At 60.8% G+C, this 57344-nt stretch carries 51 protein-coding genes (1 of these 51 running past the window's edge); 36 read left to right on the top strand and 15 right to left on the bottom strand.

What is annotated here, in order from left to right:
- Window positions 1-967: the 3' portion of an ABC transporter permease gene (locus FTE24_RS18490; protein WP_150231073.1), read on the top strand. 299 nt of this gene lie to the left of the window's left edge; the window shows 967 of its 1266 coding nt (coding positions 300-1266); the start codon falls outside the window, past its left edge; its stop codon occupies window positions 965-967.
- Between the two features lie 157 nt (window positions 968-1124).
- Here the strand turns inward: FTE24_RS18490 and FTE24_RS18485 are convergent, their stop codons facing one another.
- Window positions 1125-2156, bottom strand: a complete 1032-nt coding sequence (locus tag FTE24_RS18485; RefSeq protein WP_150231070.1) for a hypothetical protein — start codon at window positions 2154-2156, stop codon at window positions 1125-1127.
- A 248-nt stretch (window positions 2157-2404) separates the two neighbouring features.
- Between FTE24_RS18485 and FTE24_RS18480 the strand changes: the two genes are divergently transcribed.
- The 11 genes from FTE24_RS18480 to FTE24_RS18430 all read left to right on the top strand — a co-directional run bounded on the left by FTE24_RS18480 (window position 2405) and on the right by FTE24_RS18430 (window position 12711).
- On the top strand, window positions 2405-3319 hold the full coding sequence (locus FTE24_RS18480) for a DnaJ domain-containing protein (RefSeq protein WP_150231068.1): 915 nt from the start codon (window positions 2405-2407) through the stop codon (window positions 3317-3319).
- A gap of 12 nt (window positions 3320-3331) precedes the next feature.
- Window positions 3332-5947, top strand: coding sequence for an ATP-dependent chaperone ClpB (clpB, locus tag FTE24_RS18475; RefSeq protein WP_150231066.1), 2616 nt, complete (start codon window positions 3332-3334; stop codon window positions 5945-5947).
- Between the two features lie 21 nt (window positions 5948-5968).
- Window positions 5969-6685 carry an HD domain-containing protein gene (locus tag FTE24_RS18470; protein ID WP_150231064.1) on the top strand — a complete coding sequence of 239 codons (717 nt, stop codon included), beginning with the start codon at window positions 5969-5971 and terminating at the stop codon, window positions 6683-6685.
- Complete coding sequence (locus FTE24_RS18465; RefSeq protein ID WP_150231062.1) at window positions 6682-7263, top strand: GNAT family N-acetyltransferase; 582 nt, start codon at window positions 6682-6684, stop codon at window positions 7261-7263. The genes FTE24_RS18470 and FTE24_RS18465 overlap by 4 nt, the downstream gene beginning before the upstream one ends.
- 39 nt (window positions 7264-7302) lie before the next feature.
- Window positions 7303-8040 carry a metallophosphoesterase family protein gene (locus tag FTE24_RS18460; RefSeq protein ID WP_150231060.1) on the top strand — a complete coding sequence of 246 codons (738 nt, stop codon included), beginning with the start codon at window positions 7303-7305 and terminating at the stop codon, window positions 8038-8040.
- 207 nt (window positions 8041-8247) lie between these two features.
- The gene (locus tag FTE24_RS18455; RefSeq protein WP_237401832.1) at window positions 8248-9777 is read left to right on the top strand and encodes an NAD(P)H-binding protein; all 1530 of its coding nucleotides are present in this window, start codon (window positions 8248-8250) and stop codon (window positions 9775-9777) included.
- A gap of 275 nt (window positions 9778-10052) precedes the next feature.
- The gene (gene fur / locus FTE24_RS18450) at window positions 10053-10532 is read left to right on the top strand and encodes a ferric iron uptake transcriptional regulator (RefSeq protein WP_141449279.1); all 480 of its coding nucleotides are present in this window, start codon (window positions 10053-10055) and stop codon (window positions 10530-10532) included.
- Window positions 10533-10697: 165 nt separating this feature from the next.
- A complete protein-coding gene (locus FTE24_RS23075; protein WP_202111912.1) occupies window positions 10698-11156 on the top strand; it encodes a hypothetical protein in 459 nt (152 codons plus the stop codon).
- 194 nt (window positions 11157-11350) lie between these two features.
- On the top strand, window positions 11351-11812 hold the full coding sequence (locus FTE24_RS18440) for a GNAT family N-acetyltransferase (protein ID WP_150231058.1): 462 nt from the start codon (window positions 11351-11353) through the stop codon (window positions 11810-11812).
- 303 nt (window positions 11813-12115) lie between these two features.
- A complete protein-coding gene (locus FTE24_RS18435; protein ID WP_150231056.1) occupies window positions 12116-12364 on the top strand; it encodes a hypothetical protein in 249 nt (82 codons plus the stop codon).
- 86 nt (window positions 12365-12450) lie between these two features.
- Window positions 12451-12711 carry an AbrB/MazE/SpoVT family DNA-binding domain-containing protein gene (locus FTE24_RS18430; protein ID WP_150231054.1) on the top strand — a complete coding sequence of 87 codons (261 nt, stop codon included), beginning with the start codon at window positions 12451-12453 and terminating at the stop codon, window positions 12709-12711.
- A gap of 170 nt (window positions 12712-12881) precedes the next feature.
- On the opposite strand, the gene FTE24_RS18425 is transcribed toward FTE24_RS18430, so the two are convergent.
- Window positions 12882-13229 (bottom strand): hypothetical protein, encoded by a 348-nt coding sequence (locus FTE24_RS18425; RefSeq protein WP_150231052.1) that lies wholly within the window; start codon window positions 13227-13229, stop codon window positions 12882-12884.
- 127 nt (window positions 13230-13356) lie between these two features.
- Complete coding sequence (locus FTE24_RS18420) at window positions 13357-13980, bottom strand: TVP38/TMEM64 family protein (protein ID WP_150231050.1); 624 nt, start codon at window positions 13978-13980, stop codon at window positions 13357-13359.
- 203 nt (window positions 13981-14183) lie between these two features.
- Between FTE24_RS18420 and FTE24_RS18415 the strand changes: the two genes are divergently transcribed.
- Window positions 14184-15227, top strand: coding sequence for an HD domain-containing protein (locus FTE24_RS18415; protein ID WP_150231048.1), 1044 nt, complete (start codon window positions 14184-14186; stop codon window positions 15225-15227).
- Between the two features lie 73 nt (window positions 15228-15300).
- Window positions 15301-15594: an antibiotic biosynthesis monooxygenase family protein gene (locus FTE24_RS18410; RefSeq protein WP_150231046.1), complete on the top strand. Its 294-nt coding sequence runs from the start codon at window positions 15301-15303 to the stop codon at window positions 15592-15594.
- 355 nt (window positions 15595-15949) lie between these two features.
- Here the strand turns inward: FTE24_RS18410 and glsA are convergent, their stop codons facing one another.
- Window positions 15950-16897: a glutaminase A gene (glsA, locus tag FTE24_RS18405; protein ID WP_141449286.1), complete on the bottom strand. Its 948-nt coding sequence runs from the start codon at window positions 16895-16897 to the stop codon at window positions 15950-15952.
- A gap of 328 nt (window positions 16898-17225) precedes the next feature.
- Between glsA and FTE24_RS18400 the strand changes: the two genes are divergently transcribed.
- Window positions 17226-18287, top strand: a complete 1062-nt coding sequence (locus FTE24_RS18400) for an ABC transporter ATP-binding protein (RefSeq protein ID WP_202111911.1) — start codon at window positions 17226-17228, stop codon at window positions 18285-18287.
- A 44-nt stretch (window positions 18288-18331) separates the two neighbouring features.
- On the opposite strand, the gene FTE24_RS18395 is transcribed toward FTE24_RS18400, so the two are convergent.
- Window positions 18332-19627 (bottom strand): MFS transporter, encoded by a 1296-nt coding sequence (locus FTE24_RS18395; RefSeq protein WP_150231044.1) that lies wholly within the window; start codon window positions 19625-19627, stop codon window positions 18332-18334.
- 270 nt (window positions 19628-19897) lie between these two features.
- Here FTE24_RS18395 and FTE24_RS18390 point away from each other — a divergent pair, with 270 nt between their 5' ends.
- From FTE24_RS18390 to FTE24_RS18380, 3 genes are all read left to right on the top strand, one after another.
- Window positions 19898-20785, top strand: a complete 888-nt coding sequence (locus FTE24_RS18390) for a DUF1963 domain-containing protein (protein ID WP_150231042.1) — start codon at window positions 19898-19900, stop codon at window positions 20783-20785.
- Window positions 20786-20806: 21 nt separating this feature from the next.
- On the top strand, window positions 20807-21778 hold the full coding sequence (locus FTE24_RS18385; RefSeq protein ID WP_150231040.1) for a DUF4261 domain-containing protein: 972 nt from the start codon (window positions 20807-20809) through the stop codon (window positions 21776-21778).
- Window positions 21779-21941: 163 nt separating this feature from the next.
- On the top strand, window positions 21942-22784 hold the full coding sequence (locus FTE24_RS18380) for a DegV family protein (protein WP_150231038.1): 843 nt from the start codon (window positions 21942-21944) through the stop codon (window positions 22782-22784).
- Between the two features lie 94 nt (window positions 22785-22878).
- Here the strand turns inward: FTE24_RS18380 and FTE24_RS18375 are convergent, their stop codons facing one another.
- From FTE24_RS18375 to FTE24_RS18360, 4 genes are all read right to left on the bottom strand, one after another.
- On the bottom strand, window positions 22879-24240 hold the full coding sequence (locus tag FTE24_RS18375) for a dipeptidase (protein ID WP_150231037.1): 1362 nt from the start codon (window positions 24238-24240) through the stop codon (window positions 22879-22881).
- 25 nt (window positions 24241-24265) lie between these two features.
- Window positions 24266-24706: a hypothetical protein gene (locus FTE24_RS18370; protein ID WP_150231035.1), complete on the bottom strand. Its 441-nt coding sequence runs from the start codon at window positions 24704-24706 to the stop codon at window positions 24266-24268.
- A gap of 163 nt (window positions 24707-24869) precedes the next feature.
- On the bottom strand, window positions 24870-25061 hold the full coding sequence (locus FTE24_RS18365; RefSeq protein ID WP_141449294.1) for a hypothetical protein: 192 nt from the start codon (window positions 25059-25061) through the stop codon (window positions 24870-24872).
- A gap of 93 nt (window positions 25062-25154) precedes the next feature.
- Window positions 25155-27485, bottom strand: a complete 2331-nt coding sequence (locus FTE24_RS18360) for an outer membrane protein assembly factor BamB family protein (protein WP_150231032.1) — start codon at window positions 27483-27485, stop codon at window positions 25155-25157.
- A 265-nt stretch (window positions 27486-27750) separates the two neighbouring features.
- Between FTE24_RS18360 and FTE24_RS18355 the strand changes: the two genes are divergently transcribed.
- The 11 genes from FTE24_RS18355 to FTE24_RS18305 all read left to right on the top strand — a co-directional run bounded on the left by FTE24_RS18355 (window position 27751) and on the right by FTE24_RS18305 (window position 37876).
- Window positions 27751-28725: an alpha/beta fold hydrolase gene (locus FTE24_RS18355; protein WP_160441828.1), complete on the top strand. Its 975-nt coding sequence runs from the start codon at window positions 27751-27753 to the stop codon at window positions 28723-28725.
- A 54-nt stretch (window positions 28726-28779) separates the two neighbouring features.
- Window positions 28780-29787: an aldo/keto reductase gene (locus tag FTE24_RS18350; RefSeq protein ID WP_150232540.1), complete on the top strand. Its 1008-nt coding sequence runs from the start codon at window positions 28780-28782 to the stop codon at window positions 29785-29787.
- 36 nt (window positions 29788-29823) lie between these two features.
- Window positions 29824-30555, top strand: a complete 732-nt coding sequence (locus tag FTE24_RS18345) for a DUF1361 domain-containing protein (RefSeq protein ID WP_141449297.1) — start codon at window positions 29824-29826, stop codon at window positions 30553-30555.
- Complete coding sequence (locus tag FTE24_RS18340) at window positions 30545-31135, top strand: HAD-IA family hydrolase (protein WP_150231027.1); 591 nt, start codon at window positions 30545-30547, stop codon at window positions 31133-31135. Before FTE24_RS18345 ends, FTE24_RS18340 begins: the two co-directional genes overlap by 11 nt.
- Window positions 31136-31149: 14 nt before the next feature.
- Window positions 31150-31335, top strand: a complete 186-nt coding sequence (locus FTE24_RS18335; RefSeq protein WP_150231025.1) for a hypothetical protein — start codon at window positions 31150-31152, stop codon at window positions 31333-31335.
- A gap of 45 nt (window positions 31336-31380) precedes the next feature.
- Complete coding sequence (locus FTE24_RS18330; protein WP_150231023.1) at window positions 31381-32679, top strand: VWA domain-containing protein; 1299 nt, start codon at window positions 31381-31383, stop codon at window positions 32677-32679.
- A 22-nt stretch (window positions 32680-32701) separates the two neighbouring features.
- Window positions 32702-33226 (top strand): hypothetical protein, encoded by a 525-nt coding sequence (locus FTE24_RS18325; protein WP_141449301.1) that lies wholly within the window; start codon window positions 32702-32704, stop codon window positions 33224-33226.
- 291 nt (window positions 33227-33517) lie between these two features.
- Window positions 33518-34486, top strand: a complete 969-nt coding sequence (locus tag FTE24_RS18320) for a phosphotransferase family protein (RefSeq protein ID WP_160441827.1) — start codon at window positions 33518-33520, stop codon at window positions 34484-34486.
- Window positions 34487-34607: 121 nt separating this feature from the next.
- Window positions 34608-35213, top strand: a complete 606-nt coding sequence (locus FTE24_RS18315; RefSeq protein ID WP_160441826.1) for a DJ-1/PfpI family protein — start codon at window positions 34608-34610, stop codon at window positions 35211-35213.
- Window positions 35214-35474: 261 nt separating this feature from the next.
- Window positions 35475-36533, top strand: a complete 1059-nt coding sequence (locus tag FTE24_RS18310) for a lactonase family protein (RefSeq protein WP_150231017.1) — start codon at window positions 35475-35477, stop codon at window positions 36531-36533.
- A gap of 194 nt (window positions 36534-36727) precedes the next feature.
- Entirely contained in the window at window positions 36728-37876 is a 1149-nt protein-coding gene (locus FTE24_RS18305) for a sensor histidine kinase (protein WP_160441825.1), read from the top strand.
- A 179-nt stretch (window positions 37877-38055) separates the two neighbouring features.
- Here the strand turns inward: FTE24_RS18305 and FTE24_RS18300 are convergent, their stop codons facing one another.
- Both FTE24_RS18300 and FTE24_RS18295 read right to left on the bottom strand, forming a co-directional pair.
- Complete coding sequence (locus FTE24_RS18300) at window positions 38056-38982, bottom strand: AEC family transporter (protein ID WP_150231013.1); 927 nt, start codon at window positions 38980-38982, stop codon at window positions 38056-38058.
- A 147-nt stretch (window positions 38983-39129) separates the two neighbouring features.
- Window positions 39130-39441 (bottom strand): hypothetical protein, encoded by a 312-nt coding sequence (locus tag FTE24_RS18295; protein WP_141449307.1) that lies wholly within the window; start codon window positions 39439-39441, stop codon window positions 39130-39132.
- Between the two features lie 201 nt (window positions 39442-39642).
- Here FTE24_RS18295 and FTE24_RS18290 point away from each other — a divergent pair, with 201 nt between their 5' ends.
- Window positions 39643-40635, top strand: coding sequence for a sugar kinase (locus FTE24_RS18290; RefSeq protein ID WP_150231011.1), 993 nt, complete (start codon window positions 39643-39645; stop codon window positions 40633-40635).
- Between the two features lie 141 nt (window positions 40636-40776).
- Window positions 40777-41661 carry an NAD-dependent epimerase/dehydratase family protein gene (locus tag FTE24_RS18285; protein ID WP_150231009.1) on the top strand — a complete coding sequence of 295 codons (885 nt, stop codon included), beginning with the start codon at window positions 40777-40779 and terminating at the stop codon, window positions 41659-41661.
- Window positions 41662-41833: 172 nt separating this feature from the next.
- Here the strand turns inward: FTE24_RS18285 and FTE24_RS18280 are convergent, their stop codons facing one another.
- Window positions 41834-43087: a nitrate/nitrite transporter gene (locus tag FTE24_RS18280; RefSeq protein ID WP_150231007.1), complete on the bottom strand. Its 1254-nt coding sequence runs from the start codon at window positions 43085-43087 to the stop codon at window positions 41834-41836.
- A 440-nt stretch (window positions 43088-43527) separates the two neighbouring features.
- Between FTE24_RS18280 and FTE24_RS18275 the strand changes: the two genes are divergently transcribed.
- A complete protein-coding gene (locus FTE24_RS18275) occupies window positions 43528-45741 on the top strand; it encodes an FAD-dependent oxidoreductase (protein WP_150231005.1) in 2214 nt (737 codons plus the stop codon).
- A gap of 108 nt (window positions 45742-45849) precedes the next feature.
- Complete coding sequence (locus tag FTE24_RS18270; RefSeq protein WP_150231004.1) at window positions 45850-48033, top strand: molybdopterin oxidoreductase family protein; 2184 nt, start codon at window positions 45850-45852, stop codon at window positions 48031-48033.
- 136 nt (window positions 48034-48169) lie between these two features.
- Here the strand turns inward: FTE24_RS18270 and FTE24_RS18265 are convergent, their stop codons facing one another.
- Window positions 48170-48601, bottom strand: a complete 432-nt coding sequence (locus FTE24_RS18265) for a threonine/serine exporter family protein (protein WP_150231002.1) — start codon at window positions 48599-48601, stop codon at window positions 48170-48172.
- 18 nt (window positions 48602-48619) lie between these two features.
- On the bottom strand, window positions 48620-49375 hold the full coding sequence (locus FTE24_RS18260; protein WP_150231001.1) for a threonine/serine exporter family protein: 756 nt from the start codon (window positions 49373-49375) through the stop codon (window positions 48620-48622).
- Between the two features lie 421 nt (window positions 49376-49796).
- On the opposite strand from FTE24_RS18260, the gene FTE24_RS18255 reads away from it, so the two are divergent.
- A complete protein-coding gene (locus FTE24_RS18255) occupies window positions 49797-50867 on the top strand; it encodes an aromatic acid exporter family protein (protein WP_150230999.1) in 1071 nt (356 codons plus the stop codon).
- 237 nt (window positions 50868-51104) lie between these two features.
- Window positions 51105-53504, top strand: coding sequence for an RNA polymerase recycling motor HelD (gene helD / locus FTE24_RS18250; protein WP_150230997.1), 2400 nt, complete (start codon window positions 51105-51107; stop codon window positions 53502-53504).
- 100 nt (window positions 53505-53604) lie between these two features.
- Here helD and FTE24_RS18245 read toward each other — a convergent pair whose 3' ends face one another.
- Window positions 53605-54603 (bottom strand): helix-turn-helix transcriptional regulator, encoded by a 999-nt coding sequence (locus FTE24_RS18245; RefSeq protein WP_150230995.1) that lies wholly within the window; start codon window positions 54601-54603, stop codon window positions 53605-53607.
- Window positions 54604-54826: 223 nt separating this feature from the next.
- Here FTE24_RS18245 and yicI point away from each other — a divergent pair, with 223 nt between their 5' ends.
- The gene (gene yicI, locus FTE24_RS18240) at window positions 54827-57142 is read left to right on the top strand and encodes an alpha-xylosidase (protein ID WP_150230993.1); all 2316 of its coding nucleotides are present in this window, start codon (window positions 54827-54829) and stop codon (window positions 57140-57142) included.
- The last annotated feature ends 202 nt before the right edge of the window (window positions 57143-57344 follow it).

Raw genomic sequence — 57344 nt, 5'->3', positions numbered from 1 at the left:
TCCCGAGATCGAGACGGTCTCTTTGTCCGAAGAAGCGGGGCGCGGCAAAGCCAAGCTCGGACGCAAATTCAGCAACGTGTCGCTGACGGGCGTAAATCCCGGCTACGCCAAAACGAACAAAATCAAAATGACGCTGGGGCGCTACGTCAGCGACACCGACGTCAAAGGCACCCGCAGCGTGATCGTCATCTCCGATCGAAGCGCCAAAGCGCTGTACGGATCGAATGAAGCGGCGATCGGCCAAACGCTGATCGTCTATACCGACAAAGCGATCAAAGCTTTTGTCGTCATCGGCATCTATGCCTACGTGGAGACGCCCGGCATGGGGGGAAGCGGAGCCATGACGTCCGAGAAAGACCTGGAGACGAGCGGCTATATTCCGGTAAGCACCGCCAAAAAAGATTCGCCGTACAAAGGATTCACTTCGTTGACGATCGTTCCTCGCGCCGATATCGATCCGACCGTTTTTACGGAGAAGATCGGCAGCTACCTGAGCAAGCAGTACGAGAAAAATAAAAACTGGGAATCGTATGCGTACAACATGAAAGCGGAATTGGAATCAAGCAATAAGGTGCTGGGCACGTTATCGATCGCATTGGCGGCGGTGGCCGGCATCGCGCTCGTCGTTGGCGGGATCGGCGTCATGAATATCATGCTCGTGTCCGTCACGGAGCGCACGCACGAAATCGGCATTCGCAAAGCGCTCGGAGCCCGGGATGCACATATTCGGACGCAGTTCGTGGCCGAAGCGATCATGCTGTGCGTGACGGGAGGACTGATCGGCATCGCGACAGGCGTGGGACTTGGCATGGTCGGTTCCAGGCTGCTGGGAGCGTCATTTACGTTTTCGCCTTATGTGCTGGCGGGCAGCGTCCTGTTCTCGATGTTTATCGGCATTTTCTTCGGTTATTATCCGGCGAACAAAGCGGCCAAGCTCAATCCGATCGACGCGCTGCGTCACGAATAAGCGAAGCGAACAAGAGAATCGAACAAGAGAATTGAATAAGAGAAGGTCGAATCCCGAAGGGGATACCTTATGGCACATCGCCGATCCGGCGTCGCGCCGCACACCAAAAAGACACCGTTCCCGGTGTCTTTTTGGTGTGTATGGCCTATTCAAGAATTTAAGGATTCAGCGTCGAGTGGAACTGCGCCACCGCTTGAACCAGCGAACTTCGGGCGTCCTGCAGCTGCGCCTGCGTCGACGTTCTCGACAAGGTCAGCGCATGCTTGTTGATCGCCTTGCGCAGTTCGCCCACGGCCGAGCTCGGATATTGACCCGAGCGAATGCCTTTGGGCGAATCGAGCAGCTTGCGCGCTTCGTTCAATTCAACATCCAGCTGCACGCCTTCGACGAGACAGTCGTAGGCTGTTTGCACGTTCCGCGCTGCCGCTTCCATAGACAGCACGCCCGAAGAGTTGACCAGGGCGGATTCCATTTCGTTCGCCTGCGAGCGGAAATCGTTCAGCCATTTTTCCACGTCACGACTGCCTGCCGCTCCGAGCGCCGATTGTTCGGCCGCCTGCCGCTGGGCATTCAGCACGGCCAACCGTTCGCCGCGATCGACGTTCATGCGGTCACGCAGAACGGCCCAGCCTTCGATATATTTGCGATAGGCTTCGCGGAACTGCTCCACACTCGAGTTGGGATCGTACGCCACTGCCTGCGCTTCGGCGATCACGACCATCATCGCGTCGGCCGCTTCCTGCGGATACATGCCCGGAGCCGTACCGGTCGAAGCGCTGAGCATTCGGGCCGTCTGGAAAGTTTGTCGTTCGAGAATGGAGAAATCGCGAATATAATCTTCGATGTAGGCAGTAAGAGCGGAATCGAGGGCCGAGCGGGAGGCGTTAAGCTTGGAGGGTGAAGGGTTTGCGTCAAGCAGCAGGGCGCGTGCTTTGTCCGAAGCCGTTCGGACCGCCAGGTAGCGCGCGTTGCCGGGGTCGCTGTAGAAGTCGTCCGCGGCTTTGTCGGCCATGGCCAGCGTCTTCGCGAGCGCCGTTCGCTCTGCGGTGTTCCAGCCGGCCGGCTGGGCGGAAGCCGCGTGGGCGGTCGATCCGAGGTCGGGCGCGATCCATGTTCCTCCGAACGCAACGCCGAAAGCCAGTGTGGCGGCTATCCATTTTTTGGTTCCTATATGCCTATATGTACTCAATAAGAACTCCTCCTTATGTCGTGATGTTCAAAGTCTGGGTGTCGGCAAGCGAATTTGTTCCCCATCTAATTAAACCTTTGACCGAAAACGAAACCTGATTTTTACAAAAGCCCCGAAAAACGAAGGTTAATCGACCGCATTGTACGCAAAAAGATGCGTAACCCCGCCGGCTCCTATAAAATGAAAGAGAACGGGTAAATATAGAAGAACGAGGGTAGACAGCCCGGCCCATAAGGGGGAGGAAATTCATGCCAGGCAAAGACCATTATAACGCACTCGGAGTCGCAGCGAACGCCTCCCAGTCGGAAATCAAGAAAGCGTATCAAAAACTGGCGAAACAATGGCATCCCGACGTGAACAAAGCGGCGGGGGCCGAAACTCGCTTCAAAGAAATCGCCGCCGCCTACGAAGTGCTCGGCAGCGAAGACAAGCGCCGCGAATACGACGCTTCCCGGCTGCGTCCGGGCGGAAACGGTCCTTCGCGCGGCGGAACGGGGACGTACGGCTCCCAGGGAGCCGGCTTCGGCGGAGGCTCCTATGACTGGATCAACGATCTTCAACATGAAGATATGTTCGATATGTTCTTCAACGAGCGGGTCGGCGGCTTCGGCACGAGAATGGGAGAGGCCGGTTCCCGCCCGCCGGAATCGTCCACGCTCGAAGTGACGCTGGAACAGGCTTACCGCGGCGAGACGGTCCGGATCAAGCTCGGCGGCAAAACGATAGGCCTGCGGCTGCCCGAACGTTCGCGCAGCGGCAACACGATCCGCATGACCGGCAGCGGCAGCAATGGCCTGGCTCCCGGCGAAGAACTGCGCATCGCGCTGAAGATTGCCGCACATCCGCTGTATACGCTGGAAGGGGAAGATCTCGTCGCCTCGCTGCGCATCGCGCCCTGGCAGGCCGCGCTCGGCGGACAGGCCCGGATCGAGCTGCCGGACGGGGCCGCGGTGAACCTGAATCTGCCCCGCGGCATCGCCGCCGGAAGAAGGCTGCGCATTCCGCGCCGCGGGCTGCAAAAAGCGGACGGCACGTACGGCGACTTTTTCGCGGAAATCGAAATTACGGTGCCCGAACCGACGCAGGCGGAAGAAGAATTGTACCGCCGCCTGGAGAGCCTGTCCGCGTTTCGGCCGGGACTCGGCAAGCGCGGGTCCCGATAAGGAGGCAGGACGATGGATTTTAACCGGTTGACGCAAAAATTGGAAGAAGCGCTCTCCTCCGCGCAATCTCTTGCGGCGGCGGGCGGCCATCAGGAGATCGATACGCCGCATCTGTTCAAGGCGCTGCTTCTGCAAGACGGCGGCCTGCTGCCGAGATTGCTGCAGCGGATGGACATTTCGCAGGGCAAGGCGCTTGAAGACGCGGAACTTCTGCTGCGGCGCAAAGCCCGGGTCAGCGGCGGCGTGCAGCCTTATTTCTCGGCCGACCTGCTGGCGGTGCTGGATCAGGCGCAGCTGGAAGCGGAACGCATGCGCGACGAATATACGGCGGTAGAGCACGCCGTGCTCGCTTTCGACCGCGATCGGCGCGGAGGCATCGGCGAGCTGCTGCGCGCCGAAGGCATGACGCGCGACAAGACGCTCGGCGTGCTCAAAGACATTCGCGGCAGCCAGCGGGTGACCGGCCGCGAGCCGGAAGACACTTACGAAGCGCTGGAGAAATACGGCCGCGATCTGGTATCGGAAGTGCGGGCCGGCCGGATCGATCCGGTAATCGGGCGCGACGCCGAGATCCGGCGGGTCATTCGGATCCTGTCGCGCAAAACGAAAAACAACCCGGTGCTGATCGGCGAACCCGGCGTCGGCAAAACGGCGATCGTGGAAGGATTGGCGCACCGGATCGTCAGGCGCGACGTGCCGGAAGGGCTCAAGGACAAGACGATCTTCTCGCTCGATATGAGTTCGCTCGTGGCGGGCGCCAAGTACCGGGGCGAATTCGAAGAGCGGCTGCAGGCCGTGCTGCGGGAGATCAAGCAGGCCGACGGGCGGATCATCCTGTTCATCGACGAAGTGCACACGATCGTCGGCGCCGGCAAATCCGAAGGCGCGATGGATGCGGGCAATATGCTCAAGCCGATGCTGGCCCGGGGCGAACTGCACTGCATCGGCGCGACGACGCTTGACGAATATCGCGAGCATATCGAGCAGGACCCGGCGCTTGAGCGGCGGTTCCAGCAGGTGCGGGTCGGCGAACCGGGCGTGGAAGACACGATCTCGATCCTGCGCGGGCTGCGCGAGCGCTTCGAAGTGCATCACGGCGTCAAAATTCATGACAGCGCCCTCGTGGCGGCCGGCGTGCTGTCGGACCGTTACATCTCCGACCGGTTTCTGCCGGACAAAGCGATCGACCTCGTCGACGAAGCGTGCGCCATGATCCGGACGGAGATCGATTCCATGCCGGGCGAGCTGGACGAAGTGACGCGCCGCATGATGCAGGCCGAGATTGAAGAAGCAGCGCTGCGCAAAGAGACGGACCCTGCCAGCGTGCGCCGCCTGGAGAAGCTGCGGCGGGAACTGGCGGATCTCCGGGAAAAGCATCTGGGCATGAAAGAACGCTGGGAAATGGAAAAAGCGACGATCGAAAGCGTGCGCGAACTGCAGCGCAAGCTGGAGAAAGCGCGCAAAGATCTGGAAGAAGCGCAGGAAGCGTACGATCTCGACAAATCGGCGGAACTGAGCTACGGCATCATTCCCGGTCTGGAACGGGAATTGAAGCAGGCCGAACAAGAAGCGCAGCGCGGCGGCGAAAAGCGGATGCTGCGCGAAGCGGTCACGGAAGCGGAAATTTCGGACATCGTCTCGAAATGGACCGGCATTCCGATCAGCCGGCTGGTCGAAGGAGAGCGCGAGAAACTGCTGCGTCTGGAAGACCTGCTGCGCGAGCGCGTCGTCGGGCAGGACGAAGCGATCGGCCTCGTGACCGACGCCGTGCTGCGCGCCCGGGCCGGGATCAAAGACCCGAACCGGCCGATCGGCTCGTTCCTGTTCCTCGGCCCGACCGGCGTCGGCAAGACCGAGCTTGCGAAGGCGCTGTCGGCCGCGCTGTTCGACCGCGAAGAGAACATGATCCGGCTCGACATGTCGGAGTACATGGAGAAGCACAGCGTCTCGCGCCTGATCGGCGCGCCGCCGGGCTATATCGGCTACGAAGAAGGCGGCCAGCTCACCGAAGCGGTGCGGAGGCAGCCGTATTCCGTTATCCTGCTCGACGAAGCGGAAAAAGCGCATCCCGACGTGTTCAACCTGCTGCTTCAGCTGCTCGACGACGGGCGGTTGACCGATTCGCGCGGACGAAACGTCGATTTCAGAAATACGATCGTTATCATGACGTCGAATATCGGTTCGGTGGATCTGACCGGCGAGGCCGCAGGCGGCGGGCAGACAGGCGGAGAAATTTCGGCAGCCGCCCGTGACCGCGTCATGCAAGAACTGCGCGGCCATTTCCGCCCCGAGTTCCTGAACCGGGTCGACGACGTCGTGCTGTTCCGTCCGCTCGGACTGGGCGAGATCGGCCGGATCGTGCTGAAATTGGCCGGGGAGCTGCGGGCGCGGTTGGCGGAGCGCCGGATCGAGCTGGAATTGTCCGACCGGGCCGTGCAGCTGATCGCGCGGGAAGGCTTCGATCCGGTCTACGGCGCGCGGCCGCTGAAGCGCTATCTGCAGCGTACGCTGGAAACGCGCGTCGCCCGGGCGCTGATCGCCGGCGAAGTGCAAGAAGGAGACCGCCTGTTCGTGGACGAAGAACACGGCGCCCTGCGCCTCGACGTACGGCCGGCCGAAAAAGATTAGCACCGAAAAGGAGAATGGCCTATGGAACATTCGCAGCAAGCGCAAACGCAAGCTCAGACGCCGCTTGATCGGCAGACGGACATTTTGGAAGCGGCCGCGGCGCTCGCGCAAAGGGAACTGGAACACGAAGGCAGCGGACACGACTGGTGGCATATCCGCCGCGTGACCGAACTTGCGAAGCGGATCGGCGCGGCCGAGGGGGCGGATCTGTTCATCTGCGAACTGGCCGCGCTGCTGCACGATCTGGCGGACGAGAAACTGGTCGCCGATCCCGAAAGCGGCATGCGGCAGACGGCACACTGGATGTCGGAGCACGGCGTCGCCGAAGCGGACACGGACCGGGTTATGGAGATCATCGCCACGATGTCGTTCAAAGGCGGGTCCGGCCGGCCGATGAGCACGCTGGAAGGCCGGGTCGTGCAGGATGCGGATCGGCTCGATGCGATCGGAGCGATCGGTATCGCGCGCACTTTCGTCTATTCCGGCAAAAAAGGGCGCCCGATGCATGATCCGAATCTGCCCGTCCGCCAGAACATGACGTCGGAAGAGTACCGCAGCGGCAACGATACGGCGATCAATCATTTTTACGAAAAACTGCTTCTATTGAAGGACCGGCTCAACACGCCTTACGGCCGGCGCATCGCCGACAGCCGCCACGCTTATATGGAAGAGTTTCTGGAACGGTTCGACCGGGAATGGAACGGAGCGGACCTGCTGGACGGAGAGGAGCCGATATGAGCGATACTTTCGATCCGATCATGCTGGAGCTGCCCGAATACTTCGAGACGGAGCGACTGATCGTGCGGGCGCCGCGTTCCGGCGACGGCGCGGAACTGAACGCAGCGATTCGCGAGAGCCAAGCGGAGCTGAAGCCGTTTATGCCGTTTGCCCGCGTGCTGCCGGAGCCTGAAGACACGGAGCGGCTGATGCGCCGCAAACGGCTGGAATTTCTCGCGCGAACGGACCTGATGCTGCTGATGACCGACCGGGAAAGCGGGCGGATCGTCGGCGCAAGCGGCCTGCACCGGTTCGACTGGAACGCGCGCCGCTTCGAGATCGGCTACTGGATCCGCAGTTCGCTGGCCGGCCGGGGACTTGTGACCGAAGCCGTCAACGGCGTGACGGCGTTCGCGGCGGAGCGACTCGATGCAAATCGGATCGAGATCCGGTGCGACGAGCGCAATGTGCGCAGCGCGGCGGTTGCGCGGCGCGCGGGATTTGCGCTCGAAGGCGTGCTGCGCAGCTGGCGCCGCGAAGAAGACGGCACGCTCGTAAACGAAATGGTGTTCGCGAAAGTGCGCGGCATCGATTATTGAACCCTACGCAAGCAAAAGATTATAAACGGAGGATGCCCCATGACGAAAATCGCGATTCTATCAGACCTTCACGGCAATCTTCCGGCACTGGAAGCGGTGCTCGGCGACGTCGAGAGCCGCGGCATCTCGGAAATTTACTGCCTCGGCGACCTGGTCGGCAAAGGTCCCAGTTCGGACCGGGTCGTGGACCTGATTCGCCGGAGCTGCCGGCATACGGTCAAAGGCAACTGGGACGAATTTCTGCCCAATCCGACCGATTCGGCCACGCTGCGCTGGCATCAGCGGCTGCTCGGCCAAGAACGGCTGGATTATTTGCGCTCGCTGCCGTTTTCGATCGAGTTTTGGCTGAGCGGCCGCTACGTGCGGCTGTTCCATGCCTCGCCCCGCAGCGTGTTCGAACGTATCCAGCCGTGGGACGACTACGCCGCAAAGCTCAGTCTGTTCGAGCCGTCCGACGTCAGCGTTCAACCGATCCGGGCGGACGTGGCGGGCTACGGCGATATTCATAACGCCTACATGCAGCATATGGAAGGCGGTCTGCTGTTCAACGCCGGCAGCGTCGGCAATCCGCTCGACGTGACGCAGGCGTCGTACGCGATTCTCGAAGGCGAGCTGGGCGAAGAACGGCGCAAAAGCACGCTGGATCTCACTTTTGCCCGCGTGCCGTACGATATCGAACTTGCGGTCCGCCAGGCGGAAGAAGCGCAGATGCCGGAACTGGCTCCCTACGTGCAGGAACTGCGTACCGGGCGCTATCGCGGCCTGGGCCATGCCTAGCAAATGAATCCCGAACCCGGCTTTCGGCCTGCGGACCGGCGCGAAGACTGCGCCGCCGCGGAAACCGACTTTGCCGGGTTCTTTTTCCGTCTGGAGGGTAATGAAGAGAAACGGCGGCCGAACGCACGCTTCCATTCGAAAGTTCGACCGTACGGCTGCGTATGAACTCATCCCGGCTAAAATCCCAGACGAAGAAGGTGCGCACTCATGGAACAAATGCCAACGACCGAACACGAACGCCCAAAAGTCATTTTAACCGGGGCAAGCGGATATATCGGACAGAACCTGATGAAAAAACTGACGGAAGACTATGACGTTATCGCCCTTTCCCGCCACGGCGGCTCGAAGGAAGACGAAGAGCATGTGGAATGGAGAAGCTGCGACTTTTATTCGATGGACGACGCGCTGGAAAGTCTTCAGGGCGCGGACTTCGCTTTTTACCTGATCCATTCGATGATGCCGACCGCCAAGCTGACGCAGGGCAACTTCGAAGATATGGACGCGATCCTGGCCGACCATTTCGCCCGCGCGGCGCGCAAAAACGGCATCAAGCATATCGTCTATCTCAGCGGGATCCTGCCTGACGACGTGCCGGAAGAAAAACTGTCCCGCCATTTGCGCAGCCGTCTGGAAGTGCAGAAGATTCTCGAATCGTCCGGCGTGCCGGTCACGACGATCCGCGCCGGATTGATCGTCGGACCGCAAGGTTCGTCGTTCCCGATCCTGCACAAACTGGTGGAACGCCTCCCGATCATGACGCTGCCGACATGGACGCGCACGCTGACCCATGCGATCGCGCTCGACGACGTGCTGAATGCTCTGAAGAACAGCGTGAACAACGAAGCGGTCAAAGGCCGCGCGGTCGATGTAGGCGGTCCGGACGTCATGAGCTACAAAGAAATGATGAAGCAGATGGCCGAAGTGATGGGCGTGAAGCGCCGCTTTATCGATCTTCCGCTGCTGACGGTCAATCTGTCCCGGTTCTGGGTGACGATGATTACCCGCGAGCCGCGCGAGATGACGTATCCGCTGATCGAAAGCCTGATCCACCCGATGGTCGCCCATGAAGAGAACAAAGTGGAAGGCATCAGCTACGGGCAAAAAACGTTCAAGGAAGCGGCCAAAGAATCGATTGAAGAAGAAAAACGCAAAAAAGAAGAAAAAGCGGAAAAAGAAAGCCAAAAAAGCGAATCGTCGAGCGGCGAATCGTCGGAATCGACGTCGGAAAGCATCAAAAAATCCGACGTCCGCTCCGTGCAGCGCGTGACGCTGCCGCAGGGCAAAGACGCGCAGTGGGCCGGCGAATATTATTTGCAATGGCTGGGCAAAGCGATGGGACCGCTGATCCGGGTTACCCAAGGCGAAGACGGCGTAAGCCGGGTCTATATCCGCTTCTTCAGCCGTCCGATTCTTGAGTTGAGCTACGATCCGGTCAAAAGCGGCGAAGACCGCGCCGTCTACCGGATCACGGGAGGCATGTTCGCAAGTTCCAAAGACAGCCATTCCGGGCGTCTGGAATTTCTGATGATCCCCGGATCGAGCGACTGCGTCGTGGCGATTCACGACTACATGCCTTCGATGCCGTGGTTCCTGTACAAATACACGCAGGCGAAGCTACATCTGGCCGTCATGTACCTGTTCCGCAAACATCTGGAACGCAAAGGCAGACTGGGCAGATCGAGCACGTCCAAAAAAGCGGGCGGTTCGGTCGGCACGCCGTCTTCGGCGGAAAGCTGATTTGACGGCACGGGAAAAAGAGGACCGCACGACGACGGACGTTTGTTAACGTTTATTGAACAAGCGGGTACGGGCGAATCGCCGATACGGAAAAGATTTTCCGTGCCGGCGGTTCGCTTTTTTGCGGCTTCGGCTTCGGGCCTGTGATAAAAATCTTTGCGCATTGCGAACATTTGCGTTATTATTAAATTATAATCATTCTAATTAAAACGGCGAACAGAACGTCGCCACAACTGCAAACAGGCAGCCAGAAGTTCAAAGGAGGTTCGAGACCATTGATCAGCGTGGAAGAACAACTCAAATCGATGAAGCAGCAGATGATGGCAAAAGGGTATAAATCGACCGTTCAACGGGAAGCGACGATGCGGGTTCTGCTCGAACACGAGCGTGACCATATGAGCGCCGAGGACGTATATATGCGGGTGAAGGAACGTTTTCCGGAAATCGGACTGGCGACGGTATACCGGACGCTGGAACTGTTGACGGAGCTTCATCTGGTCGAGAAGATGAATTTCGGCGACGGCGTTGCCCGGTTCGACCTGCGCAGCAAAGACCACGAGCATATGCACCATCATATGATCTGCTCGATCTGCGGCGAAGTCGAAGAGATCAAGGACGATTGGCTGACGGAGCTGGAACAGCGCGTGAAGCGCGAATACGGGTTTAACGTGTCGGATCACCGGCTCGATTTTATCGGTACGTTCTCGTCCTGCAAACACGGCGATTGCCGCCGCCACTGCGAGACAGCTTCGTAAACGGGTGACGTATAGCATCGGGGCGGCGCCGCAGGCAATCGGATCAAGCATGAGCAAAAGGGTCGGCAGCATGCCGGCTCTTTTTTGCTGCGCAAAGATTGACAAGCGGCAGGGTAATGAATACATTTGTATACAGAAGCATACAGGGAGAAGGAGGGGATCAAGATGCGCGATGGGGAAGAAGCGGATTTTCCGAAAAAAGGGCATGGGTATCCGAACGAATTGGACGCCGACCGTACGCAGGAAAAAGAAAGCGGGCGGCGCGGCCGCTCCGAAGGCGCGCAGACGTTCCGCCGCGGACGGGCGCTGCATTTTCTGGAGCGGCTGGAACTGCGACGCGACACGCTGTCCGCGCAGCTCGAAGAGCAGGCGTTCGACAGCATCCGTCCGGTCATTGCAGGCGAACTGAAAGCGGTGGACGGCATCATCCGGGAATTTGTGCAGGCGTTCGAGCTGCACGACAAGCCGGAAGAAGGCGGACGCGTATCGGGTGGACACCGGGGCCACGCGCACGGACGCGGCCGCCGGCACGGCGGTTCCGAACGGCAAGGCGACAGCCGGCCGCAGGACTCGCAGCCGGAAGACGGACGCCCGTCGCCGGAGCCGGAACAATCCGGCTTCTGAACGCGCCTTAGAGAGAAATATCACAAGACGGCAGCCTTTTTTTATGTTATATTTGTTCAAATATCATTCTCCAACGTCCCTTCATCGTCGATTCGAAGCTTTCGCGGAAGAACCCTTGCCACTCGGTGGAAGATACTGTCGGTCGTCGTTAAGCAGAAGATTGGATCAGCTTTTCCAAAAAGGAGGGTGTACACATGCAAATTATTGCTTGTACGGAAGAACATCAGGATCGGTTAACAGAAATTTGGCTGCTGTCGGTTCGCCGCACGCTGTCGGACCTTGACCCGAGCGACATCCAGTTCTATGCCCGCCTGTTCCGGGAAGAAATTCTCGAGCGGCTCGAACTGCATGCCGTGCGCGGACGCTTCGGCGGGGAATTGACCGGATTTATCGCCATGAAAGATTCCAAAGTCGAACTGCTCGTCGTGCATCCGCACTACCAGGGTCAGGGCGTCGCGAACGCGCTGCTTGACCATGTGTCGCAGCGCGGCGAATTGGCGGTCGACGTCGGCGATCAGACGCCGGATATTTACGAATTCTACCACAGCCTGGGATTCGTCGAATCCGGCCGTTCGGACTCGGCCGCTTCCGGCCGCGGAGGATCGACCGTCCATCTGCTGCGCCCGGGCTTCGATGCGCAGACGGACGTTTCCTGATCCGTGCATGACCGATCATCGCGAGCCTATGCTGCGGCATCTCGCTCCGCTTCGGCTGTGCCGGGCGATCTTCGATCGTTACCGTCAGGCGCCGCAAGGGCGAGAACGGTAACCGCTGCCCGGCTTCTGCCGAACCGATAACGAACTGCAGCCCGCCGCGGAAGTCCATACCGGACTTCTGCGGCGGGCTTTTTTTGGGCTGCTGTCATCGCCGGAATAGAGCGATCTTCCGGACTGGCGCGCCGGTCGGATTCGTGCGGTACCGCTCCGGCGCTTCCGATTCGACGACGGATTGTCGATCGAATGAGAGCCGGATCGTCGGAAAGCGTTGATTTTGTCGAAATTGTACCGACAAACGATGTCGAAAACCTTTTCCAAATAATTATAAAAAATGGATACCCTAAAAAGGGTTACTTTGAAGAAACAGGGAAAAATAAAAAAGCGAAATGCCTAGAACAGGCGCTTCGCTTTATTTGCGTAGAAGAGTTAAAAAAACTTGACCGTAGTATAAATTTCCATATTGACAAGATATATAAAGAGGAGTACAGTTGAAGCAAGCACAATATGTCGAATAATATCGAATAACGACGATCTTTTGTCGACAATTATCATTTTAATCGAAATGGGGAATTATAGCAATGAAAGCAACAGGCATCGTAAGACGCGTAGACGAACTTGGACGGGTAGTCATTCCGATTGAACTTCGCAGAACAATGGGTATCGATATCAAAGACGGACTGGAAATTTTCGTAGACGGCGAACGCATTATTCTCAGAAAATACGCACCGACTTGCATCTTCACGGGCGAAGCCGAAGATCTCGTCTACTTCAAAGGCAAAATGGTCAGCAAATCCGCTATCGAAGAATTGATCGACCTGTACCAAACGGAATCCAAGTAATTTTTCCTTTATCGCGCTTCAGCGCTTCTCATAGAGTCCGCCGCTTCCTTCCGGGGAACGGCGGGCTTTTTGAGCAAGGGTAAGGTACGCAGCGGCACAAAAAGAGGCCCTCTCTCGAAGAGGAGCCTCTTTTTGGCATGCGTTCGATCCGGCGCGCGGTCTTCGTGCGATCAGGACTGCGGCGCTTCGACGCTGAGCGCGTAAGCCGCGCGGTCGTTCGTCAGTTCAAGGCGATCGCCGCTCTGGCTGCCGATCGCGAGTTCGTTGATTCCGATCTCGTACGTATCGCCGGGCAGCGGCACGCTCTCGCCTTCGCCGTTGACGATACTGCCGCTTCCGCGCAGCAGCAGCGCGCGTTCGAGGTAATCGTCGACGGGATTGTCCTGCGGACGCTCGCCGATCTCTTCAAGCTCGAACCGCACGATATCGGTATCTTCGTTTTCTTTTTTCTCGATATGCAGCGTTTGACCCGACTTGCCCTTCAGCCATTCGCTCAAAGCTTCGATCTGTTTGTCCATCTGGAGTCACCCTTTCTTCCGGCAAAGCTTCCCGCTTCGCCTGCGTACTTTCCTTTTACCCCGCCAAGCCTTCAAGCAAACGCCTTATGTCCTGCCGTGTGCCGCGCTTTTTGCGCCTGCCCTTGCCTTACTTGGGGTCCTGAAGCCTGCGCGCAAACGGGCGGTAGGCCGCGTAGACGGCGAGCAGGAAGCCCGCGTACAGGCCCAGCACCGTAAGCGTTCTAGGAACGTCGGTGAACAGGTTCTGGCCGACGAAAGCGAATACGAGCATGGCCGGGATTTTGCCCAGCGCGGAAGCCGTGACGTAGATGACCGGCCGAATGTTCAGAAAAGCGGGATACAAGTTGACGAGCGCCTGCGGCAGCAGCGGCACGAGGCGGGCGGCGAGAATGACGGGAAACGGGCGGCGTTCCATCATCCGGCCGATCCGCTCAAGGCCCGAATATTTGGACAGTGCGGCGCGCCCCTGCTCCCGGAAAAACACCCGCGCAAGCGTATACTGCATCAGCGAAGCCGCCGTCACCGCCAGCCAGGCCAGCAGCGCGCCCACAAGCGGTCCGTACAGGAAGCCGAGCGAACCGATCACGAGCTTGTACGGCAGCACGGGGAAAAAAGCGAACAGAAACGCAAGCGCCCAACCGGCACCGGCCGGTAGCGAGACGTCTCCGAGCAGGCCGTTCAATTCGTGGCGGTAGACCAGAATCGTCAGCAGCGCCGCGGCATACAGGGCGAGCGTGATCCATTTTTTCATGCGGCGTCGCGTCTCCTCTCCGTCCGGGCGCGCCAAGATGGCCCCGCCCGGGTTGCGTACTCCGATTGTATGCGATGGACGGCGGGGAAGTCGAGCGGGAGGTGGGGGACGGGAGCCGTCGTTAGTTTTGCCCGGGAAGCGGGGGACGGATATACTTGGAAAAGACAGGTTTGAAGCACGACGCACAAGGAGAGTGGGAAACGATGAAACGGGAAAAAGAATCTGAGTGCGGAATGCGGCCGGGCGGAGCCTACGGCCAAATGGCCGGACCTAACGCGCTGCGCGATCCGCTGTGGGGCACGGCGATCGTGCCGAGCGCGGCGGAGACGAAGCTGCTGCGCACGAACGCGCTGCGCCGGCTGCATTTCGTACGCCATGCGGGACCGGCGGCGCTGCATACGCAGCATACGTCGTCGCGGCTTCAGCATACGCTCGGCGTGTTCGCGCTGATCGCGCATTTTGCGCCGGACTGGCCGGAACTGCGGGCGGCGGCGCTGCTGCACGACGTCGGCCACGGGCCGTTCAGCCATGCGCTGGAAGGGATCGGAGGCTTCGACCATCACCGGCGCTCCGAAGAAGTATTGCATTCACCGGAAATCCGGCAGGCGCTGGACGGGCTCAATGCGACCGAAGTATTCGACCTCATCCAAGGGCTGCGCCCCAATCCGCTGCGCAACGGGGAACGGGTGCTGCATGCCGATCATCTGGATTCGTGGGTACGCAGCGCCGCCTCGTTCGGCATCCTGCCGAAACCCGCTCCGGAGCTGCTGCGCGGCTACCGCTTGTCCGGCTCCTCGTACCTCGAAGCGGACCAAGGTACCGCCGAGCTGACGCTTCGGTTGATTGTGCACGAAGCGGAGTATCACGCTTCGGCAGACAATATCGGGCCGGTCGCCGTGCTGCGCGCGCTCACGCTCCGCTTGATCGAAGCCGGCGGCCTGCTGCCGGATCGGCTTGGCGACCTCGCCGACGAAGGGCTGCTGCATGTGCTTCGGCAGCATCCCGCGACCGCCGCGGAGACGGCGCGGCTGCTGGAGCGCCCGCACGAACTTGCGGTCGTCCGCCGGGGCGAGCCGGCGCCCGAAGGCGCTTATCCGCATCGCTTGAACAAACTGTATCTGGCAATGCCTCGCGTGGCGGGCGGACTTCGGGCCGACGAACTGCCGTCCTATGCGCGGATCGCCGGGCTAAGCGAACTGCTCGGCGATTACGCCGTGTTCTGGCGGGAGGAAGGAGAATGGGCATGAGCGATAAGAGCGGGCAGGAGGAGGATTTTCAGGTACCTGCTATACTCCCTAAAAACAAAGGAGGTAACCGATCATGATTTTGGAAGCGGCCATGCTGCAGGTCAAGCCGGGACGTACGGAACAATTCGAGCGTGATTTTCGCGCGGCTTCGGTGTATATCGGGCAGATTTCGGGGTACAAAGGACACGAATTGCAAAGATGTCTTGAGGACGACCACAAATATTTGCTGCTCGTGCATTGGGAGAAGCTTGAAGATCATACGGAAGGTTTCCGCGGTTCGGCGCAGTATCAGGAATGGAAAAAAATGCTGCACGACTACTACGATCCTTTTCCGACGGTCGAACATTTCGAGCGGGTCTATCCATAAGGAAAAATAGCCGCAGCGCTGAAAAAGTCTGCCTTCTCCTGAATAAGAAGCGGCGGGCTCGGCGTGTCCGGAAACCACGTCCCGGCGCACAGCGTGCCTGACCGCGTGATCCGGATCAAAAGTCAGTATTTTATGCGAAAAAGCTGCTCAAAAAGCAAAAAGCTGACTGGAAGTCAGCTTTTTACTTCGATTGGACCTGCCAAAAGCGAATTTTGAAGAAAAAGTGGATGGGAAGTCAACATTTCAGCCAAACAAGCCGTTCAAACAGCAAAATGTGGATTTCAGGTCAGCCTCAGGCAGGAAGGCGAGACTTTTTCGACAGCCTGATCCGACCTTACGGGCGGGCAAGGCCGATTCAGAACAAGCTCCAGTCCATTCGCTGCGACAGGCGTTCGAGCAGATGCACGCCGGCGCTGCTGTTGCCTTTGGCATTCAGCGCGGGGCCGACGACGCCGATGCCGAGCGCGCCCGGCACGAACGTGAGGATGCCGCCGGACACGCCGCTTTTGGCCGGAAGACCCGCTTTGATCGCGAATTCGCCGGAAGCATTGTACATGCCGCACGTAATCATGAACGTCTTGGCAATCTGCACGTAGCGGCGCGGGATCAGTTCTTCGCCGCTGACCGGGTCGGTTCCGTCGCCGGCCAGCACGAGCGCCATGCGCGCGAGGTCGCGGCAGGTGGCTTCGATCGAGCAGTGGCGGAAATAGACGGACAGCACGTTCTCGACGCCTCCGTCCAGCACACCGTTTTCCACGAGAAAATAACTGATCGAGCGGTTGAGGTTGCCTGTCTCGTATTCGGACCGGTAGACCGCTTCGTTGACCTGCAGTTCGCTGCCGCCCGCCAGACGGCGGAAAAATTCGAGAATACGCGCGGATTTCTCTTCCGGCGAAGAGCCTTTGATCATGGACGAGACGGTAATCGCCCCGGCATTGATCAGCGGATTGAACGGGATGCCCGGCCGCACGAGTTCCAGCTTGAGCATCGAATTGAAGTTGTCGCCGGTCGGCTCCATGCCGACGCGCCCGAACACCGCTTCTTCGCCGTTGTCCATCAGGGCGAGAATGAGGGTGAACACTTTGGAGATGCTTTGCAGCGTAAACGTCGTGTCGCAGTCTCCGGCCGAAGCGGAGTTGCCGCTCAGGTCGAGCAGGTGAATCCCGAGCGCGTCCCGGCGCGCTTTGGACAGTTCGGGGATGTACGAAGCCACCTCGCCGAAAGCCGCTTCCTGCCGGCTCTGCTCCAGCCATTCCGGCAGAAACTGCCGAACTTCGTCCAATCGCGCTTGTTTGTTCGTCATGCACGCAGCCTCCTTGTAGGTCGTCGTTGATGTTCCTATCGACTCTGAATGTCGGATGTCGGGAGCGTCCCCGGGCACCGCAAGCCGTCGTACGTATCATACCGCAGTCTTCCGCTCATAGACACCTGACATCCAATGTCTGCTTGACTGCCAGTTAGCTCAGCAGTTACAATATTATATACGGTTTCGCGGAACATTGTTCGGCGAATAAGGCCCAAACGTTCGGAAAAGCGGGATGCGCCCTGACGTACGACGCCCAATGAACGATATGCGAAAAGCGACAAACCGCCCGTTCCTTCGCGAACGGGCTTTATAGGGAGTGGAGATCATGGAGAAACTTCTCGAAGTTAAAGATTTGGCGATTTCATTCAGAACGCGCGCCGGCGAAGTTCAAGCAATCCGAGGCGTCAACTTCCATCTGAACAAAGGCGAGACGCTGGCGATTGTTGGCGAATCCGGTTCGGGCAAAAGCGTAACGTCCCAGGCGATCATGAAGCTGGTGCCTGAGCCGCAAGGACAGTACAAACGCGGACAGATCATGTTCGAAGGCCAGGACCTGATCAAAAAAACGCAAAGCCAAATGCAAAAAATGCGCGGCAAAGAGATCGGCATGATCTTCCAGGATCCGATGACCTCGCTGAACCCGACGATGAAAGTCGGCAAGCAGATCACCGAAGTGCTGTTCACGCATGAAAAGATTTCCGGATCGGACGCCCGCGCACGCGGTCTGGAACTGCTGAACCTCGTCGGCATTCCGAACGCGGAAAAGCGCTTTGACCAGTACCCGCACGAATTTTCCGGCGGTATGCGTCAGCGCGTCGTCATCGCGATGGCGCTGGCCGCCAATCCGAAGCTGCTGATCGCCGACGAACCGACGACGGCGCTCGACGTGACGATCCAGGCGCAGATCCTCGAACTGATGAAGGATCTGCAGGCCAAGATCGGTACGGCTATCATCTTCATCACCCACGATCTCGGCGTCGTTGCCAAGATGGCGGACCGCGTAGCGGTCATGTACGCCGGACAAATCGTGGAAATGGGCACGGCTGCCGAGATCTTCTACGATCCGCGCCACCCGTACACCTGGGGACTGCTGTCCTCGATGCCTGCGCTCGACAGCAACGGCGAAGAGAAGCTGACCGCGATTCCGGGCACGCCGCCCGATCTGCTGCACCCGCCGATCGGCGACGCGTTCGCTCTGCGCAGCACGTACGCCATGAAGATCGATTTCGAGAAAGAGCCTCCGATGTTCCAGGTCTCCGACACGCATTTCGTCAAGTCCTGGCTGCTGCATCCGGACGCTCCGGCGGTTACGCCGCCCGAAGCGGTCCTGCGCCGTCAGCGCAAGCTCGATAACACGTACGACAAGCCGGTTCTGGTTCAGGCTTAAAGATAGACGAATAGAAAAAGGGATGAAGCCGAAAGTATTCGGTCTCATCCCTTTTTTGCCGTTGTTTTTTTGTCGCGAAACTTGAAGTAATACAGCATGGAGGCACTGATATACAGCACGCCGGTGATGCTGAACGTGATCGCGTAGCCCCAGTAATTGCCGTATGTCGTAATGAGGTAGGACTGCACCGGTCCCATGCTGGCCCAACCGAGCATGAAAGCGGTCTGGGTCAACGAATTGGCGATGCTGCGCTTGCTGTCCGGGATACGGTCGACCATGACGGCGGACTGGATCGGGTTGGCGGCATTCATCAGCGCCTGCCGGAACAAGAACGCGATCGAAGCGACCAGCGCGATGTTCGTGAATCCGGTCGTCAGCAGGAACGGAAGCGACAGCATCTGGAACAGGACGACGGCGCGGACCGGCCCGACTTTTCTCGACAGTGTCGGTCCGATCAGCATGGATACGATCGTCATGATCTGCCCCAGCGAGATCAGCAGGCTCATCGTCGTCAGCGATACCCCGAACCGGTTCGTGAAGTACAGGTTCAGGTAAGGCACGACGAGGCCGGAACCGAGCCCGATCGGAAGCTGCGCGAGCACGAACCAGAAGATGATGCGCGAACTTCCCGCATCCTGCGTCCGCGCGCCCGCTTCGCTTGGCACGGAGTTCTCATCGCCGCCGCCCGGCTTGGCCGGAACGGGCGACGTGGCGGGCGGTTCGGACTGCCGCCGGCTCTCGCGGATAAACAGCATGGGCACGAAAGCGGCAAGCGTCGCGACGCCGCCGACGAACAGCGTGAATCGCAGACTCTCGACGCGCGGGAGGCCGGTATGCTGGAGCCAGTCGGCGAGTACGCCGCCGCCCATGCTGCCGAGCACCTGCGCGGCGAGCATCAGCGAGGAATAAGCGCTGAACAGAGCGAGCCGCTGCGACTTTTTAACGTTTTCGGCCAAAAACGGGATAGCCAGCACCTGGAAGAAGGCCGCGAACACGCCGGAACAGACCGCGAGCAGCAGCAGCATCGGTTCCGCTTCGGCAAACGCGCGCAGCGCGAACACGACGCCGCTGAACAGCGCTCCGATCACAAGCAGCATCTTGCGGCTAAGCCGGTCGCCGAACAGGCCGATCGGGATAAAGATGCACGCCGTCGCGAGCGACTGAATACTGACGACCCGTCCATTCATCGCGTCGCCGTAGCCGATTCCCTGAATGTAGAGATTGTACAGCACGGAGAACATGCCTCCGCCGATCTGGTACAGCAGATTGGCAAGAAAAAACAATTTGACGTTGCGCGGCCAACCGGCGATTCCGGCGGTCAGGCGCCTGAGCGATTCCAATTGCGGACCTCCTTTACAGGTAAACACAACCTTTTTATCTTACCAGTTCGCAAGCAAGGGGGAAAGGAAACGCGTCAGTTCGGCGCAGCGGCGCAGCGGATGAATATCTCTACGCTTGCGAAGTCTGCCCCCGATACACGCAAAGTATAGGTAAAGTCCGCGAAAATAGAATTTTGCCGCTTGGCTCGGTATACTGGAAAAGAAGCCCAAGCCTAACGCTTACAAGCACAACGCTTAACGCTTAACCAAACAAGAAAGCGGGGGAACGCCATGAGTTTGAGCGACGACAACCGCAAGCGTCTGGAGAAAGCGATCCGGGAATGCGATTTTGCGCATGCCGAGCCGTATTTGCTCGCCAATGCCAAGCAGACGATTCTCTGGAGCGGAGCGGCGCCCGGCAGCGATCCGGAGATCGGCGGTTCGCGCGCGGGCGGCGAACCGGATCTTCCGGCCGGCACGCAGTGGCCGCTCGGTGCGTCCGGCGTGCCGCTGACGTTCGTCATGCAGCTGAAGCTTGACGACGTGCAGGGATTGGACCCCGAGCGGCGTATGCCGGAGCGGGGCACGCTGTTCTTTTTCGCCGGGGATTACGATCTGACGGTCGAGCACCGGGTGCTGCACGCAGCGCCGGAGCAGATGCAGGGAGCCGCGCGGCAGTCGCCGCCGGGGCCGACCGCCCATGACGAGTACGGCGGACCGTTCAAGCCGCGCCGCCTCGTCGCCCGGGCATCGCTGGACCTGCCGGGCTACGCCTATGTCGACGAAGAAGCGACGGAAGACGAGGAGCACGGATGGGAAGAGTACGAAGACCTGGGCTTTGCCCTGCACGCAGGCGAACCTGCCGCGGTCGCGAAAATGTTCGGCTATGCCGAAGGGCAGCACGGCGACGATGAATACCGGGCCGCGCTGGAATTGTTCGGCTGCGAATCGACCTATTATCCGGAAGAAGCGATCGACCGCCTGACGCGGGCGTTTGACGGCGACCGGGAGCGGGCGCTGCGGGAAATCGCCGGCATCGTCATGCTGGCGGAGATCGATTCCGATTCGGACGTCGGCTTCATGTGGGGAGATGCCGGGGTGCTGCACTATTTTATCCGCGCGGAAGATTTGCTGGCCGGCCGGTTCGACCGGACGACCTGTTCGTTCTATTCCAGCTAGACCCAGAAGGAGGGGCTCGCCATGACGACGGAACGCGAAGACACGGAACGCGAAGATACGCAGCGCGAAGAACTCGATCCGCAAACGGAAGGCATGCTTGCGGCCGAGCAGGATTTCGGCTTCGCGCGCGTCTACACGATTGAATTGAAATACAAGGAAAAGCCGAATTTTTCGCGCAAACGGCTGTACGAGAAAATGCAGCTCTACACCGGTACGGTCGAACAGCCGGAAAAGCAAAAGCAGGCAGACCGTCTGGTCGTCTGGGAGCCTTCGAACGAAGCGGAGACGGACATGCTGCACTTTTTCCATCTGAATTATCCGGTCATGTTCGCCGACGGCGAAATGCCGGCGCAGACGTCGCTGATGCCGACGCAGAATCGTCCGGCGTCGGCGTACGAAACGGCCGTTCAGCAGGCGTGGCATTGGCCGGAAGCGGGCGAAGTCGTGGCGGAATGTAGGCATTCCGTGCGTCTGATCGACATGATGGCGTCGGGCCTTGAGCCCGCGCAGCGGCTGCGGCTGCTGACCGGGGCGCTCCGGGCGCTGCTGGAGACCGCTCCGTGTGACGCCGTCTATTTCCGGGAAAGCGACAAGCTGCTGGAGCCGGGCGATTACTTGACGGCGATCGAAGCGGGCGGCATTTTGTACGGGGCGATGAACGTACGGTTCTTCAATGTGGAAGGAACGGACAGCGGCCGCAGCGAAAGGCTGATGGACACGGTCGGGCTGGCCGCTCTCGGCGTTCCCGACGTGCAGTGCCATTTCTTCGATCTGGAACCGAACGAGGTGGCGCAGCAGGTGACGAATCTCGGGTATTATCTGTTCAACAGCGGCGACGTGATCAAGGACGGCGAGACGTTCGGGCCGACCGAAGACGTTCGCTGGCGCTGCGAGCACCAATATGCGCTGGCGGGCCCGCATCGCCTCGTGCTGGACGTCGATCCGGGCAGCCCGTATTATGCCGGTCGGCATAAAGCGCCGATCCGGGAATAGCTAATAAGTCAAAATTTTAATAAGTAAAATCTTGCATAACTGTTTCGAATTTGTGTATGGTATGTACGGCCTGTATACTGAAGAAGACAGCTTGGACGAACATGTCTTCCGCGCGGTTTGACGGAGGCCGGGTGTCGGCTGATCGGATACAGGAGAGTGACGCATGCGCAAAATCAAAGTGGTTACGGATTCGACCGTTGATCTGAGCGATCAGGTATTGGCGGAATACGGAGTAGAAATGGTCCCGCTCTCTTTTACCATCGACGGACAGAATTATACGGACCGGGTAGACATTACCCCGGAGACGTTTATCCAGAAAATGATCCATGCCGCCGAACTGCCGAAAAGCTCGCAGCCGGCTCCCGGAACGTTCGTCGAACTGTATGACCGCCTCGGCGCGGAAGGGTACGACGTAATCTCGATCCATATGACCGGAGGCATGAGCGGCACGGTGCGTTCGGCCGAAATGGCGTCGGAGATGACCGATACGAACGTAACCGTGATCGATTCGAAATATATTTCAAGAGGACTGGCTTTCCAGGTCGTCGAAGCGGCCAATATGGCGGCGGAAGGACGGAGCATGGACGAGATTGTGGCGCGGCTGGACGAAGTGCGCGAAGCGACCCGGCTGTACGTCGTCGTCGACACGCTGGAGAACCTCGTCAAAGGCGGCCGGATCGGCCGGGGCAAAGCGCTGATCGGATCGCTGCTGCATATCAAGCCGATCGGCATGCTCAAAGACGGCGTCTACACGCCGGAGTCGAACCCGCGCAGCCACGCCCAGGTCGTGAAGCATCTGGCCCGCGAATTTGCCGAAGACGTGAAGGGACGGACGATCAAAGGCGTCGGTCTTGTTCATGCGGAAGGCAGCAAGCTGGCGGAGAGCCTTAAAGCCAAAATCCACGAACTGACCGGATATACGCAAATCGAGATCGATTACACGACGCCCGTAATCAGCACGCATACGGGACCCGGCGCAATCGGCTTTATGTATTATTACGAGTAGCCTCGAAGGAAGATTTCCAAAACCAAAAGCCGTTCCCCCGGGGGGAACGGCTTTTTGGTTATTCCGGCGGTCCGGCGCTTGGCAGCGGCGTCGATCAGACCGTTTTCAAATATTGGACGAGCGTGAGCAGCCCTTTGTCGAAGTTTTCGAGGTTGAAGTGTTCGTTCGGCGCATGCAGGTTTTCGTCCGGCAGGCCGAAGCCCATCAGCACGACCGGCGCGTTCAGCACGCGGGAGAACGCTTCGATGATCGGGATGGAGCCGCCGTCCTTCGTGAACAAAGCGCGTACGCCGTAGACCGTTTCGTAGGCGTCGGCCGCTTTTTGCAGGAAAGGATGGGACGGATCGATATTGAACGCAAACGCGGTCTCGCCCGGCACGAGCGTCAACTTGGCGCCTGCCGGCGTATGTTCGTGCAGATGGCGTTCGATCTTGGCCAGCACGTCGTGCGGGTCCTGGTTCGCGACGAGGCGGCACGTGATTTTGGCATGCGCTTCCTTCGGAATGACCGTCTTGGTGCCTTCGCCCTGGAAGCCGCCGTAGACGCCGTTCAGCTCAAGCGTTGGCCGGACGCCGGTACGTTCGAGGAAGGAATACCCTTGTTCGCCGAACAGGGTGTCGAGGCCGAGATCGGCTTTCAACTTCTCTTCGTCGTAATCCATTTTGGACAGCTCGCCGCGCATCTCTTCGGTCAGCGGCAGGACGCCGTCGTAGAAGCCGTCGACCAGGACGCGGCCCGTCTGCTCGTCGTGCAGCGAGTTCAGCAGGCTGACGATCGCGTGCAGCGCGTTCGGTACGCCGCCGCCGAACGAACCGGAGTGCAGGTCGGTATTCGCCGTGTTCAGCGACACTTCGATCGAGCACAATCCGCGCAGGCCGGTGCTGATAGCGGGCTTGCCGCGTTCGAGCAGCGAAGTGTCCGAGATCAGCACGGCGTCGGCCGCAAGATCCTGGGCGTTGTCGTCAAGGAATTGGACCAGGTTCGGACTCGAAATTTCTTCTTCGCCTTCGATGCACAGCTTGACGTTGACCGGAAGGCGACCTTCCTGCTTCAGAATCGCTTCCAGCGCTTTGACGTGCAGGAACACCTGGCCTTTGTCGTCGGTTGCGCCGCGCGCGTACAGCTTGCCGTCGCGTTCGCTCGGTTCAAACGGAGGCGTCTCCCACAGGTTCAGCGGATCGACCGGCTGCACGTCGTAATGGCCGTAGATGAGCAGCGTCGGTGCGCCTTCGGCATGCAGATGGTCGGCGGTCAGAATCGGATGCCCGTCGGTCTCGTTCAGCTTGACGTGTTCGAGTCCGGCTGCCGTCAGCGCGTCCTTGAGCCATTCGGCGGCGCGGCGGACGTCTTCCTTGTGTTCGGACAGGGCGGAGATGCTCGGAATGGACAGCCATTCCTTCAATTCGGCGAGATGCTGCTCGCGATGACGTTCGAAATAAGTCGTGTACGGGTTCATCGGTTGGAAAATCCTCCTTGTGTGTCTACTGGTGCAGCGAGAAATTGATCGTGCCGACCATCGTTCCGCTGCGCGCGAAAGTCAGTTCGTAAATGCCCGGTTCCCAGTTGGCGTTATCCAGTTCCATTTTGATCTGCTGCGTGGATTCGTCTTCTTCCACCTGCTGCTGCTGGATGACCTGCCCGGTGCTCTCGGAGATGACGGCGAGGATCGCCGTATGGTCCTTCGTCACGCCGGTATCGGGGTAATCCGCGATCGCGTAGATCGGTTTGGTGCGGCTGAACGAAGTGCCGTTGTCCGTGATGGCGGTCCCGTCGCTGCTCAGCGTATGTCCCATCTGAAGCTCGAACGGATTCGCCTGGGGATTCGAACGGGTATAGACGAGGAAAATGACGATGGCGACGATCGCGATGACGGCTACGATGCCTCCGGTAATGCCTAACGCTTTTTTCTGTGCTGCATTCATCTATTTGTTCCTCCTCGGAATTCGATTCCGTTATTCAGTATACGCCATACCCCGGTCCTCCCGCAAAAAGAATGAAAAAGGACCTGTCCACAGGGACAGGTCCGGAAAATCGGAAGCGTGTTGAAACGTTCCCGCGGCAGGCGATCGGCTGCGCAGTCGGAGATTATCCGATTCTGCGTCCGCTTCGTCTGCGCAGCAGATAAACCTGGTTGCGCAGCGAAAGATGGAAAAGAATGCTGTTCATCAACTCCGGATTATCCTCCCGTTCGACTTCTCGGATGCGCTGCTCTTTGACGGGGTCCGGACTGAGTAAAAACTCGGTCATCCACAAAGCATTGTTCGGTCTGCCTGTCATAACGGTCCCTCCTCGAAATTTGGGGTGAGGTGCGGTAGGTCTTGTAGTTATTATACGCCTCCCGCACGGAAAAAGATGAGTGCAGGATTAAATTTATGGTTCCAAAAGCGCCTTTATTTGTTCGGCGTCCCAGGCCGTGAACGAACCGTTCGTCGAACCGGCGTAAATCGCTCCGCCGTCCGCGTTCAGCAGCCCTTCCGGCGGCGTCGATCCACCGTCCGCGCAGGCGGCGAAAAAGCCGTCGATCCGGGCGCGCAGCCTGCCGTCGGCCGCGTCGAAAGCGAGCAGGTCCGGGCCGTAAGGCAGCAGCAGATGCGGGCCGACCGGAACGAAGCTTCCCGCCTGCGCGAAGTCCTGCAGGCCGGTCAGCGCGTAGTCCGCGGTCTGCGTCTTCCAGAGCGGTTGTCCGTCTTCGACGGACAGCGCCGCCGGCACGCCGTTCAGCAGCACGTACAGGCGCTCTTCGACGAGCAGGGGACGCGAAGCGCGGCCCGGCACGGACCAAATTTCGCGCTGGGCCCGCGTATCGTAGAGCACCGACTCGAACAGCGAGCCTGAGTCGTAATCCGCCGTATCGACAGCGCGCCGGATCAGCACATTCCCGTCTTCGAGCGGGTCGGCCCGCTCGCCGCTTCGAAGCGGATAGCGGCCGACGATGTCGCCGTTCGCCGTATTGAGCCGAACCCGCTCGCCGCCGAACGTCACCCAGCGCGTCCCGTCGGTCCGCGCAAAGAGATCGCCGCCCGCTTCCTGCGGGTCAAGCTCTTCCGGATCGAACGACTCCGACCGAGCGTCCCCGCCGGGCGGCTGTTCGCGCTTGCCGGTCTTGAGGCTCCAGACCGGCCGGCCGCTGACCGGGTCGAGCGCCTGGATCCAGCTGCCCTGCCGGATCAGCACGTACGGATCGCCGGAACCGGCGTTGAGCACGGCATACGGATCGGCGAACGTCTTGGTCCAGCGCACCTCGCCGGAGCGCTCGGCGATCGCGGTCAGCGTGCCTTTGCCGGCCTGGCCCGGCTGCGTGCCGAGCAGGGCGGAAGTGCCGGCCGCGAATACGCGCGCCGAAGCGCCGCCGCCGGGAGCTTCGCGGCTCCAGCGCACCGCTCCGTCGCTCAGCCTAAGGCTGCGCAGCGTCGCCGGGGCATCCGACTGCGGATCGGCTTCGTTCAGCGCAAGGACCGAACGGCCGTCCGCGCCCGGCACGACGGCCGGCAGACCTCCACCGGCGCTTCGCTGCCACAGTCTCTCGCCGTTTGCCCGGTCCAGCGCGGTCAGCGTGCCCGCCGCAAGGGCGCCGCCAGTCGCCGGGCCGCCCTGGCTGCCGTGCACGAGCAGCACGCCGTCTGAGGCGGCCGCCAGCGATTGGACGTCGAGCGGCGACTGCGACCGCCAGAGCGGTTCGGGCGAAATCGAGCGCGCGAGCGGCAGATTGCGGAAATCGTACTTGAACGCGTACGGCGGCTGGGCGGAGCGGATCTGCGCCTGCGCGGCGTCGGACTTCGGCAGGATACGGTCCCAGCCGAGCAGCGTGCCGGCTTCGTCGAACGAGACGGTCAGCTGCTCGGACTCGTTCTCGTACCGCCACAGCGTGCCGCGCTCTGCACTTTCCGGCGGTCCGGACAGAGGCCGGACATGGGGAAGCGGCGTGCGCGAATACGGTTCGCCGAGCAGCTGCCGCACCCGCTGCTGCGGCATGCCGGGCTGCAGGGCCGTCTCCGTCAGGCTGCGCGCCAGATCCGCGGGCACTTCGGAACCGGCCGCAAGCACGCCGGATAATAGCGGCTGCGCGCTCGCGACGCCGGCGCCGTCGACCCACAGCAGCGCCGGACGGACGACCGCGCCGTCGGCGTAGCCCGGTTCGGCCGGCAGCGACAGGCCGTACCCATCGCCGAGGCGTACCGCCGATACGGCGCCCGACGGAGCAAGCGAAGCCGGCCAGGTCTGCTGGCCGCCCGGGAACAGGCGCAGCTCGGCGTCCGGCTTGAGGCGCAGCAGAACCGGAGCGGAGTCTTCCGCCGAAGCCGCCGCGCCGCCTGCGTAGCCCAGCGGCACGTACGCGGTTTGCCCGAGCGGCGTGACGACCTGCAGCAGTTCGCCGCGGCGGCCGGTCACGGTGAGCTTCGCGCCGGGCTGTTCGTAGTAGCTGACGCCGAGCGAAGCACGGTCGCCCGCGATCGGCGGCGCTGCGTAATAAGGCGCGGACTGCTGCAGCGTGATCGTCTCTCCGGCTGCCGGAAGCCGCTGCTCCTCGGCGGTCGGCGCGGCCGCGTAAGCGGGACCGACCGCTGCGGGCAGCAGCAGGAGCGGCAGGCACAGCGCGGCGCCGATCCGGGCTTTGGCAGCCCCGGACGGTTTCGCGGCCGGGCGATTTTGTTTATTTGTAAGTGCCGCTTCGAGCGGCTTCTGTATGGACGAACGTTTCACTATGTACGACCTCCCCGAATGCTTGAACGTTGGAATGCTCTCTTTCTTAAATTAGACGCCTTTTATCGTTTTAGACGCTTCGCAGCGCAAAAAAGTTCATGAACCGGCAAAAAAAGGAGGCTGCGCGGCGCAAGCGCGCAGAGCGCTCGCGGGAGACGCCGCGTCAGGCGCCTATTCGTCGTTTGCGTTCAAGCGTAGTATAATGGAAAAATCAAAAAGGCCGGAAGGGAATACGTTCCCTTTTTGGCGGTGGGAGGGAGAGGCGATGGCACACAAGATCAAACGGAGTTCGCCCCTTCCCGCGGGACAAAAAGCCGACGGGCTGCATTTCGTGCTGTCGGGCACGGCGGGAGACTATCCGCCCGTCGTGTTCGAACACGGCTGCGGCGTCTCGTCGGAAGTATGGGCGCTCGTCTATCCCGAGATCGCCAAGCTTACGCAGACGCTGGTCTACGACCGGGCGGGCTACGGATTCAGCGATCCCGGGCCGCTGCCGCGCACGAGCGACCGCTGCGTGGAAGATCTGCGCATGCTCGTCGAGCGGCTGCGCATCGCACGGCCTTTCATTCTGGTCGGCCATTCGCTCGGCGGTTTCTATGCCCGCCTGTACACGGAGCGTTATCCCGAAGACGTGGCGGCGCTCGTGCTGATCGACGCTTCGCACGAAGACGAGATCCGCGGCGCGTTTCCGATTCCGTATCTCAAGCGGCAGCGGCTCAGCGTCCGGCTGTACGGCCTGGCCAAATACGCGGCCCGGATCGGCCTGCTGCCGCTGCTCGCGCGCAAGCGCTGGATTCCCGGCTTCGGCAAGTTCGTCGCCAAGCTGCCCGAGCGGTCGCGCGAAGCGATGTGGGCGCGCGTATTCGGCGCGGACAGCCTGGCGGCGGCCGAGAGCGAATACGACTGCTTCGTCGGCGAGACGGGCAGCGTGCCCGGCTCGCAGTTCGTGCGGCTGCCGCTCGCCGTCGTCAAAGCCGGCATCTACCGGCCGCCGGATTCGCCGAAGCGCACCGTGCGGCAGGAAGTCGAACGGACGCTGTACGATACGGCGGTGAAGATGAAGGATTTGTCGGAGTCCGGCCGCCTGATCGAAGCGGGCGGCAGCGGGCACCACGTGCAGGTAGACAAGCCGGGTACGGTGATCGGCATCTTGAAGCGGCTGCTGGATCAGACGCGGGCCGGAGCGGACGGGGCGCAATCCGGGCATTCCGGTCCGCGGAATATCGAAATTCAACCATAAACGGCTGCGGCCGAAGGAGGAACAACGATGACGAACGATGCGAACCATACGACCATGACGGACAAAGCGAATACGACGGACAAGGTGAACAAAGCGAAAGCGATACCGCTGAATGCGAGAGGCATTCCGGCCAGCCGGCTCGTGCTTGGCTGCATGCCGTTCGGCGGGGAATGGGATCATTCGCCGCTGACGGAAGAACGTGTCAAGCTGTCCGAAGCAGCCGTCGAAGCGGCGCTGTCGATCGGGATCAACATGTTCGACCATGCCGATATCTATACGCGCGGCAAGTCCGAAGAAGCGTTCGGCCGCATTCTCAAATCCGGAAGCGGACTGCGCGAACAGATCGTGCTGCAATCGAAATGCGGCATCGGCCTGGAAGACGAGGAGCTGCCTTCGCGTTTCGATTTCTCGCGCGACCATATTCTCGCTTCGGTAGACGGCTCGCTCCAGCGGCTCGGGACCGATTACCTCGACGTGCTGCTGCTGCACCGTCCCGATCCGCTGATGGAACCGGAAGAGATCGCCGAAGCGTTCGCCCGGCTTAAAGCTTCCGGCAAAGTACGCTATTTCGGCGTCTCGAACATGAACGTTTCGCAGATTCGCTTCATCGAACGAGCATTGAGCGACCGGCTCGTCGTCAATCAGCTAGAAATGGGACTCGGCCGGCTCGATTTCGTCGAAGAGACGGTGCGCGTCAACCAGACCCGCGGCGCGGACGTGCATTTCTCGGAAGGCTTGATGGAATTCAGCCGGACCGAGCAGATCCAGCTTCAGGCGTGGGGCCCGCTCGCCCAGGGCAAGTTCACCGGCCGCGACGTGAGCGGCGAACCGGAACCGGTCCGCAAAACGGCGGAAATGGTGCGGCGCATGGCGGACGAGCACGGCACGACGCCGGAAGCGGTCGTGCTCGGCTGGCTGATGAAGCATCCGGCCCTGATCCAGCCCGTAATCGGCACGATGAATCCGGAGCGGATCAAAGCGTGCGCGGACGCGGAAGTGCAGGCGGCGCGCATGAGCCGGGACGATTGGTACCGGCTGTACATGACGGCGCGCGGAGACTGATTGTTCGCCGCGGCCGAACGGAAGGAGAGATCGGCGATGCCCGATTTGAGATCGCTGCAATATCCGTCCAAACTGATTCTATGGTCGGTCCTGCTGCTGCTTACGCTGCTGGACCTGGCCGTACTGCTCGATATCCGCAGCGCCGAGGGGCATCTGCCGTACCGCTTCATGGTCTGGAACTTTGCGTTGGCCTGGATTCCGGCCGCCGCGGCGGTCGGGCTCGATCTGCTGTTCGTGCGCCGAAGCGGCGTCGTCCGCTCGCTGCTGCTGGCCGGGACGGGGCTGCTGTGGTTGTTCTTTTACCCGAACGCCGCTTATCTGCTGACCGACCTGCTGCACGTGTTCCGCGAATACCGCTTCGATCCGCGGCAGCGCTTCTGGGAAGACATCGGCTTCTGGCACCATCTGCTGCCGATGCTGCTGGCGGCGCTGCTCGGCCTGCTGATCGCCGGCGCTTCGTTGTACTCGGTCCACCGGCTGGTATCGCGCTCGCTGGGTACGCTCGCGGGCTGGGCTTTTGCCGCGGCGGTGCTGCTGCTGTCGAGCTTCGGCATCTACATGGGCCGGTTTATCCGCTGGAACAGCTGGGATATCGTGTCGAATCCGCTGATGCTGGCGCAGGATCTGCATCAGCTGCTCGGCGATCCCGCCTGGGTGCGCCATCTGCTGCTGTTCGGCGGCGGGCTGCTCGTGCTGCAGGGCGGAACTTATATCGTGCTGTTTCTGTTTACGAAGCTGAACCCGGGAGGGACGCCGCATGAACGCTGAGCCGGGCAGGCCGCAGTTGGTGTTCGACGTAGGCGGCGTGCTGGCGGGCAATCTCGACGGATTCTGGAGCGATCTGGCGCGGCAGGGCGGGATCGATCGGGCCGAGCTGCGTCTGCGCTACAAGGAGGAACTCGGTTCTCGCCTGTGGCAGGGCAGCCTGAGCGAAGCGCAGTTCTGGGACTGGCTGCGGGCAGCCTGTCCCGGCGTGGCCACGGAAGACGCGCGGGATCTGCTGCGGCGCGCGCTCGTGCCGCTGCCGGCGCTGGAACGCCTGGAAAGCTGGAGCCGCCGGGCCGACCTGCATATTTTGAGCAATCACGTCGCCGCCTGGATCATGCCGCTGTTCGCGGATCTCGGCACCTGCATCGCAAGCTTCACCGTCTCAAGCGAAGAAGGCTTCCACAAGCCGGATATCCGGCTGTTCCGGGCGGCCGAGGCCAAGCTGAACGGAACGGGAGATATTTGCTTCGTCGACGACAAGGCGGACAATCTGGAGATCGCCCGCCGGCTCGGATGGGAGACGATTTTGGCCGACCAAGGCGGCCGCTGGATCGAAGAGATCGACCGCCGGCTGCGTTAGGAGGAGACCGAACGATGTTCGATTTTATACTGGGAATAGCGATGCTCGCGATCGGATTGAAGTTTTTGCACGGCACGCTCAGCCGCGGACGCTCGCCCGTCAGAGCCAAAGTGGCCGGCATATCCGTGCCTTTCCAATGGATTCAAATCGTGCTGTCGCTGCTTATAGCCGCCGGCGGCCTCTACATGCTGCTGCGCTGACGGCGCGCGTACATACATTTCAACTGCGGAAACGGGGAATGGGACATGGCGCAACAACCGGAACAACTCGTGCAGGGCGCGAATACGCCGCTCGGCTCGTCGGGCATCGCCCGGATCGAACTTGCTTGGACGTCTTCGCCTTCGCCGCTCGATACAAGCTGCTTTTTGCTGGGACCCGGCGGCCGGGTAGCCTCGGACGACGATTTTATTTTCTACAACCAGCCGGGCCGCGCGGGCGAGCGCGTAGCGTTGGTGACAAGCGAAGAACGCGGCGCGAGGTTTGAAGCGAACCTGGCCGATCTTCAAGCCGGCACAATCGAAAAGTTCGTGTTCGCGGCCGCTTTGGAAGGGATAGGGACGTTCGCGCAGGTGGAAGGATTCACCCTGACGGTCGAATACGCCGGGCGGACGATCGCCTGCTCCCTTGCGGGCGCGGGGCAGGAAGCGGCTCTTGTGCTGGCGGAAATTTACGCGTATAAAGATACGGTAAAGCTTCGCCCGATCGGCCGGGGATTCGACGGCGGGCTCGGCCCGCTGGCGCAATCGTTTGGCGTCGACGTCGAAGGCGGAACGTCCGGGGAAGAAGTCGCCGAGCCGAAATCATCCGCACCGCCCGTACCGCCCGAGCCGCCGGTCATTCCCGAGATACCCGCGGCTCCGGTCGGACGGATCGACCTGCTGAAGAAAAAGGTCGCCGTCACGCTGGAAAAGAAACGGATTTCGCGGCAAAAAGCGAAAGTGGCGGTCGTGTTCGACGCGTCGGGCTCGATGAACAAGCTGTACAAAAACGGCACGGTCCAGCGGGCGTTCGAGCGGATTTTGGCGATCGCGGCCAGTCTCGACGATGACGGAATGCTGGACGTGTGGATGTTCGCGCTGGAATTCGTGCGGGCCCAGCCTGCGTCGGCCGACGATTACGAAGGCTACGTGAACCGGGTCTACCCGTTCAAGGGAGCGGGCGGACGCAACAACGAGCCGGCGGTCATGGAGGACGTGATCCGCAAGTTCACGGTCGAGGAATCAGATCCTGCTGTGCCGGTCTACGTCGTCTTTTTCAGTGACGGCGGCGTATCGGAGACGAAGAAGATTTCCCGGCTGCTGACCGAAAGCTCGCTGCATCCGATCTTCTGGCAGTTCGTTGGCCTGGGCGAATCGAATTACGGCGTGCTGCGGAAGCTGGACGACCTGCCCGGCCGATTGGTGGACAACGCCGGATTTTTCGCGCTCGACGATATCGACACGGTCAGCGACGAAGACTTGTACGACCGGCTGTTCGAGGAGTTTCCGGACTGGCTGAACGAAGCGCGGTCCAAAAACATCCTGCGCGACGGCTCGGGTACCTAGAGTTACAAATGGAGGGAATACGATGAATTTGCACGAATGGACAAATGCCGCGCTGCGCGGGGAGATCGTGGAAGACGATGTGCAGCACGCGCTGTGGCTGCTGTCGAATACGCCGATGCTGTACGACAACGGCGAGACGATTGCCGTCGAAGATTATATGCGCGGACTGGAACACCAGCCGCCCGCCGCGGAACTCGAAGCGCTGGGCGAGCTGTACGCCACGGCGGTTGCGGCGAGCCGGCGGTTCGCCGAACCGGCGGAGTTCGACCGGATGCAGGACGTGCTGAGCCTGCAGTTCGATCTCTGGGCGCGCGGCGTGCTGGCACTGCCGGACTGGATGAACTGGTTCGAGGGATTGGCCAAAGGCGTCGTCGACCTGCCGGTTTACGATTTCGACGAAGTGCTCGGCAGCGCGCCGGAAGGCTTCATGATCCAGGATTTTCACGACGAATTGAATTATCGGCTGGAAGATGCGCCGGAAGACGAGTGGGTGCTGTCGCATCTTGACGAATTGTACCGCCGCGTCGGTGTAACCGGAAAAGCATAAAATTGCGAATAAGGGTTGACGCTGCGCCGGAAAGCCGATAGTATAGGGACAACGAGAGACGAGCCGACCACGGCTTGTCTCTCGTTTTATTTGTTAACGGGTTTATTTTAGCGCGAAAATAATCGATTATAGTCGAAAAAATAACATTTTTCTGTAACTGCCTTCAAAAACACAGGTTTTCCGCGTATAATCAAGCACACCATACCCGGCCTATAGGCATAGGACCGGCACGATACGAACGGACTGCCGCAGGCGGTCGATCGGAAAATTCCCGCAGGAGGTGAGAACGAGTTGGACGGTAAAAAAAGGAATGAGGCGCACGCAGCGGGCACGGAGAACGGCGTCCTCAGGCTGCTCGGCCGCAAAATCGCTCCGTTGGGCGAAATCATCGAAGCGTATCCGATCAGTGAAGGCGGGTCCGCGGACCGCAAATACAAAGTTCATTTCTACGGATATGACGGCGCTTACTTGCTGCGTCTGTTCGACGGATTCTCGTTCGACCTCAGACGGGCCGAATTCGAAGCGCTGCACCGGATGCAGGCGATGACCGTGCACTGCTCGCGTCCGATCGCGTTCGGGCAATGGAAATCGGACGGATTGTTTTTCCTGCTCTTGTCGTATATCGAAGGGACGGACGCGGAGCGCATCCTGCCGCTCACGCCCAAGCCGCAGCAGCTGCGGATCGGCATGCAGGCGGGGGAAGAGCTGAGCCGGATCGGCTGCTGCGCCGTGCCCGAGCCCGCCGAAGCGTGGGCTGTGCGGCATCGCCGCCGGATCGAACGCGCCGAAGCGGTGCTCCGAGCGGGCGGCGCGTGGGGAGCGAGCGCGGAAGTCGCATCCGCGAAGATCAGGGCCGATTCCAAGCTTGCCGAAGGCCGGCCGGAGTCTTTCCTGCACGGCAGCTTCGGTCCGGCGAACCTGATCGTACATACGGGCCGGCTGGTCGGCGTGATCGGCTTCGAACGATTCGGCTGGGGCGACCCGGTGTATGAATTCGCCCGGCTCGGACTGCACAGCCGAAGCCTCAGTCCGCTGTTTTGCACCGGCCAGATTCTCGGGTACCACGGCGGGCAGGCGCCCGACGACCTGTTCTGGCGGCTGTACGCGCTGTATGCGGCGTCGGGGGTTCTGTCGCAGCTCGCGGATACGCTTGAGCAGCGTCCCGAAACGTTCGGCGAGACGCTGCAGATGGCGGACCGGCTGCTGCTCGACCATGACGGGTTCGCGAGCGATCGGCCTTCCTGGTTCGCCGCCTTATAAAAATTCGGAATATGCGCGCAAAACCCGATTCGAACGCCACACTTCGGGGTTATTTGAAAAGTGGAGCTTGGTCTCAGACTCAGGCAAAAGTTATCGGATAACCGGAAGGGGAATTTGGCAATTGAAAACGTACATTCTTGTCTATAACGGCTTTACGCAGTTCGAGGTCGTGCTCGCGGCGCGTTTGATGAAAACGGCCGGCGAGATCATTACTGTCGGATTGTCCCCGGAGCCTGTAACCGCGCACGAAGGATTTCGAATCGTGCCGCATATGACGATCGAACGGGTGGAAGCGGGCTCTGTCGATCTCTTTATCGTGCCGGGCGGCGATCTCTCGCAGATCGCGCGCCGCAGCGAAGTCGAAAACCTGCTCAAAGCGGTTCAGGCCTGCGGCGGCACCGTGGGCGCGATCTGCTCCGGCACGCTGCTTGCGCTGGACGCCGGCCTCGCGCGCGGCCGCAGCTTCACCGCGCCGGCCGGAGCTTCCGCCGCCGCGCCGACCGGTGCGCGTCTGGAGCGTCCGGTCGTGTCGGACAGCGGCCTCGTAACGGCGCACGCTTACGGCTACGTCGATTTCGCTCTGGAATTGGGCCGGCTGGCCGGCATCTACCGGGACGAAGCGGATTACGACGAGACGGTACGTTTCTTCGAGTTTTTCAAGCCGGCTGCCGAGAAAGCCCCGGAACCTCTGCGCGCCGTCGGCCTCGAAGCCGGTGTAGCCGTATAAATCGGGACGAACCCTTCGCCCCGCGCCTTCGGCAAACGCAAGGCCGGATCGGGAGCAGCCGCCGATCCGGCCGCTTTCGCTTGGAATAAGCGATTTGGGATTTGCGGGACTTTACGTTATAATGGAACGATAATAAAGTCCATGTTACCGGGCGATCCAGCTTTAGGCGGGCGCCGGGACACCAGGCCGCATCCGCGGCGGAAGCGGCTTGTGCGCGTTTCGGCCGCGAATGGCGGCGAATGAGGACCAGGAGGAATACACATGACATCCAATCAAAAAATGTTCGTTTTCGTCGGCTCTTACGCCGAATCGACTTCGAGCGGCGTCTATACGTACGAGTTCGACGAGACGACCGGCGAGCTTCGACTGCTCGACCAGACGTCCGGCCTCAAAAATCCGACGTTCCTGAACGTGGACGTCGAGCATTCCCATATTTACGCGATCGGCGAAGTCGAAACGGACAGCGGCAAAGCGGGCGAAGTCATGATGATCCATTTCGATCCGAATGGCACGCTGACGCGCTTCAACCGCACGATCACGACGCCGAACACGACCTGCCACGTCCAGCGCGATTCGGACAACCGCTTCCTGGTCGTATCGAGTTATCACGGCGGAATGGCCGGACTCGTATCGCTCAAGGAAAATGGCCATGTCGGCGAACTGCTGGACGTCCAGACGCACGAGCCGATCGACGGCGCGGCTCCGCATGTGCACTCCGCGTTCTTCAGCCCGGACGAGAAATTCCTGCTCGTGCAGGATCTCGGCCTGGACCTGATCCGCACCTATGCGATCGACCGCGAAGCCGGCAAGCTCGTCGCCCAGGGCGACACGAAGGCAGCCCAAGGCGCCGGACCCCGCCACCTTACGTTCCATCCGGGCGGACGTTTTGCTTTTGTCATCAATGAGCTGAATTCCACGATCGCTTCGTACCGCTACGACGCCGACAGCGGATCGCTGAGCGAGATCGAAGTCGTGCCGACGCTTCCGTCCGATTATTCGGGCGAGAACGGCTGCTCCGAAATCGCGGTATCCGCGGACGGACGCTTTGTGTACGGCGCCAACCGCGGCCACGACAGCATCGTCGTCTACGCGTTCGACGAAGCGGGCGAGAAGCTGACGCTCGTGCAGCATATTTCGACCGAAGGCGGCCATCCGCGCCATTTCGCGCTGACGACGAGCGGCAGCCATCTGCTCGCGGCCAATCGGGACGCGAACAACATCGCCGTATTCACCGTCGATAAGGAAAGCGGACGTCTGGCCTTTACCGGCCATACGGTGAGCGTATCGAAGCCGGTATGCGTACGTCCTTATTACGTGTAAGGACGTCTGACCGCAGGCAGTCGGACTCCGGCTGCACGGCGAAGCTGGGCGGTTCTTCCGTAATCGGGAAGAACCGCTTTTTTTTGTCCCAAAAGCAGGCAAGGCAGGAAAAAAACCGGCTCTTATGGTACGCTAAACAAGGTTTGAATCAGAACGGACTCGCCGGGGGGCGAATGAGGAGAGGGGACGGAAAGATGAGGGATTTGCCGGCTTCGAATCCGGATTGGACGCATATCATCGGAGAGCTTCGCTCGTCCGTCACGATTACGGACGCAACCGATCCGGAGCAGCCGCTTATTTTCGTCAACGAATATTTCCTGCAGCTGACGGGATATTCGCGGGAAGAAGCGGTCGGCCACAACTGCCGTTTTTTGCAGGGGGAAGAGACCCGAAGCGAGACGGTGCGGGACATTCGCGATCGATTGTCCAAATGTTTGCCGGTCCGGACGGAAATTTTGAATTACCGCAAAGACGGAACGTTGTTCTGGAACGAACTGAACATCGATCCGATCTTCGACGCCGAAGGCCGCTGCGTATTGTTCGTCGGGCTGCAGTACGACGTGACCGACCGCAAGATGCTGGAAGAAGAAGCGGCCCACGCGGCGCGTTCCGCCCACCGGCAGAGCCGGGCGCTGATGGAATTTATCGGCAAGCTCAATCATGAGATGCGCAACAACATGAACGGCATGATGGGGCTGCTCGACATCGTGCTCATGGACGAAGACCTGCCGGAAGACGTACGCGAATATTTGGAACTGGCGAAAGGCAGCGGCGATGCCCTGCTCAATATTGCCAACGACGCGCTCGATCTGGCCGGCGCGGCCGACGGTCGCATCCAGCTGGAGCGGATCGAGTTCAATCTGAGATACATCCTGGATTCGATTCTCAAAGCGCATTACTTGCGCGCCGCGGAAAAAGGGCTGGAGCTGAGTCTGTCGATCGGCCGCGGATTGGCGCAGCGCATCTATGGCGATCCGCACCGGCTGCGCCAAATTCTCGATAACCTGATCGGCAACGCGCTCAAGTTCACCGAACACGGCAGCGTGACGCTGTCGGCGGAAGTGCTGCCGGAGTGGACCAAAGCCGGCGAAGTGCGTATCCGTTTCACCGTGCGGGATACCGGGATCGGCATTCCGGAGAAGCATATGGACAAGCTGTTCAAAGCGTTCAGCCAGACGGACGCTTCGCACGCGCGCCTGTACGGCGGTTCCGGGCTGGGACTCAAGATTTGCGAAGAATTGACGGGCTTGATGGGCGGAAGCATCTCTGTCGAGAGCCGCGAAGGGGAAGGCACCGCATTCCATGCCGATCTTCCGTTCTCGACCGAAGGCGAAGCCGAATAGCGCTTGCGTCCGGTCCCGACCGCGGCATGTCGAGCCTCCCGGCCGCATAACGCCTACCAAAAGGAGACGGTCCCCGGGGACCGTCTCCTTTTTTTGCCGTTTCCGGCACTTTGCGACTCACGGCTTCGCCCGAACCTGCCTCCATGCCGGCCGCGCTAGGCTGCTATTGCCGCTCCGCTTCACGGAGCCGTCCAGACGAGCAGCAGCGGCAGCGCGACGAACGACGCGAGCGTCGTCCACAAAATGCAGCGCGAGACGAAGTTCGGCGACGCGCCGAACTGCTCGGCCAGAATGACGGCGTTGACCGCCGTCGGCATCGAAGCGAGCACGAGCAGCACGCCGAGCAGCAGCGGCTCCGCCCCGAGCAGCAGCAGAATCACCCAGCTCAGCAGCGGAGCGACCAGCAGCCGCAGTGCGAGGCCGGCCCGGAACGCCCGCCGCAGGTTCGGCTGCCATTCGCCGCGGACGGCTCCGATCATCTGCGCGCCGAGGATGACGAGTACGACCGGCGAGTACGCGCCCGCCAGCAGATTGACGCCGGTCTGCACGACGTCGGTCAGCTCGATCCCGGTTACGCGCAGCAGGCCGGCCAGCGCCGCCACGTAAAGCGCCGGCAGCTTGAGCATCGCCCGGCCCGCCTGCTTGATCGAGAAATGCGACCGCGCCGCAAAAAACACCCCGACCGTATTGACGATGATGATCTGCATGACGACGTAGACGGCCGCTTTGTCGAGTCCGGACTGGCCGAATGCCAGCAGCACGAGCGGCAGTCCGTAATTGACGCAGTTTGTGAACGAAGCGACGAGCGTCAGGCCCGCTTTTTCCGGATCGCCAAGCTTGAGCAGACGTCCGAGCAGGATGGACACACCCCACATAGATAGCAGGTTGATCAGACTGAACGCGACCGTGATGCCGACGTCTTCGGCGGAGACGCGCGCGTTCAGCAGCGTGGTGAAGATGATCGCCGGACTGAGCAGGTACAACGACAGCACGGACAGCGGCTTGGTGTCGAGTCCGCGGAACCGCCGCAGCAAAATGCCGGCGATCACGGGCAGCGACAGCGGCAGAAAAACGTGATACATCGTAACGAAAACGGACAGCAGCATAAGAACCTTCCTTCGCCTGCCGGCGCTGTGCGGCCGCTGGCGCAGCGGGCCGGAAGCGCCGACCGCGCCGAAGCGACCGAAGCCCCGCGTGATAAACCCACTGTATCGCAGCGGGGCGGGTCCGTCCAATACGGTGTGCCTATACGCTTATAGGCGCCGGCGCTCCACGAAGCGTTCAAGCTGATCCAGCAGCCCTTCCCGCCGCAGGATCTCCGCCTGTCTCGGACCGATCAGGTCGAAGTGCGGATAACGTTCGCGGCGGTGGATATGGGCAGGGCTGAGTCCGTTGTCGACGCACCAGCGCGCCAGCCGGTCGAGATCGGAGCAGCCGACCTTGGTGACGGAGGTGACGCCGGGAAAGCGCGGATGCAGCCAAAAATGGGTCAAATAAGCGATCTCGCCGCGTTCCACCGCTTCTTTCCAGCGTGTCAGCTCCTGTCTGTCGATTCCGAATGCCATAGTTTCCCTCTTTTCTTCAAACGTTTCCTCATTATAACAGCGGAGCGCCGCGCAGGGCCAATCCGGCGGGGCATGGGCTTGTCCGGCAGGCATTTACCGAGTAAACTGAAGGAAGTTTAATGATAGCGTATCCAAAAACAGACGGACATCGGCTGCGGCAGAAACGAAGCGGCGGAGAGTGCGGGGAGGAGACTTACGGAAATGCGGAATACGGAAGTGGACGTGGTCACGCTCGGAGAAAGCATGATTTTGTTTCAGTCGTACAATCAGGGGGCGCTGCAGTACGAGCCGCTGTTCACCAAGTCGCTGGCGGGCGCGGAATCGAACGTAGCGATCGGTCTGTCGAGGCTGGGCAAAAAAGTGCGCTGGATCGGCCGGCTCGGCAGCGATCCGTTCGGCGACCTCGTCTTGAGCACGCTGTCCGGTCAGGGCGTGGACGTCTCGCATGCCGTCCGCGACGAAGAAGCGCCGACAGCCGTCTATTTCAAAGATTTCAAACGGTACGGCGATCCCGCGGTGTACTATTATCGCAAAGGCTCGGCGGCAAGCCGGCTGTCTCCGGACATGGTGGACGACGCGTGGCTGGAAGGCGCGGGACATCTGCACGTGACCGGCATTACGCCGGCGCTCGGACCGGAGACGGCCGAAGCGACGCGGCTGTTGATGCAGCGGGCCCGGGCGCTGGGACTGACGATCTCGTTCGATCCGAATTTGCGCCGCAAGCTGTGGAGCGAAGACTTGGCGCGCAAGACGCTGCTGTCGCTTATTCCGCTGTGCGATATTTTCATGCCGGGCGACGAGGAAGCGGAGTTCCTGCTCGGCCCGAAAGAGATCGAAGAGTACGGCCGGGCTTTTCTGGAGATGGGGCCGAAGCTTGTCGCGATGAAGCTGGGCGCGGAAGGTTCGATCGGATTTGCGGGCCAAGCGGTCGTGCGCGCGGAACCGTTCCCCGTCGACCGGCTGATCGACACGGTCGGCGCGGGCGACGCGTTCGCTTCCGGCCTGCTGTCCGTACTGCTGGAGCACCGGAGCGAGCTTGCGGACGGTCTCGGCGAAGAGCCGCTGCACGAAGCGCTGCGGCGGGCCAACCTGCTCGGCTCGATGGCGACGCAGTTCAAGGGAGACTGGGAAGGACTGCCGACGCTTGCGGAAGTACGGAGTATCCAGGGCGGACACAAGCACGTGACGCGTTAAGTCCGCCGGGGGGGTTATTTGCCGTCGATTTGCTTTATGCGCAGGAGCGGTTATGCTGAATCATGGAACCGGCGCCGGCGTTTGCGAACAGGCAGCGGGCCGGCTGCCGACAATCGACGGACAAACAGGAGGGCTTACATCATGGCGCAAGACGTACTGGTATTGGGAGGCACTCGTTTTTTTGGCAAAATTCTGGTGGAAAAGCTGCTGGAGGTGGGGCATGCGGTCACGATCCTGACGCGCGGCACGACGCCGGACCCTTTCGGTGAACGGGTGACGCGTATCCGGGCGGATCGCACGGACGAAGCCGCTTTGGCTGCAGCCGCGGAAGGCCGGCATTGGGACGTCGTCTACGACAACATCTGCTACGATGCCAACGAAGCCCGGGCGGCGATACGGGTCTTTACCGGCAAAATCGACCGTTACGTACTGACGTCCAGCCTGAGCGTGTACGAAACCGGTTCGGCGGACATGAAGGAAGAACTTGTGGACACGGCCGCTTTGGAAATTCCGGCAGGTCCCGTGGACAAAGTGCCTTACGGCGAAGGGAAAGCACAGGCGGAAGCCGTCTTTTTCCGTGAAGCGCCGTTTCCCGCGGCTGCGGCGCGCTTCCCGATCGTGCTCGGCCCGAACGACTATACGAAGCGTCTGCAGTTTCATGTGGACCGGATCAAAAGCGGCGTGTCGTTCGTGATGCCCAATACGGAGGCCCGCATCTGCTTTATCCATGAAGAAGAAGCGGCGGACTTCCTGCTGTGGCTGGGCGGGATCGAGGCGGTCGGACCGTTCAACGCGGCTTCGGCCGGCAAGCCCAAGCTGCGCCAGGTACTGGGCGCGATCGACCGGGAGACGGGCGGCCAGGCGATCGTGCTTCCGGAAGGCCCGGACAGCGAAGGCTCGCCGTTCGGCATTCCCGACCACTGGGCGATGGATACGTCCCGCGCCGAAGAAGCCGGATTCAAGTTCCGGGAGCTGGACGACTGGCTGCCGGGTCTGGTCCGGGAGCTGGCGGGCCGGCAGAACTGATTGCTGCGCTGAGCCTTGACTTGAAGCTGTGAGACCTTTTTGCATCGAAAAAACAGCCCGAAACGGAAAACGACGACAGCTGAAGCTTGCTTCAGCCATCGTCGTTTTTTTCGCGTTCAACAAGACGTTTGCGTTCAACGAGGAGAACTGTTACATACCGCAGCGGCGCAGATCAGGAATTCAGCTGCCCGGAATTGCCGGGCGAAGCCGGAGCGGCAGCGGCAAGCCCGCCTGCGGCCGCCCAGGTCGTGCGCCATCTCAGCTGGATGACGACGAGCAGGACGAGAGCCAGCAGCGCGACGCCGCTGAGACAGACGAATCCCGGCGTGTAGCTGCCGGTCATCTGATACAGCTTGCCGAGCAGCATCGGCAGCGCGTAGCCGCCCAGCCCGCCGGCCGCGCCCACGATGCCGGTCATCAGACCCAATTCGCTGCCGAAGCGCTGCGGAACGAGCTGGAACACCGCTCCGTTGCCGGCGCCGAGGCACATCATGCCGGCGAACAGCAGCAGGACGACAACCGCCAGAGGCGGCATGGAAGCGACGAGCGCAAGCATCAGACCGGCTCCGCCGAACAGGATCGTCAGCATGCGGATTCCGCCGATCCGGTCGGACAGGAAGCCGCCCAAAGGCCGGAAAAAGCTGCCCGCGATGACGCAGATCGTCGTGAAGTCGGCGGCCCGGACTGCGGACAGACCGTACTGGGCATTGAAGAAGATCGTCAAATAGTTGGACAGGCCGACGAACCCGCCGAAAGTTACCGCATAGAACAGGCAGAACACCCACGCATCGCCTTGACGCAGAACGGAAGCGTAATGCGACAGCTTTTTGGGAGCGGGACGGTTCGGGCTGTTTCGGGCAAACAGGGTGAAGATCACGAATACGGCGGCGATCGGAATGATCGCCAGGCCGAACACGATTTCCCAACTGCCGAAATGCTGCGCGATCCGGTTCGCGAACAAGGTGGAGAGCACGGTGCCGCTGTTGCCCGCACCCGCAATCCCCATCGCGAGGCCCTGGTGTTCTTTGGGATACCACTGCCCGGCGAGAGGGAGAGCCGCCGCGAACGAAGCGCCGGCGATGCCGAGAAGAAGGGCGACCACGTAGAGCTGCTCAAGCGACTGGACGAACTGCCAGCCGATCACGAGGGGAACGAGCGTGAGCAGCATGCCGATCTGGCCGGTCAGCTTGGGGCCGATATAATCGGTGAGCGCTCCGAGCACGAGCCGGAGAATCGAGCCGCCGAGAATCGGCAGGGCGACCAACTGCGCTTTTTGCAGCGGGTCCATCGGATAGTCGGCCGCGATAACGACAGCCAGCGGCCCGATCATCACCCACACCATAAAGCTCATGTCGAAGTACAAAAAGGCGCTCAACAAACTCGGGGTGTGGCCGCTTTTCCAAAAACTCTTTTTTGCGTTTTCCATTTCGTCTCATCTCCTCGCAGATCGGTTGAAAAAGCCGGAAACTCCGAAAAGGCCGCAGCTCGTTCTATGAAGAAAGAACGAACCGCGGCCTCGTTGCCGGATGCAGACCTCACAGCGTTGTGCGGTCTTTGACTACGCAAAGTATAAAAATTTAAAGGATTTGTGTCAATATAATTTACTTAAAAAGCTCAAAAATCAGCTAAAATAGAATTTATCGCACTTTTAATGTTAGTTATAATTACATATAGATTGACTTCGATGCTTTGTTCCTCTACTCTATGAATAGCTATTCGGTACAATGGCGTACCGCTTTGCATCGGCAGCGCAGCCTATTTTTCTTTCCGCCGCGGAAAGAAGATAGGCTTTTTGTGTCCTTTTTTTTCAAATCGAAAGAATGCAAAAAAACGAGAAACGAAAAGCGAGAAAGGACTGAGGCGGACATGAGCGAACAAAAACCGAAGCTGGTCGTGATCGGCAACGGGATGGCGGGCATCCGCTGTCTGGAAGAAATTCTGAAGCTGGCTCCCGACCGGTTCGAGCTGGCGGTGATCGGCGAAGAACGTCATCCCAACTACAACCGGATGATGCTCTCCAAAGTGCTGCAGGGCCATTCTTCCTTCGACGATATTGTGCTGAATCCGTATGAATGGTACCGGGAACATGGCATTGCGCTGCATACGGGCGAACGGGCCGTGCGCATTCGGACGGGCGAACGCCGGGAAGTGGAGACCTCTTCGGGACTGTGCCTGCCCTGGGACCGGCTCATTATCGCGTCCGGTTCGTCCGCGTTCGTGCCGCCGATTCCCGGTGTGGACAAAAGCGGCGTTATCGCTTTTCGCAATCTGGAAGATTGCGCGGCCATGATCCGCGCTTCCGGCAGCGTGCGCCGGGCCGCGGTGATCGGGGGCGGCCTGCTGGGGCTGGAAGCGGCCCGCGGCCTGCTGAATCTCGGCATGGACACGCAGGTCGTGCACAATGCGCCGTTTCTGATGAACCGGCAGCTCGACGAGACGGCGGCCAAGCTGCTGCGCAAAGAACTGGAAAGCCAGGGCATGCGGTTCCGGCTGAACACGACGACCACGGCCATTACCGGTCTGAACCGGGTCAAAGGGCTGCGCTTCGCGGACGGAGGGCGCATGGAAGCGGAACTGGTCGTGCTGGCGGTCGGAATCACGCCCAACACGGAGCTTGCCGCAGCCAGCGGCATCGCGATCCGGCGCGGCATTGTCGTGGACGACGGTCTGCAGACGAATATGCCGGGCGTATACGCGGTCGGCGAATGCGCCGAACACCGGGGCATCGCTTACGGCCTGGTCGCTCCGCTGTACGAGCAGGCCAAAGTGCTGGCGAACCGGCTGTGCGGCGCTTCCGACGAGCCGTATGTCGGCTCGACGCTGCATACCCGGCTCAAAGTCGCCGGGGTCGACGTCTTCTCGGCGGGAGAGATCCGCGAAGACCAGGCGGAAGTCGCGCAGCGGACCGAAGACGGCCTGCGCGGCCTGTACCGCAAAGTGACGATGCAAGGCGGGCGTATCGTCGGCGCGATCCTGTACGGAGACACGGCGGAATCGACTTCGCTGCTGAAGCTGATCGCGCGGCAGGCTTCCGCCGATACGCTGGATGCCGGCGGAAGTTCCGGCGACAGAGCCGGCGGAGGGATGCAGGCAGCGGCCGCGGCGCTGCAAGGCGGGGAACAGGTCTGTGCCTGCAACGAAGTCAGCAAAGATGCGATCGTGCAGGCGGTCGTGTCGGGCGGCCTGAGTTCGGCCGATCAGGTGAAGCGGGCTACGGGCGCTTCCGGTTCCTGCGGAGGCTGCCGGCCGATGGTGGAAGCGCTCGTCGACTACGCGAAATCGGGCGCGGGCTTGGTGTTGGCCGGCGAAGCCGCCGCGGAAGCGCCGGACAGCGAGGAGGCGCTCTGCGGCTGCGTGCCGTTCGGCCGCGCCGGGCTCAAAGCTGCGGCGGAAAACGCCCGGCCGGATTATGCGCCGGGCGGGCCGGGCTTCGCGCGCGGCGGTATGCCCGGCCGGGGAGTGCGCTTGATCCCGGAGCGGGAATGGGCGGGCGGCTGCGACATTTGCCGGCCGGCCGTGCTCTATTATTGGCAGGTCGGAAGAGGGAGCGGCGCCCGGGAAGACGAAGCGGGCGGTGCGCGGCGCTATTCCCTGCGCGAAGCGGGTATCGAGGGGCGGGCGGAGCCGGCCGGGATGTTCGCGCCGGCTGATGCGGAGGCGGAAGCGGCGCGCCGGATCGGCGAGCGCTTGGTCCGCAGCCTGCGGGCGGCGGCGCTGCCGGGGCCGGTCGACGCGGCGGTCTCGGCCGGTCCCGAAGATCCGCGGGGCATCGCGGTTCGGGATATCGGGCTCGGGCGCTGCCCGGCCGGATGGGAACTGTATGCCGGCGGGCATGCGGAGCATCCGGTCCGCGCCGGCGAATGGATCGGAGTGGCGGCCAGCGAAGAAGAGGCCGCCCTGCTCGGGGAAGCGCTGCTGCAGCTGTACCGGGAACAAGCGTTTTACGGCGAGGCGCTGTGGGAATGGTTTGAACGGTTCGGGCTCAGGTCCGTGCGGGAGATTCTGCTGGATCGCACGCTTCGGGAAGAACTGGCTTGGCGGTTGGCGGAGGAAGCGAATGCGGAATCCGCTGCTTATTAAATCGGTTAAATCGATTAGATCGACCAGAGCGAACAGAACAACCGGATCGAATGAATCGAATGGATCAACCAGATCGAATGGATCGGCCTATTGAAAAGGAGGCGGCTTATGTTCAACGCATTCACCGAAACAGGGCCCGGCAGCGGAGCGACGGCTTCCCGGCAGACTCAATGTCCGTTTTGCAGCGTGCAGTGCAAGATCCGGCTCGAAGAAGGGCCGGCCGCGGTCGGCAGCGGCACGGCGCTGCGCGCGCAGGGAGACGACAATGCCGCTTCCGAAGGGCGCCTGTGCGTCAAAGGGCAGAACGCGCATCAGCATGCGGTCAGCCGCGAACGTCTCCGGTATCCGATGATCCGGCGCGAAGGACGGTTGGTGCGGGCTTCCTGGGCGGAAGCGACGCAGGAGGCGGTGAAGCTGCTCGCGGCTTCGTCCGAAAAATACGGGCCGGACGCGGTCGGCGTATACGGCGGCGGCTCGCTGACGAACGAGACGGCGTATTTGCTCGGCAAGTTCGCCCGGCTTGCGCTGGGGACGAAATATATCGACTACAACGGCCGGTTTTGTATGTCCGCCGCCGCTTCCGCCGGCAGCAAAACGTTCGGGCTCGACCGCGGATTGACGTTTCGGCTGTCGGACATTCCGCAGGCGGACTGTATCATTCTGGCGGGAACGAATCTGGCGGAATGCCAGCCGACGCTTATGCCTTACTTCAACCGCGCCCGCGAGAACGGCGCTGCGATCATCGTCATCGATCCCCGCTCGACGGCTACCGCGGCCGCCGCCGATCTGCATCTGCCTGTGCGGCCAGGCACGGATGCGGCGCTTGCGGCAGGCATGCTAAAAGTGCTGATCGAAGAAGGACTGATCGACGAAGCGTTTATCGCCGGCCGTACCCGGGGCTTCGAAGAGCTGCAGAAGCGGACGCTCGGCCAGATGACGCTGGCCCAGACGGCGGCGGTCTGCGGGGTGGACGAAGCTTCGATCCGGCAGGCGGCGCTGCTGTACGGCCGGGGTTCGACCGGGATGATTCTGACGGCCCGGGGCGTCGAACAGCAGACGGACGGCCATCTGGCTGTGCGCGAATTTCTGAATCTGGTGTTGGCCACAGGCAAAATCGGGCGGCCCGGCTGCGGGTACGGCGCCGTGACCGGGCAGGGCAACGGGCAGGGCGGCCGCGAGCATGGGCAAAAAGCGGACCAGCTGCCGGGCTACCGCTCTATCACAAATGCCGAAGACCGGGCTTATATCGCTTCGGTCTGGGGCGTCGAACCCGAACGGATACCCGGAGCCGGCGTATCGGCTTACGAGATGATGGAGAAGATTCACCGGTCCGAGATCCGGACGCTGTTCGTGATGGGCTCGAATCCTGTCGTGTCCAATCCGAACGTGGCTCTCGTCGAAGAAGGTCTGGCGAAGCTGGACGGGCTGATCGTGGCGGATCTGTTCTTGTCCGAGACGGCGCTGCTGGCCGATATCGTACTGCCGGTGACTTCTTATCTGGAAAATGCGGGCACGCTGACAAATCTGGAAGGGCGGGTGCTGCTGCGCGAAGCGGTGAGCCCGGCAGTCGGCGAAGCGCGCGACGATTGGGATATCCTGTGCGAAATCGCGCACGGGCTCGGACAGGGGGAAAGGTTCCGTTTCCCGTCTGCCGAAGCGATCTTCGACGAGCTGCGGCGGGCCAGCCGCGGCGGACTGGCCGATTATTCCGGCATCACGTACGAGCGGCTGCGCCGGGAAGAAGGCGTCTACTGGCCGTGCGGCGAAGAAGAGCGCAGCAGCGGGCTGATGTTCGAACAGGACTTCGCCCACGCGGACGGCCGGGCCGTCTTCTCCGCACCGCCGCAGACGGCATCGGCACCGTCCAAGTCCGTCTCGCCCGACTACCCGCTCATTCTGACCAACGGGCGGGTGCTGCCTCACTACTTGACGGGCGTGCAGACCCACCGCAGTCCCGTGCTTGAAGCGCGGGAAGCGGCCGCTTTTCTGGAGCTGCACCCGTCGGCCGCGAAGAAGCTCGGCGTGCGCGACGGCGAATGGGTGCGGATCGAGTCCGCAGCTGGCGAATTTTACGCGCGCAGCCGCCTGACGTCCAAGATTCGGGCCGATACGGTATTCGCTCCGATGCACTGGGGCGGCGTGCAGAACGTCAACCGGGCGACCCTGCCGGAGCTTGATCCGCATTGCAAAATGCCCGGATTCAAAACGACGCCGGTCCGCGTCTTTTCCTGCGCCGCTCCGGGCGAAGCCGCCCCGCCGTATGCAGCCTCCGTACGCGCCCCGCAAGGTTGAACGATCGAAGTCGAACGACTGCGGGCGAACGACAGGCGGCGCACAAAAAAGCGACGCCGTTCCTGCCGATTGCGCAGGACGTTGTCGCTTGGTCTTGACCGGATCTTGGCTTGGTCTTGACTTGATTATGGCTGGATCAGGACTTGATCGCGCTCCGGCGGCGCAGCATCTGGTTCAACACTTCCGACAGCACGAGTCCCGCCGCGATCGCGCCCGCGATCATCAGCGTCTGCGCGCCGATCTGGAGCGCTTCGTCGTACCGGTTCTCCACGAAGCGGCGCATGGCGTTGTAGGCCATGCCGCCTGGGACGAGCGGAATGACGCCCGCGACGCTGAAGATGATGACGGGCGTGCGGTAGATTTTGGCGAACAGCTGGCACAGGATGCCGACGAGCAGCGAAGCGGCCAGCGTCGCCGGCGCTTCGCCGATCTCGCCGCGGATGAAGACGTACAGCACCCAGCCGAGCATGCCGACCAGGCCGCAGTGAAACAGCGATTTTTTCGGGGCGTTGAACAAGATCACGAACGCGGCCGCGGCGAAAAAGCTGGTCAGGAAATGAGCCCACATCAACGTTGTCCTCCTACTCTAATGGAAAAAGATAAGCGCGACGGCGATGCCCGCCCCGATCGCGAACGCGGTCAGGCACGCATCGGCGCCTTTGGATATGCCGGAGACGAGGTGGCCGGCCATCAGATCGCGGAGCGCGTTCGTGATCAGCAGGCCCGGGACAAGCGGCATGACGGAGCCGACGGCGATCCGGTCGAATTCGCGGCCGAAGCCGGCCCAGATAAACAGCAGGGCGAGCAGGCCGACGAGCAGCGCGGCCGAAAATTCGGCGAAAAATTTGACCTGCACGATGCGGTGCAGCCAGACGGAAGCGGCGAAGCCGGCGCCGCCCGCGATAAAAGCGGCCGGAAAGTCCGGCCAGCTGCCGCCGAACATGATCTGGAAGCAGCCGCTTGTCAGGGCGGCGGCCAGAATCTGGACGGTCAGCGTATAGTTCGGAGCGGCCGCTTCGGCTTGCAGCAGAAGCGCTTTCGCTTCGGGAGCGGCAAGTTCGCCCGACGCGATACGGCGCGATACGGCGTTGACTTCGGCGATTTTGTGCAAATCGGTCGTCCGTTCCTCGATCCGGATCAGCTTGGCCGGCTGTTCGCCGCTGGTCGAGAAGATCAGCACGGTAGGCGTCACGTAGCTGTGGCTTTCGGTCAGCCCGAAAGCGGTCGCGATCCGCACCATCGTGTCTTCGACCCGGTACGTCTCCGCGCCGCTTTGCAGCATGATTTTGCCGGCCAGCAGGCACAGCTCGATCGTTTCGTATATGGATGTTTTTTGGCTCAACGGAATTCTTCTCCTTCGTTAAGTCGTTCATTAAGTCGTTCGATGATAGATACAGGCATGTTTTCGTACGTTAATCTATTCATGGCAACTCATTGTAACATAATTGAAATCTGTTTTTCAGCTTGTCTTAAGCTTTGTTGGGTAAACTATATCTACAACCCCCCCTTGCAATATATATGTTGGACCGCAGGCGCCACACGGCGCGGCGGTCCCTTTTTTTGCGTCCGGACTTTGCGCGAACGGGGTCCGGGCGTTATACTAAGGAATCGGGCCTTGCCCCTCCATCATGGATCATTTTGCTCCCAAAGCGGGTAATAGGGGGCATGCACGCAACGAAAGAGCGGTCGGACCTATCGGAACGAACAGGCCGGGTGTTTGGGCTGTCGCAGGTTCGACGCGGACGAACAAAGGAGGAATAGGCGTGAATTTCGGCGCACGCATGCTCAAAACGGGGATCGCGGTCACCCTGGCGCTCTATCTGACGATGCTGCTTAATCTGACGCCGCCCGTCATCGCCGCGATCGCGGCCATTTTTGCCATGCAGCCCACGATCTACAAATCGTGGACGTATTTTCTGGATCAGCTGCTCACCAACACGCTGGGGGCGGCTATCGCCGTTACGGCGGGCCGGCTGCTGTCCAGCGAACCGATCGCGGTCGGGCTGACCTGCATCGTCGTCATCATGATCTGTCTCAAAATCAAGCGCGCCGATACGATCGGGCTGACGCTCGTAACGGTCATTGCCGTCATGGAAGCTTCCGGACAGTGGGATTTTGCGCTCAACCGGTTCCTGATCAGCGTCATCGGCATTTTTGCGGCGTTTATCGTCAACGTGCTTGTTCTGCCGCCGAAGCCGCGCGAGCAGTTTATCGGGCAGATCCAGTCGACGTTCACGCAGCTGTCGCTGCTTATGCGCACCGCCGTATCGGACGAGATCAAGGAGAGTGTGTTCCGCGACGAGCAGAAAGCGCTCGAAGGATCGATCCAGTCGCTGACGGAAAAGTATAATCTGCTCGAAGAAGACCAGCATAAGCGCAAACGTCCGTCCTACACCGAGAGCCGGCATCTGGTCGTCTACAAGCAGATGCTGCGCACGCTGAGCAAAGGCAGCGAAGTGGTGCAGGCGGTCGAAGAGCACTATTTTCCGACGGCGCGCACGTTTCGGCTCGATCAGCTGTTCGACCAACAGCTGGAATCAATGATCAAATACCATGAACACGTGCTGCTGAAATTCGAAGGCAAGCTGAAGCCGGACGACCAGCCGTGGCTCAACCTCGAAGAAGAGAACGAACAGTTTGCCACCGCGATGAAAGAATATTTGCAGCAGCAGGAAGGCAGCACGCTGCGCCTGACGATCGTCGCGGCGGAGATCCATGCCTACGGTTACCAGTTGGAGCGGCTGAATCGCCTCGTCGAGCATTACGGCGACAGCGGGCGCAGCCGCAAGAAACCGCTGCTGCAGCGGCTGAATCCCAAAAACTGGCGTAGTTAAATGAGCCGGCCGGCGGCTCCGCTTCGTTCAAATCCGTTTATGGAAAAAAGCCCGGGGTAATAGTAATAGGAGTAGTTGCATTCATCCGAATCACACAGGGAAGGAAGTCCGGATGTCCGGCGCTCCTTCCTTTTTTCTGTCGCTTGAGATTTTTAGGGAATACGCCGACCGGTAAAATCGGGTAAAATGGGCATAAAATAAATAGGGGAAGACCAATAGGCAAAAGGGGATGGACATATGGACACGACGGATCAGGAATGGCAACGGGAACAAGCGCGCGTTGACGACGTTACGGACAAGATCGCTCGCCGCATACGCGGGCTTGAAGCACAAGTCGGCGAAATGCGCGGCGACGTCGTCGGGCTGCGCAAAGAATTTTGGGACGAAGTCACGATGAACTTTGCCGAACCGGACGATCTCGGCGAGACGTCGACGAGCATGCGGCAGCAGTCGCAGGTACTGGCGGAGCGGGAATTCGGCCACAAGCGCGCGTATTCCCAACTGGGCAAGCTGCGCCGGCTCAAAAATTCGCCTTATTTCGGCCGGATCGATTTTCGCGAAAGTTCCGATGCGGCGTCCGAGCCGATCTATCTCGGCATCGCTTCGCTGCTGGACGACAACGAGCAGGATTTCCTGATCTACGATTGGCGAGCGCCGATCTCCAGCCTGTATTACGACGGCGCGCCGGGCGACGTCGCTTACCGCACGCCGGGAGGCAGCGTCGAAGGCGAGATGGAGCTCAAGCGTCAATACGTGATCCGCGACGCGAAGATCCGGGTCATGTTCGATACGGGGATGACGATCGGCGACGAGCTGCTGCAGGAAGTGCTCAGCCAGAGCGCGGACGACCGGATGAAAAGTATCGTCTCGACGATCCAGCGGGAACAAAACGCGATTATCCGCAACGAACAGAGCCGGCTGCTGGTCGTGCAGGGCGCGGCAGGCAGCGGCAAGACGTCGGCTGCGCTGCAGCGGGTCGCTTATTTGCTCTACCGCTACCGCGATACGCTGAGCGCGGACCAGCTGGTGCTGTTCTCGCCGAACTCGCTGTTCAACAGCTACGTCTCGACGGTACTGCCGGAGCTCGGCGAAGAAAACATGCTCCAGACGACGTTCCAGTCGTATCTGGAACGGCGGATCGGCCGCGAATTCGAGCTCGAAGACGCATTCGACCAACTGGAATACCTGCTTGGCGGCGATACGTCGCAAGACGGGGCGTACGAAGCGAGGCTGGCCGGTATCCGCTACAAGTCGTCGCTGGATTATCTGGAAGTGATTCGCGCCTACCGCGAATACTTGTCGGAGCAGGGCATGATGTTCCGCCCGATCCGCTTCCAGGGACGCGAGATCGTCTCGGCCGAAGACATGCGCCGCCGGTTCTACGATTTCGATCGCACGGTCAAGATTCCGAGCCGGATCGAGCAGATGGGCAAGTGGCTGCTGAAGCAGGTGAGCGAATACGGCAAAAGCCAGCGAGAAGAAGAGTGGGTCGACGAACAGATCCAACTGCTCGATTCAAGCGCCCTGCACCGGGCCTACAATTTGATGCGCCGCAAGCAAAAAGGAGCTGCCGACACGTTCGACGACTTCGATCAGCAGCACGAAGCGGCCGCGCGCATGATCGTCAACGACTGGCTGAAGCCGGTCCGCAAATGGATCAAGCGCCAGCGCTTCGTCGACGTCAAAGGCATGTACCGCAAGCTGTACAAAGACGAGGTTTTGTTCGCGAGCCTGTCCGGCGGACGTCCGCTGCCGGCGCTGTGGCACGAGTTCTCGCGCCAGACGCTCGACCGCCTCGCCAAGTCGGAGCTGATGTTCGAAGACGCGACCCCGCTGCTGCTGCTGCGCGAGCTGCTGCAGGGCTTCATTACGAACACGGCGATCCGCCACGTCATCGTCGACGAAGTTCAGGATTACACGCCGTTCCAGCTCGAATTTCTCAAGCGGTTGTTCCCGCGTGCCCGGATGACGGCGCTCGGCGACCTCAATCAGGCGATTTACGGCCATGACTCGGCGCTGGACGATTACGATCCGCTGCTGAATCTGTACGGACGCGACGAAAGCATGGTGCTGCGCCTGACCCGCAGCTACCGTTCGACGCGCGAGATTACCGAATTCACCAAAGCGATGCTGCCGGAAGGCGAAGACATCCTGCCGTTCACCCGCAGCGGCGACAAGCCGGTGCTGCGCCGGTTCGAAGCCGGATCGGCCGAAGCGATGGAAGCGGCGCTGATCGACGATATCGGGGAGCTGCGCGAACGCGGGCTCGACTATATCGCCATCATCTGCAAAACGCAGAGCGAATGCGTCGAGCTGCACAAGCGGCTGCAGGGCCGGCTGGACACGCGGCTCATTACGAAGAACACGCCGGCATTCGAGAAAGGCACGGTCATCGTGCCGGCCTACCTCGCCAAAGGCGTCGAGTTCGACGCGGCGCTGCTGTACAACGCGTCGGCCGACCGCTACGCGCGCGAATCCGAACGCAAGCTGTTCTACACCGCCTGTACGCGGGCGATGCACGTGCTGCATCTGTACGCGGAAGGCGAACCGAGCCCGTTCGTCGGCGGCGTGGACCCCGGCCTGTACGACGTGCGCGGCGCGCAGGCGGAAGCCGGCCTGAACCGGCGCGATTCGTAAACCGGGCTGCTCCGGCTCTCGCCTCTGCATGGATTCAAGCGTGAACCCGTGCATCGGTGCAGGAGCGGATTCAGGCGCGCGGCAACAGCCGCCCCGCCCGTCAGGATGACGGCAAGGCAAGCGGGCCGCTTCCGCGACTTTTTGCGCCGGGCGATTGCGCTGCACGGCCGCCGGCCGCCGGTTCGATCCGGGAAAATGTCGGCGAACGGGAAGCGTCCGCGGCCGCTTTGAGACGCTTGCGGTACTGCGACGGCGTGCAGCCCTGGTGCTGCTTGAACACGGAGATGAAATAGCTCAGGCTGTCGAATCCGACTTCCATCGCGATCTCCACGATTTTGTGGCCGCTGTTCTCGAGCAGTCGGCACGCCTGCTGGGTCCGGTAGCGGTTGAGGTAATCGACGGGACTTTTATGCACCATGCTTTTGAAAAAACGGCAGAAGTGTCCTTCGCTCATATTGAGCAGGCCCGCCAGGTCGCCGAGCTTGATCGGGGACGGGTAATGGTGGTGCATATGGCCGAGCACTTTTTTGAGCCGTTCGATCTTCTCGACGTCGCCCCCGGCCGCCGCCGGGACGTTTTCGCGCATATGCTGCTGCAGCAGCGCGAAGATCTGGTACAGCCGGGCTTTGGTCATCAGCTGGTAAGCGGGCACGGAACGTTCGTTGTCCGAGATGATGGCCGCAATCAACCCCAGAATATCGCGCTCCCAGTCTTCGCGTCCGGTCAGATGCGAAGGCGGGAGCGATTTTTTTTGCAGCAGAGGTTCGATAAACCGTTCCTGAAGCGCGTCGTAGCCCCGGCTGGACAGAAAATCCCCGTCGAACACGACCGCCGCGAACGCGCACGGTTCGTCGCCGACCCGGTGGCCCGCATGCAGCTCGCCGCCGTGGACGAACATCGCTTCGCCCTGCGACACTTCGTAATACTCCGTGCCGATCTGGAACCGGATCGTGCCGCGCGTCACGATCGTGAACTCCATTTCTTCGTGCCAATGGGAATCCATGATCGTCGTGTAATCCAGGTCTTCCATGACGTAGACGCTGACCGGATACATCGGATTGCCGTGTATGCGTTCTTCTTTGAGCAAAGCGCGGTCCATCGGCTTCGCCTCCTTCGCAAGGCGGCATGCCGCCAAATATGAAGTCGTTTCCAAAATGTGGGGATTACAAAGAGTTCAAGCAGGAAAAAGATCAAAATAACGATACTTTAGATCAAAATAACGGAAGAAAATTCATATAAAGATCAATATCATTATAACTGTAGTCACGGCGATCGTACAACGGCGCCGAGGACATTCGACACTGCCAAGGGGGATTTTACGCATGAAATTTACTGATGGATATTGGATGGTCCGCGACGGATACAATCTGCAAAATCCGGTCGACATCCGCGACGTGGTACAGAAGGACGATTCCTTCACCGTATACGCCGCTACGAAAAAAGTGGAAAAACGCGGCGACACGCTGAACGCGACGCTGCTCAAAGCGACGTACAGCTCGCCGATGCCGAACGTGATCCGCGTCCGCTTGAACCGCCACGCCGGCGGCGTGAAACAGACACCCGAATTCGAACTGTACGGCTCGGAGACGAACGTACAGATTACAAATAACGACGAGCTGCTGGCGCTGCAAAGCGGCGAGCTCAAAGTCAGCATCAACCGCAACACCGGCTTCGCCAGCGAATTCCATTACGGCAGCCGCCGCCTGACCGGCAGCGCGTTCCGCCGCGCGGCGCATATCGAGCACAAAGCGGCCGGCAAGACGTACTTCCGCGAACAGCTCGATCTGGGCATGGGCGAATACGTGTACGGTCTGGGCGAGCGCTTTACCCCGTTCGTGAAAAACGGCCAAACGGTCGATATCTGGAACGAAGACGGCGGCACAAGCAGCGAGCAGTCGTACAAAAACATCCCGTTCTACCTGTCCAACAAAGGGTACGGCGTGTTCGTGAACCATCCGGAAAAAGTATCGTTCGAAGTGGCTTCGGAGAACGTGTCCAAAGTGCAGTTCAGCGTGGAAGGCGAAACGCTGGAATACTTCATCATCGGCGGCGAAAATCCGAAAGACGTGCTCGACAACTTCACGAAGCTGACCGGCAAACCGGCGCTTCCGCCGGCCTGGACGTTCGGGCTGTGGCTGACGACTTCGTTCACGACGAACTACGACGAAGAAACGGTCAACCATTTCGTCGACGGCATGAGCGAACGCGACCTGCCGCTGTCCGTATTCCACTTCGACTGCTTCTGGATGAAAGAATACCAGTGGACCGACTTCGAATGGGACAAAGACGTGTTCCCGGACCCGGCGGGCCTGCTCAAGCGTCTCAAGGACAAAGGACTGAAAATCTGCGTCTGGATCAACCCTTACATCGCGGAAAAATCGATCCTGTTCGAAGAAGGCATGGAGAACGGCTACCTGCTCAAGCGCAAAGACGGCAGCGTGTGGCAGTGGGACATGTGGCAGGCAGGCATGGGCATCGTGGACTTCACGAACCCGGCCGCGGTGAAATGGTATCAGGGCAAGCTCGAAGAACTGGTCGATCAAGGCGTAGACTGCTTCAAGACCGACTTCGGCGAGAGAATCCCGGTGGAAGACGTCGTCTACTTCGACGGTTCCGATCCGGTCAAAATGCACAACTACTACACGTTCCAATACAATAAAGCGGTCTTCGAAGTGCTGGAGAACAAACTCGGCAAAAACGAAGCGGCGCTGTTCGCCCGTTCGGCTACGGTCGGCGGCCAGCAGTTCCCGGTTCACTGGGGCGGCGACTGCTCGTCGACGTACGAGTCGATGGCGGAAAGTCTGCGCGGCGGCCTGTCGCTCGGCGTATCCGGCTTCAGCTTCTGGTCGCACGACATCTCCGGCTTCGAGCAGACGGCTCCGGCCGACGTCTACAAACGCTGGGTACAGTTCGGCCTGCTGTCTTCGCACAGCCGTCTGCACGGCAGCGACTCGTACCGCGTGCCTTGGCTGTTCGACGACGAAGCGGTCGACGTGCTGCGCAAGTTCACGAAGCTCAAAAACTCGCTCATGCCGTACCTGTTCAACCAGGCGGCGGAATCAGCGGAACGCGGCATTCCGATGATGCGTCCGATGTTCCTGGAGTTCCCGGAAGATCCGACCTGCGGACCGCTGGACCTCCAGTACATGTTCGGCGATTCGATTCTCGTCGCTCCGATCTTCAACGAGCAGGGCGACGTGACCTACTATCTGCCTGCGGGCACGTGGACAGGTCTGCTGGACGGCCAGACGAAGCAGGGCGGACGCTGGTACAGCGAAAACTACGACTTCATGAGCCTGCCGGTCTTCGTCAGAGAAGGCACGCTGCTGGCTGTCGGCGGCCAGGACAGCAAGCCGGATTACGACTACGCCGACGGCGTGACGCTGCATCTGTTCGGTCTGGAAGACGGCAAGACCGCTTCCGCGAACATCATCGGCCTCGACGCGAAGACGGTCGTTGAAGCTTCGGCCGTACGCAGCGGCAGCGAGATCAAGATTAGCGTATCGGGCGGACAGAACGTGAAGCTCGTGCTGCGCGGCATCTCCGAAGTATCCGGCGTGGACGGCGCTTCGCATGAAGCCGGCGAACAAGGCCTGCTGCTGACGCCTGCCGGCGGCAGCGTGACGGTTAACCTGTAAAAATAACGGGGCAAGGGGTAAGGACGCGTCTTCCGGAAGGAGCGCGGCTTTGCCCCATTTGCGTAGGAAAAAAAAGGGGGAGAAAGCGCAAGGGGGAAGGGAGGAGTCTTCTATGTGGGGGAGGGGTTAGCGGTTTGGGCGGAATTCGCGAGTAAGATGGGGAATGTTGACTAGGCGTCAACATTTCAAGCGAAACTCGCAG

Source organism: Saccharibacillus sp. WB 17, from assembly GCF_008634075.2.
Classification (GTDB): Bacteria; Bacillota; Bacilli; order Paenibacillales; family Paenibacillaceae; genus Saccharibacillus; species Saccharibacillus brassicae.
Note: the sequence above shows the minus strand (reverse complement) of the source record. Positions and strands in the feature narration are given on the sequence as shown.

Bases quoted from the DNA above. Each gene is read 5' to 3' on its own strand.
- FTE24_RS18480 (WP_150231068.1), top strand. From the start codon at position 2,405: ATGCCAGGCAAAGACCATTATAACGCACTCGGAGTCGCAGCGAACGCC.
- clpB (WP_150231066.1), top strand. From the start codon at position 3,332: ATGGATTTTAACCGGTTGACGCAAAAATTGGAAGAAGCGCTCTCCTCC.
- FTE24_RS18470 (WP_150231064.1), top strand. From the start codon at position 5,969: ATGGAACATTCGCAGCAAGCGCAAACGCAAGCTCAGACGCCGCTTGAT.
- FTE24_RS18465 (WP_150231062.1), top strand. From the start codon at position 6,682: ATGAGCGATACTTTCGATCCGATCATGCTGGAGCTGCCCGAATACTTC.
- FTE24_RS18460 (WP_150231060.1), top strand. From the start codon at position 7,303: ATGACGAAAATCGCGATTCTATCAGACCTTCACGGCAATCTTCCGGCA.
- FTE24_RS18455 (WP_237401832.1), top strand. From the start codon at position 8,248: ATGGAACAAATGCCAACGACCGAACACGAACGCCCAAAAGTCATTTTA.
- FTE24_RS23075 (WP_202111912.1), top strand. From the start codon at position 10,698: ATGCGCGATGGGGAAGAAGCGGATTTTCCGAAAAAAGGGCATGGGTAT.
- FTE24_RS18440 (WP_150231058.1), top strand. From the start codon at position 11,351: ATGCAAATTATTGCTTGTACGGAAGAACATCAGGATCGGTTAACAGAA.
- FTE24_RS18435 (WP_150231056.1), top strand. From the start codon at position 12,116: ATGAGAGCCGGATCGTCGGAAAGCGTTGATTTTGTCGAAATTGTACCG.
- FTE24_RS18430 (WP_150231054.1), top strand. From the start codon at position 12,451: ATGAAAGCAACAGGCATCGTAAGACGCGTAGACGAACTTGGACGGGTA.
- FTE24_RS18425 (WP_150231052.1), bottom strand. From the start codon at position 13,229: ATGGACAAACAGATCGAAGCTTTGAGCGAATGGCTGAAGGGCAAGTCG.
- FTE24_RS18420 (WP_150231050.1), bottom strand. From the start codon at position 13,980: ATGAAAAAATGGATCACGCTCGCCCTGTATGCCGCGGCGCTGCTGACG.
- FTE24_RS18415 (WP_150231048.1), top strand. From the start codon at position 14,184: ATGAAACGGGAAAAAGAATCTGAGTGCGGAATGCGGCCGGGCGGAGCC.
- FTE24_RS18410 (WP_150231046.1), top strand. From the start codon at position 15,301: ATGATTTTGGAAGCGGCCATGCTGCAGGTCAAGCCGGGACGTACGGAA.
- glsA (WP_141449286.1), bottom strand. From the start codon at position 16,897: ATGACGAACAAACAAGCGCGATTGGACGAAGTTCGGCAGTTTCTGCCG.
- FTE24_RS18400 (WP_202111911.1), top strand. From the start codon at position 17,226: ATGGAGAAACTTCTCGAAGTTAAAGATTTGGCGATTTCATTCAGAACG.
- FTE24_RS18390 (WP_150231042.1), top strand. From the start codon at position 19,898: ATGAGTTTGAGCGACGACAACCGCAAGCGTCTGGAGAAAGCGATCCGG.
- FTE24_RS18385 (WP_150231040.1), top strand. From the start codon at position 20,807: ATGACGACGGAACGCGAAGACACGGAACGCGAAGATACGCAGCGCGAA.
- FTE24_RS18380 (WP_150231038.1), top strand. From the start codon at position 21,942: ATGCGCAAAATCAAAGTGGTTACGGATTCGACCGTTGATCTGAGCGAT.
- FTE24_RS18375 (WP_150231037.1), bottom strand. From the start codon at position 24,240: ATGAACCCGTACACGACTTATTTCGAACGTCATCGCGAGCAGCATCTC.
- FTE24_RS18370 (WP_150231035.1), bottom strand. From the start codon at position 24,706: ATGAATGCAGCACAGAAAAAAGCGTTAGGCATTACCGGAGGCATCGTA.
- FTE24_RS18365 (WP_141449294.1), bottom strand. From the start codon at position 25,061: ATGACAGGCAGACCGAACAATGCTTTGTGGATGACCGAGTTTTTACTC.
- FTE24_RS18355 (WP_160441828.1), top strand. From the start codon at position 27,751: ATGGCACACAAGATCAAACGGAGTTCGCCCCTTCCCGCGGGACAAAAA.
- FTE24_RS18350 (WP_150232540.1), top strand. From the start codon at position 28,780: ATGACGGACAAAGCGAATACGACGGACAAGGTGAACAAAGCGAAAGCG.
- FTE24_RS18345 (WP_141449297.1), top strand. From the start codon at position 29,824: ATGCCCGATTTGAGATCGCTGCAATATCCGTCCAAACTGATTCTATGG.
- FTE24_RS18340 (WP_150231027.1), top strand. From the start codon at position 30,545: ATGAACGCTGAGCCGGGCAGGCCGCAGTTGGTGTTCGACGTAGGCGGC.
- FTE24_RS18335 (WP_150231025.1), top strand. From the start codon at position 31,150: ATGTTCGATTTTATACTGGGAATAGCGATGCTCGCGATCGGATTGAAG.
- FTE24_RS18330 (WP_150231023.1), top strand. From the start codon at position 31,381: ATGGCGCAACAACCGGAACAACTCGTGCAGGGCGCGAATACGCCGCTC.
- FTE24_RS18325 (WP_141449301.1), top strand. From the start codon at position 32,702: ATGAATTTGCACGAATGGACAAATGCCGCGCTGCGCGGGGAGATCGTG.
- FTE24_RS18310 (WP_150231017.1), top strand. From the start codon at position 35,475: ATGACATCCAATCAAAAAATGTTCGTTTTCGTCGGCTCTTACGCCGAA.
- FTE24_RS18305 (WP_160441825.1), top strand. From the start codon at position 36,728: ATGAGGGATTTGCCGGCTTCGAATCCGGATTGGACGCATATCATCGGA.
- FTE24_RS18300 (WP_150231013.1), bottom strand. From the start codon at position 38,982: ATGCTGCTGTCCGTTTTCGTTACGATGTATCACGTTTTTCTGCCGCTG.
- FTE24_RS18295 (WP_141449307.1), bottom strand. From the start codon at position 39,441: ATGGCATTCGGAATCGACAGACAGGAGCTGACACGCTGGAAAGAAGCG.
- FTE24_RS18290 (WP_150231011.1), top strand. From the start codon at position 39,643: ATGCGGAATACGGAAGTGGACGTGGTCACGCTCGGAGAAAGCATGATT.
- FTE24_RS18285 (WP_150231009.1), top strand. From the start codon at position 40,777: ATGGCGCAAGACGTACTGGTATTGGGAGGCACTCGTTTTTTTGGCAAA.
- FTE24_RS18280 (WP_150231007.1), bottom strand. From the start codon at position 43,087: ATGGAAAACGCAAAAAAGAGTTTTTGGAAAAGCGGCCACACCCCGAGT.
- FTE24_RS18275 (WP_150231005.1), top strand. From the start codon at position 43,528: ATGAGCGAACAAAAACCGAAGCTGGTCGTGATCGGCAACGGGATGGCG.
- FTE24_RS18270 (WP_150231004.1), top strand. From the start codon at position 45,850: ATGTTCAACGCATTCACCGAAACAGGGCCCGGCAGCGGAGCGACGGCT.
- FTE24_RS18265 (WP_150231002.1), bottom strand. From the start codon at position 48,601: ATGTGGGCTCATTTCCTGACCAGCTTTTTCGCCGCGGCCGCGTTCGTG.
- helD (WP_150230997.1), top strand. From the start codon at position 51,105: ATGGACACGACGGATCAGGAATGGCAACGGGAACAAGCGCGCGTTGAC.
- FTE24_RS18245 (WP_150230995.1), bottom strand. From the start codon at position 54,603: ATGGACCGCGCTTTGCTCAAAGAAGAACGCATACACGGCAATCCGATG.
- yicI (WP_150230993.1), top strand. From the start codon at position 54,827: ATGAAATTTACTGATGGATATTGGATGGTCCGCGACGGATACAATCTG.